At 29.0% G+C, this 57671-nt stretch carries 50 protein-coding genes (1 of these 50 running past the window's edge); 31 read left to right on the forward strand and 19 right to left on the reverse strand.

Features of this window, described 5'->3' with window-relative positions:
• Window positions 1-250: 250 nt before the first annotated feature.
• Complete coding sequence (locus GXK56_RS21495; RefSeq protein WP_160691279.1) at window positions 251-1141, reverse strand: AraC family transcriptional regulator; 891 nt, start codon at window positions 1139-1141, stop codon at window positions 251-253.
• Between the two features lie 240 nt (window positions 1142-1381).
• Here GXK56_RS21495 and GXK56_RS21500 point away from each other — a divergent pair, with 240 nt between their 5' ends.
• The 8 genes from GXK56_RS21500 (at window position 1382) to GXK56_RS21535 (ending at window position 10099) form a co-directional block, all read left to right on the forward strand.
• The gene (locus GXK56_RS21500) at window positions 1382-2503 is read left to right on the forward strand and encodes an SGNH/GDSL hydrolase family protein (RefSeq protein ID WP_160691281.1); all 1122 of its coding nucleotides are present in this window, start codon (window positions 1382-1384) and stop codon (window positions 2501-2503) included.
• 363 nt (window positions 2504-2866) lie between these two features.
• Entirely contained in the window at window positions 2867-3886 is a 1020-nt protein-coding gene (locus tag GXK56_RS21505) for a glycoside hydrolase family 130 protein (protein WP_160691283.1), read from the forward strand.
• Window positions 3887-3967: 81 nt separating this feature from the next.
• Window positions 3968-5860 carry an ABC transporter substrate-binding protein gene (locus tag GXK56_RS21510; protein ID WP_160691285.1) on the forward strand — a complete coding sequence of 631 codons (1893 nt, stop codon included), beginning with the start codon at window positions 3968-3970 and terminating at the stop codon, window positions 5858-5860.
• A 75-nt stretch (window positions 5861-5935) separates the two neighbouring features.
• On the forward strand, window positions 5936-6907 hold the full coding sequence (locus GXK56_RS21515; RefSeq protein WP_160691287.1) for an ABC transporter permease: 972 nt from the start codon (window positions 5936-5938) through the stop codon (window positions 6905-6907).
• Window positions 6908-6913: 6 nt separating this feature from the next.
• Window positions 6914-7828: an ABC transporter permease gene (locus tag GXK56_RS21520; RefSeq protein WP_160691289.1), complete on the forward strand. Its 915-nt coding sequence runs from the start codon at window positions 6914-6916 to the stop codon at window positions 7826-7828.
• A 12-nt stretch (window positions 7829-7840) separates the two neighbouring features.
• Window positions 7841-8863 (forward strand): ABC transporter ATP-binding protein, encoded by a 1023-nt coding sequence (locus GXK56_RS21525; RefSeq protein WP_160691291.1) that lies wholly within the window; start codon window positions 7841-7843, stop codon window positions 8861-8863.
• Between the two features lies 1 nt (window position 8864).
• On the forward strand, window positions 8865-9875 hold the full coding sequence (locus tag GXK56_RS21530) for an ABC transporter ATP-binding protein (RefSeq protein WP_160691293.1): 1011 nt from the start codon (window positions 8865-8867) through the stop codon (window positions 9873-9875).
• Window positions 9821-10099: a hypothetical protein gene (locus GXK56_RS21535; RefSeq protein WP_160691295.1), complete on the forward strand. Its 279-nt coding sequence runs from the start codon at window positions 9821-9823 to the stop codon at window positions 10097-10099. The genes GXK56_RS21530 and GXK56_RS21535 overlap by 55 nt, the downstream gene beginning before the upstream one ends.
• A 120-nt stretch (window positions 10100-10219) precedes the next feature.
• On the opposite strand, the gene GXK56_RS21540 is transcribed toward GXK56_RS21535, so the two are convergent.
• Window positions 10220-11968, reverse strand: coding sequence for a sensor histidine kinase (locus GXK56_RS21540; RefSeq protein WP_243156216.1), 1749 nt, complete (start codon window positions 11966-11968; stop codon window positions 10220-10222).
• 158 nt (window positions 11969-12126) lie between these two features.
• Between GXK56_RS21540 and GXK56_RS21545 the strand changes: the two genes are divergently transcribed.
• The 8 genes from GXK56_RS21545 (at window position 12127) to GXK56_RS21580 (ending at window position 21273) form a co-directional block, all read left to right on the forward strand.
• On the forward strand, window positions 12127-13404 hold the full coding sequence (locus GXK56_RS21545; RefSeq protein WP_160691297.1) for a response regulator: 1278 nt from the start codon (window positions 12127-12129) through the stop codon (window positions 13402-13404).
• A gap of 50 nt (window positions 13405-13454) precedes the next feature.
• A complete protein-coding gene (locus GXK56_RS21550; RefSeq protein ID WP_243156217.1) occupies window positions 13455-14702 on the forward strand; it encodes an extracellular solute-binding protein in 1248 nt (415 codons plus the stop codon).
• 466 nt (window positions 14703-15168) lie between these two features.
• Entirely contained in the window at window positions 15169-16110 is a 942-nt protein-coding gene (locus GXK56_RS21555) for a 1,4-beta-xylanase (protein WP_160691301.1), read from the forward strand.
• Between the two features lie 33 nt (window positions 16111-16143).
• A complete protein-coding gene (locus GXK56_RS21560) occupies window positions 16144-16932 on the forward strand; it encodes a sugar phosphate isomerase/epimerase family protein (protein WP_160691303.1) in 789 nt (262 codons plus the stop codon).
• On the forward strand, window positions 16929-17648 hold the full coding sequence (locus GXK56_RS21565) for a ThuA domain-containing protein (protein WP_160691305.1): 720 nt from the start codon (window positions 16929-16931) through the stop codon (window positions 17646-17648). Before GXK56_RS21560 ends, GXK56_RS21565 begins: the two co-directional genes overlap by 4 nt.
• 239 nt (window positions 17649-17887) lie before the next feature.
• Entirely contained in the window at window positions 17888-18766 is an 879-nt protein-coding gene (locus GXK56_RS21570; RefSeq protein WP_160691307.1) for an ROK family protein, read from the forward strand.
• Between the two features lie 115 nt (window positions 18767-18881).
• On the forward strand, window positions 18882-20279 hold the full coding sequence (locus GXK56_RS21575; protein WP_160691309.1) for a glycoside hydrolase family 1 protein: 1398 nt from the start codon (window positions 18882-18884) through the stop codon (window positions 20277-20279).
• An 82-nt stretch (window positions 20280-20361) separates the two neighbouring features.
• On the forward strand, window positions 20362-21273 hold the full coding sequence (locus GXK56_RS21580; RefSeq protein ID WP_160691311.1) for an ROK family protein: 912 nt from the start codon (window positions 20362-20364) through the stop codon (window positions 21271-21273).
• A 129-nt stretch (window positions 21274-21402) separates the two neighbouring features.
• On the opposite strand, the gene nagA is transcribed toward GXK56_RS21580, so the two are convergent.
• On the reverse strand, window positions 21403-22533 hold the full coding sequence (gene nagA, locus GXK56_RS21585; protein ID WP_160691313.1) for an N-acetylglucosamine-6-phosphate deacetylase: 1131 nt from the start codon (window positions 22531-22533) through the stop codon (window positions 21403-21405).
• Window positions 22534-22743: 210 nt separating this feature from the next.
• Window positions 22744-23478, reverse strand: a complete 735-nt coding sequence (gene nagB / locus GXK56_RS21590) for a glucosamine-6-phosphate deaminase (protein WP_160691315.1) — start codon at window positions 23476-23478, stop codon at window positions 22744-22746.
• Window positions 23479-23679: 201 nt separating this feature from the next.
• On the opposite strand from nagB, the gene GXK56_RS21595 reads away from it, so the two are divergent.
• The gene (locus GXK56_RS21595) at window positions 23680-24438 is read left to right on the forward strand and encodes a MurR/RpiR family transcriptional regulator (RefSeq protein ID WP_160691317.1); all 759 of its coding nucleotides are present in this window, start codon (window positions 23680-23682) and stop codon (window positions 24436-24438) included.
• Window positions 24439-24614: 176 nt separating this feature from the next.
• Window positions 24615-25325, forward strand: a complete 711-nt coding sequence (locus tag GXK56_RS21600; RefSeq protein ID WP_160691319.1) for a GntR family transcriptional regulator — start codon at window positions 24615-24617, stop codon at window positions 25323-25325.
• A gap of 130 nt (window positions 25326-25455) precedes the next feature.
• Here the strand turns inward: GXK56_RS21600 and GXK56_RS21605 are convergent, their stop codons facing one another.
• The 4 genes from GXK56_RS21605 to GXK56_RS21620 all read right to left on the reverse strand — a co-directional run bounded on the left by GXK56_RS21605 (window position 25456) and on the right by GXK56_RS21620 (window position 28263).
• Window positions 25456-25680: a hypothetical protein gene (locus GXK56_RS21605; protein WP_160691321.1), complete on the reverse strand. Its 225-nt coding sequence runs from the start codon at window positions 25678-25680 to the stop codon at window positions 25456-25458.
• 78 nt (window positions 25681-25758) lie between these two features.
• The gene (locus GXK56_RS21610; RefSeq protein WP_160691323.1) at window positions 25759-27231 is read right to left on the reverse strand and encodes a methyl-accepting chemotaxis protein; all 1473 of its coding nucleotides are present in this window, start codon (window positions 27229-27231) and stop codon (window positions 25759-25761) included.
• Window positions 27179-27469: a hypothetical protein gene (locus tag GXK56_RS21615; protein ID WP_160691325.1), complete on the reverse strand. Its 291-nt coding sequence runs from the start codon at window positions 27467-27469 to the stop codon at window positions 27179-27181. Before GXK56_RS21615 ends, GXK56_RS21610 begins: the two co-directional genes overlap by 53 nt.
• Window positions 27470-27702: 233 nt before the next feature.
• Window positions 27703-28263: a CYTH domain-containing protein gene (locus tag GXK56_RS21620; protein ID WP_160691327.1), complete on the reverse strand. Its 561-nt coding sequence runs from the start codon at window positions 28261-28263 to the stop codon at window positions 27703-27705.
• A gap of 370 nt (window positions 28264-28633) precedes the next feature.
• On the opposite strand from GXK56_RS21620, the gene GXK56_RS21625 reads away from it, so the two are divergent.
• Window positions 28634-30742: a methyl-accepting chemotaxis protein gene (locus tag GXK56_RS21625; RefSeq protein ID WP_160691329.1), complete on the forward strand. Its 2109-nt coding sequence runs from the start codon at window positions 28634-28636 to the stop codon at window positions 30740-30742.
• A gap of 77 nt (window positions 30743-30819) precedes the next feature.
• On the opposite strand, the gene GXK56_RS21630 is transcribed toward GXK56_RS21625, so the two are convergent.
• Both GXK56_RS21630 and GXK56_RS21635 read right to left on the reverse strand, forming a co-directional pair.
• On the reverse strand, window positions 30820-31677 hold the full coding sequence (locus GXK56_RS21630; RefSeq protein ID WP_160691331.1) for a PRD domain-containing protein: 858 nt from the start codon (window positions 31675-31677) through the stop codon (window positions 30820-30822).
• Between the two features lie 177 nt (window positions 31678-31854).
• Window positions 31855-32343 carry a PTS glucose transporter subunit IIA gene (locus GXK56_RS21635; RefSeq protein WP_160691333.1) on the reverse strand — a complete coding sequence of 163 codons (489 nt, stop codon included), beginning with the start codon at window positions 32341-32343 and terminating at the stop codon, window positions 31855-31857.
• A 434-nt stretch (window positions 32344-32777) separates the two neighbouring features.
• Here GXK56_RS21635 and nagE point away from each other — a divergent pair, with 434 nt between their 5' ends.
• The 8 genes from nagE to GXK56_RS21675 all read left to right on the forward strand — a co-directional run bounded on the left by nagE (window position 32778) and on the right by GXK56_RS21675 (window position 43287).
• The gene (nagE, locus tag GXK56_RS21640; protein ID WP_160691335.1) at window positions 32778-34214 is read left to right on the forward strand and encodes an N-acetylglucosamine-specific PTS transporter subunit IIBC; all 1437 of its coding nucleotides are present in this window, start codon (window positions 32778-32780) and stop codon (window positions 34212-34214) included.
• A 384-nt stretch (window positions 34215-34598) separates the two neighbouring features.
• Complete coding sequence (locus tag GXK56_RS21645) at window positions 34599-37364, forward strand: sigma-54-dependent transcriptional regulator (protein WP_160691337.1); 2766 nt, start codon at window positions 34599-34601, stop codon at window positions 37362-37364.
• Window positions 37365-37554: 190 nt separating this feature from the next.
• On the forward strand, window positions 37555-37866 hold the full coding sequence (locus tag GXK56_RS21650; RefSeq protein WP_160691339.1) for a PTS sugar transporter subunit IIB: 312 nt from the start codon (window positions 37555-37557) through the stop codon (window positions 37864-37866).
• 17 nt (window positions 37867-37883) lie between these two features.
• Window positions 37884-38195 (forward strand): PTS lactose/cellobiose transporter subunit IIA, encoded by a 312-nt coding sequence (locus GXK56_RS21655; protein WP_160691341.1) that lies wholly within the window; start codon window positions 37884-37886, stop codon window positions 38193-38195.
• Window positions 38196-38233: 38 nt separating this feature from the next.
• Window positions 38234-39130 carry a BadF/BadG/BcrA/BcrD ATPase family protein gene (locus tag GXK56_RS21660; protein ID WP_160691343.1) on the forward strand — a complete coding sequence of 299 codons (897 nt, stop codon included), beginning with the start codon at window positions 38234-38236 and terminating at the stop codon, window positions 39128-39130.
• Window positions 39131-39172: 42 nt separating this feature from the next.
• A complete protein-coding gene (locus tag GXK56_RS21665; RefSeq protein ID WP_160691345.1) occupies window positions 39173-40261 on the forward strand; it encodes a MupG family TIM beta-alpha barrel fold protein in 1089 nt (362 codons plus the stop codon).
• Window positions 40262-40486: 225 nt separating this feature from the next.
• Window positions 40487-41791 carry a PTS sugar transporter subunit IIC gene (locus GXK56_RS21670; protein ID WP_160691347.1) on the forward strand — a complete coding sequence of 435 codons (1305 nt, stop codon included), beginning with the start codon at window positions 40487-40489 and terminating at the stop codon, window positions 41789-41791.
• A gap of 140 nt (window positions 41792-41931) precedes the next feature.
• Window positions 41932-43287 (forward strand): 6-phospho-beta-glucosidase, encoded by a 1356-nt coding sequence (locus GXK56_RS21675; protein WP_160691349.1) that lies wholly within the window; start codon window positions 41932-41934, stop codon window positions 43285-43287.
• A gap of 156 nt (window positions 43288-43443) precedes the next feature.
• Here GXK56_RS21675 and GXK56_RS21680 read toward each other — a convergent pair whose 3' ends face one another.
• Entirely contained in the window at window positions 43444-44280 is an 837-nt protein-coding gene (locus GXK56_RS21680) for a MurR/RpiR family transcriptional regulator (protein ID WP_160691351.1), read from the reverse strand.
• A 174-nt stretch (window positions 44281-44454) separates the two neighbouring features.
• Window positions 44455-45363: an N-acetylmuramic acid 6-phosphate etherase gene (gene murQ, locus GXK56_RS21685; RefSeq protein ID WP_160691353.1), complete on the reverse strand. Its 909-nt coding sequence runs from the start codon at window positions 45361-45363 to the stop codon at window positions 44455-44457.
• A 450-nt stretch (window positions 45364-45813) separates the two neighbouring features.
• Between murQ and GXK56_RS21690 the strand changes: the two genes are divergently transcribed.
• From GXK56_RS21690 to GXK56_RS21700, 3 genes are all read left to right on the forward strand, one after another.
• Complete coding sequence (locus GXK56_RS21690) at window positions 45814-47235, forward strand: PTS transporter subunit EIIC (protein ID WP_160691355.1); 1422 nt, start codon at window positions 45814-45816, stop codon at window positions 47233-47235.
• 20 nt (window positions 47236-47255) lie between these two features.
• Window positions 47256-48302 carry a MupG family TIM beta-alpha barrel fold protein gene (locus tag GXK56_RS21695; protein WP_160691357.1) on the forward strand — a complete coding sequence of 349 codons (1047 nt, stop codon included), beginning with the start codon at window positions 47256-47258 and terminating at the stop codon, window positions 48300-48302.
• 206 nt (window positions 48303-48508) lie between these two features.
• Window positions 48509-49543 (forward strand): nucleoid-associated protein, encoded by a 1035-nt coding sequence (locus tag GXK56_RS21700; protein ID WP_160691359.1) that lies wholly within the window; start codon window positions 48509-48511, stop codon window positions 49541-49543.
• Between the two features lie 239 nt (window positions 49544-49782).
• Here the strand turns inward: GXK56_RS21700 and GXK56_RS21705 are convergent, their stop codons facing one another.
• A complete protein-coding gene (locus GXK56_RS21705; RefSeq protein ID WP_160691361.1) occupies window positions 49783-50238 on the reverse strand; it encodes a DUF2798 domain-containing protein in 456 nt (151 codons plus the stop codon).
• A 148-nt stretch (window positions 50239-50386) separates the two neighbouring features.
• Here GXK56_RS21705 and GXK56_RS21710 point away from each other — a divergent pair, with 148 nt between their 5' ends.
• A complete protein-coding gene (locus tag GXK56_RS21710; RefSeq protein WP_160691363.1) occupies window positions 50387-50815 on the forward strand; it encodes a MarR family transcriptional regulator in 429 nt (142 codons plus the stop codon).
• Window positions 50816-50919: 104 nt separating this feature from the next.
• Here GXK56_RS21710 and argF read toward each other — a convergent pair whose 3' ends face one another.
• The 6 genes from argF to argH all read right to left on the reverse strand — a co-directional run.
• Window positions 50920-51840, reverse strand: coding sequence for an ornithine carbamoyltransferase (argF, locus tag GXK56_RS21715; RefSeq protein ID WP_160691365.1), 921 nt, complete (start codon window positions 51838-51840; stop codon window positions 50920-50922).
• Window positions 51841-51873: 33 nt separating this feature from the next.
• Window positions 51874-53058, reverse strand: coding sequence for an aspartate aminotransferase family protein (locus tag GXK56_RS21720; protein ID WP_160691367.1), 1185 nt, complete (start codon window positions 53056-53058; stop codon window positions 51874-51876).
• A gap of 47 nt (window positions 53059-53105) precedes the next feature.
• Window positions 53106-53963 (reverse strand): acetylglutamate kinase, encoded by an 858-nt coding sequence (gene argB, locus GXK56_RS21725; protein WP_202127928.1) that lies wholly within the window; start codon window positions 53961-53963, stop codon window positions 53106-53108.
• A 43-nt stretch (window positions 53964-54006) separates the two neighbouring features.
• Window positions 54007-55230 carry a bifunctional glutamate N-acetyltransferase/amino-acid acetyltransferase ArgJ gene (gene argJ / locus GXK56_RS21730; RefSeq protein ID WP_160691371.1) on the reverse strand — a complete coding sequence of 408 codons (1224 nt, stop codon included), beginning with the start codon at window positions 55228-55230 and terminating at the stop codon, window positions 54007-54009.
• A gap of 63 nt (window positions 55231-55293) precedes the next feature.
• On the reverse strand, window positions 55294-56328 hold the full coding sequence (gene argC / locus GXK56_RS21735; RefSeq protein WP_160691373.1) for an N-acetyl-gamma-glutamyl-phosphate reductase: 1035 nt from the start codon (window positions 56326-56328) through the stop codon (window positions 55294-55296).
• A 203-nt stretch (window positions 56329-56531) separates the two neighbouring features.
• On the reverse strand, window positions 56532-57671 hold the 3' portion of the coding sequence (argH, locus tag GXK56_RS21740) for an argininosuccinate lyase (RefSeq protein WP_160691375.1). The gene runs 246 nt beyond the window's last position; only the last 1140 of its 1386 coding nucleotides appear in the window; the start codon falls outside the window, past its right edge; the stop codon is at window positions 56532-56534.

Consider the following 57671-nt stretch of genomic DNA (forward strand, 5'->3'; position numbering starts at 1 on the left):
TAAACATATCTTTTAAGCCAGCTAGTATGTCATTAGCACTAGTAAAATTTTGCTCCTTTATATATTCTCTCAATAATTCTTTCGACACAGTACTCATAAAAAAACTCCTTCTTGTAATAATTTGTTATTTCAATTATTGCCAAGAAGGAGTTGATTTTATTCAGTTTACACAAAATTTTTTACAGAGCCGGATTTCCTTTTATTTTGAATTAATAAAGAATACATATAAAAGTAAACTTTTATTAATAATCTACATATTGCTAAATTTTTTTCTAAACAAAGAAGGAGTGTATCCAGTATTCTTTTTAAAAATATTTATAAAATAACTGAGATTGTTAAAACCAACATCCATTGAGATTTCCAATACTTTTTTAGTGCTATTTAAAAGCATATCTTGAGCTTTTGTTGTTCTATAATAGTTTAGATAGTCAACAGGAGTTTTAAAAGTAATTGATTTGAATACTCTGCAAAAGTGGCCTTCACTCATATTAAGTTCTGATGAAAGCTCTTTTATTGTAAGTTGCTTGCTATAGTTAATGTGAATGTAATCAAGTATATGTTTAATGCTGTCTAATTTATCATTAGTATTATGATTTAACATGTCACTTGTATCTTTATATGTAACCAGAAGCATTATTTTTGAAAATAGCATATATAAATATGACTTTGCCATTAATTCAAAATTATCGTCTTTAGAATATAAAGTGTTTATAAGGTCTGCTAAAAAATTCTTTATAGCTATTTCATTATTGTTAGTACAAGTTAAATGGTGAGGAAGTATTAATTGACTATTTATAAGTGGGTTTATGAATTTTATTTGAATTGCATCGCTACTTTTACTGCTTAGCATTTCGCTATTAAATATTATGGATTTGCAAAGGCAGCTATTTTCAGAATCTAAGCAATAAGCAGAATGAAGTTCTCTGCTACCGACAATAATTATGTCACCTTCATTAACCTCATAGGAACAATTTTCTATTTGAAATATTGCTCTGCCTGAAGTGATTAAAATAAATTCTATTTCATCATGCCAATGACAATTGAGCATACTTGTTTTTGAACCAACATTTATGCTTTGACTATATACTGGAAACATTGAATCTCCAGAATGAGTAGTTTCTTTTAATATATTTTTATCCATATCTAATACCTCTCAGCATATTTCTTGAAAGTTAATTATAACTAGATTTCTATGTATAAAAAGTTAATCGCATTTAATTAATATCAAAATAGTGATATTATTTGCTGAAATAATGCAAGTTTATGTTTATAAAAATCATTATACTGATATTAAAGAAATTATTCAAACAATAAATGTAAATGATTAAGCTACGTTTAACCAAGGTAGATTTAAAGGATTTCTTTAGGAGGAATAAATAAGATGGAATTTAATATAACAGATGAAATGTACAAAAAATCTTTAGTAAGCAAAGGTGATGTAAGCAGAATATTAAAATTAATTGATAAAGCAGAAAAAGGTGAGGATATTACAATTGTATTTTTAGGAGGGTCTATAACCCAAGGTTGTCATTCAACTGTTTATGAAAAATGTTATGTAGAATTAACATATAATTGGTTTAAAGAAAAATTTAAAAATGCAAATGTAAAACATATAAATGCAGGAGTAGGAGCAACAGGATCATTAATAGGAGTTCATAGAGCTGAAAACCAGGTTATAAGTGAAAATCCTGATATAGTATTTGTTGATGCAGCTGTAAATGATGATGAAGATTATTCGTGTAAAGTGGCATATGAAAGTTTAATAAGAAAATTACTAAATAGCAAAAGTAAGCCTGCAGTAATAGAAGTGTTTATGACACTGGATACAGGATTTAATGTGCAAGAACAACAGGTACAAATAGGGGAAAGATACAATGTGCCTATGATAAGTTTTAGAGATACTGTTAAAGTTGAAGTTGATAAAAATAAAATTAAATTTTTCGATATATTAACAGATGAAGTACACCCTAATGATATTGGACATTATATAATATCTCAATTGCTAATAAATTTAATAGAAGATGTGTATAAAAATGACTACATAAAAGGAAAAGATATAAAAATTAGCGATAATATTTTAGAAATTCCATGTGTATTTGGGGACAGATATATAAATGGAATTATATTAAATAATTTAAAAATCACGCCAAAAGTAATTAAAGGTTTCAAAAATTATGATGAAGGATTTCAAGTTTTCCAAAATGGTTGGATCTTTAATGAAGGAGAAAACAAAGATGGTAAGCTTACTTTTGAATTAGATGCAAAAAATATTGTTTTGTTATATAAAAAAAGCGTATCAGAAAGCGCTGGGAAAATTCGAATAATAGTAAATGATAAAGATAAAGTATTGTTAAATACTTACTTTAAAGATGGTTGGGGAGATTATTCAGCAACAGAAATTTTAGAATTAAGTGATGAAACTAAAAAATATAAAATAGAAATAGAAGTAGTTAAGGAAAATGCATTAAAGGAAATAACTATACTAGGAATTTTAGTATCATAAAAGCTTATAAAAGCAGAATGATTATTGGTATTGAAATTAATAAATTATTATTAAATGAACTGTAGAAAAAAGAAAAAACTGTATCATAACAGTGATTTTATTTTTTCTACAGTTCATTTTTGTTTAGAAAATGGCAGTGAAATATATGATATTACTTTACAGAAAAAATATATATACAAAAATAAAGATTTATAAGCATTAATTCAGATTATTATTATAATTAATTGAAAAATGAAAATGTATACATTAACATAAAACTGTAAGGTTAAAGCTTAGGAATAAGTGTAGAATTTAATTCCAATTTTTAATAAACACATTATTTATAGTTTAAAAAAGGGCAAAGAAATAAGGAGGTAACTACAAATGGATAAAGTAAAAATTTTAAGCAATGGTGCTAAAAATATTCCATGGGAAGATAGACCAGAAGATTCTAGTGAGTTGGTTTGGAGACATAGCAAAAATCCAATAATAGGATGGAATCCAACACAAAATACTGCAAGAGTATATAACAGTGCTGTAATTCCATATGAAGGAGAATTTATAGGAGTATTTAGAGCAGACCATAAAGATGGAAAAGCAAGAATTCACCTTGGACGCAGTATTGATGGACTTAAATGGGAAATAGAAGATGAAGAAATTCATTGGAAGGATGAAGAGGGAAATGACTATCAACCAAATTATTCATATGATCCAAGATTGGTAAAGATAGAAGATACTTATTATATAATTTGGTGTACAGATTTTTGTGGAGCAGCATTAGGTCTTGGATGTACAAAAGATTTTAAAGAATTTATAAGACTTGATAATCCATATATACCGTTTAATAGAAATGGAGTGTTATTCCCAAGAAAAATAAATGATAGATATATGCTTCTTAGCAGGCCATCAGATAGTGGACATACACCTTTTGGTGATATTTTCTTAAGTGAAAGTCCAGATTTAACATATTGGGGAAAACATAAAAGGGTAATGGCAAGTGGAGCATCTGGTTGGTGGCAAGGCGTAAAGATAGGTGCTGGAGCTGTGCCAATAGAAACTTCAGAGGGATGGTTATTACTCTATCATGGTGTTTCAACAACTTGTAATGGATTTGTATATTCAATGGGAGCAGCTATATTAGATATAGATAAACCTTCTAAAGTACTGTATAGATGTAAGGATTATATTTTAACTCCAGAAAAGAATTATGAAACAACAGGATTTGTACCTAATGTTGTATTTCCATGCGCTACATTACATGATGAGGAGACAGGAAGAATAGCTATTTATTATGGTGCTGCTGATACTTATTTAGCTGTAGCATATACCAAAGTAGAAGAATTAGTTGAATATATTAAAAATAATTCCATATTGGGAAATGGAGATGCAGAAGAATTAAAATAGATTAGAGATGTTCTTACAAAGTTTGCTTGAAATAATTTCTATATAAATAATAAGGCACTATAAAATTATGGGGGGAAAAAAATGAGAAAATCAAAGTTATCAAAAATCTTAATAATGAGTATGGCTTTAACAATGACTATGACATCATTTATTGCATGTGGAAGCAAAAATAATTCAACAAAAGAAGTAACATCAAAAAGTGTGGAAGATAGTGTTACAAAAGTGGATACTAAATTAAAAAATGCAAAATTAGATGGTGAGAAGGCAAGCTTTGATGGTACTGTTCTTACTACAGTATTATCATTTACACCACCGCCAGCTGGCCATGGTAATCCAGCTGTAAATGGAGGTCCAGATTGGTCAATGGAACCAATTATTTATGATTATTTATGTGATTATAGTTCACAACCTGAAAAGGTATTCAAACCTTCATTGCTAGATAAGTATGAATTTAAGGATAAAGTTTTAACTTTAACTTTAAAAAAGGATTTAAAGTGGAGTGATGGGTCTCCATTAAATGCTGATGATTTAATATGTAATACATTTATGGATATGACAGTAAATAAAGTTGCATATTATGCTGATAGTGTAATTAAAAAAGATGATGTAACTGTAGAAATTAAATATAAAAGAGATGCAAATTTATTATTAGATTATATTTTAAAATCAGCAGTTAAATATCCTGCATCAGAATATGGAAAATGGGCAAATTCATTTAAAACAGCTTTTGAAAATAACAGACAATTAGATGACAATGGAAATTATAAATTTACTAAGGACGGAGATAAGATTGTAAGTGATGCTACAACTGAAATGAATAAATATCTTCCAGATATAATGTCAATTAAGTGTTCAGGAGCATATGTTCCTAGCAAGGTAACAGCATCTGAAACTATATTAGAAAGAAATAAATATTTCAGAAATAAACTTCCAATTGAAAAGATTAGAGGGGTAAGAGCAACAAGTACAGAATCTACTGCAGTTTCTATTATGAATAAAGAATATGATTTAGAAGGTGTAGGTTTATCACCAGATATGGCTCAAAAGGTTGCTGAAAATAATAAGGATACAATTAGGCAAATGGTGGTTCCAGAGTACAGTTCTCTTGGATTTTGCAATAATATTAATAAATATCCTACAAGCGATTTAAATGTAAGAAAAGCTATTGCTTATATTGTTAATAAAGCACAACTTGCACCAGTATCTGAACCAGGAATGAGACTTGGAGATGAATATGGGGTTGGGTTACCACCTTCAGTTAGAGATAAATATTTATCAAAAGATTTCCTTAAGACTTTAGATAATTATACTATGAATTTGGATAAAGCTAAAGAATTGCTTAAAAAAGCTGGTTGGTCAGAAAAAAGTGGAAAGTGGGTTGATTCAAAGGGTGAATCACCTGAAATAAAAATAGCAGGTGTTGGTGAATACCCAGCTCATGTGGTTATGGGTGAAGCGGCAGCTAATGAGTTAAAAGAGTTTGGATTAAATGCTACATTTACTCCAAAAGAGGCAGCTGCATATAATGATTATTCTATATCAGGTGATGCACATATGGTTGTAGATGGTTTTGGAAGTCCTACGAATACACAACATCCATACGAAGCATATGATGGAATATGGTGGTATGGTAAGAAAATGAATATACAATTCCCTAAGACAGGTGGATTAGTATTTAAAGATGAAGTAACAGGAGAAGATTTTAACTATAGCCAAAAACAAATGGATTTATTCAATGCTGCTAGTGATAAAGATATTTCAAAAGTAACAGAAGAATTTGCAAAATTCTTTAATGATAATATGTGGTTTTTACCAATTAGCGAAAAATACTATGTATATAGAATTCATAATCCAAAGCTTTCTATGCCAGTAGCTCCAACAGGACAAGAATTGAAAGATTTCTACTGGTCAGGAACTACGTCAGCTGTTTTAGGAAAGGCTTTAAGATCAGGAGAGTTATATTATATCAAATAATTAAAAAGTTTTATATTCTCAAAGGGTATACCCTTTGAGAATATATTTATTACGAACAATAAGGAGGAAAGGAAGATGAAAAAATTAATTACCTGCTTAGTAACTATGCTAACATCGTTGCTGTTGGTGTTTTTTGTAATACAAGCTATGCCAGGGGATCCAGTTAATACATTAGCACAAGAATATATGAAAACTAATCAATTACCATATGACCAAGCACTTAGCAAAGCAAAACTTGCACTTAATTATGACCCGGATGTTCCTGTAGTACAAAGATTCATCACATATGTAAAAAATATTTCTACAGGAAATTTAGGGCAATCTATGTCCTATAAGGGTGAAGTATCTACGATAGTTTTAGGTGCATTACCTTGGACACTGCTAGTTTGTTCAATTTCATTGCTGCTTTCTTTTACAGTTGGTGTCATACTGGGAATTTATGTAGCTTGGAAAAGAAGTAATATTTTAGATGGTGCTATAACTGCATATCAAGCCATATTTGGAGCTATTCCAGATTATATAGTAGCATACCTTTTAATATTATTATTTTCAGTTGGATTAGGTTTATTTCCTTCAAAAGGAGCATATAATTCAGATATTACTGTGGGATTTAATATAAAATTTATTTTAGACGTTTTATATCATGCAGCCTTGCCGATTATTGCATATTTTGTTACAACACTTGCAGGATGGATTATGGGAATGAAAGCCAGTTGTATGTCAGTACTTGGAGAAGACTATATTAATTATGCTAAAGCAAGAGGTCTTTCCAATAAACGTATAGTACTTAGTTACTTGGGAAGAAATGCAGTGTTGCCAATGGTTACAAGTGTTGCCATTTCTTTTGGGATGATGTTTGGAGGTTCTCCACTAATTGAAAACTTATTTGTGTATCCAGGAGTTGGATATTATTTAACTACAGCAATATCAAGAAGAGACTATCCATTAATGCAAGGAATGTTTTTAATGATAATAGTTATGGTTTTATTATCAGGGTTGATTGCTGAATTTTTATATACAAAATTGAATCCAAGATTAAAGGAGTAATAGAATATGATAAGTGGAATTAAACCCAATAAAAGACTTGTGGCTAGTTATAGTAAGGAAGGTAGTTTTTTAAACTCCTGCAGAGAGTTTTTTCAAGTAATATGGAAAAATAAAATGGCTAGAGTTGGCTTTATAATATTAATTTTCTTTTTAATATTAGCTATTATTGGTCCAATTATCGTAAAAGCACCTTCTTCTAATTATTTGGAAAGATTGCAAGGTCCATCAATAGATCATTTATTAGGTACCGATTATGCAGGAAGAGATATATTAGCTCAATTTGTAACAGGATCAAGAGCAGTGTTGCTGGTTGCTTTTTATGCAGCATTATTTGCAATAGTATTTGCTTGTGCTATAGGAATTTTTTCTGGACTTGTTGGTGGTAAAACAGATGAAGTATTGATGATGATTACTAATGTAGTATTAACTATGCCGAGTTTTCCTGTAACTATGGTTCTTTCAATGGTTATAAATGTCGATAATGATGTGTTATTTGGATTGGTATTAAGCCTATGGTCATGGGCAGGATTAGCTAAAGCCATTAGATCTCAAGTTCTTGTCATTAGGCACAAAGATTTTATTGAAGCTAGTAAAATAATGGGCATTAGTAATTTTAATATAATCCTAAAGGATATTGTTCCTAATATAACTTCATTTATAGCAATAAATTTTATAGCTATTATGAAGGGAGCAATAATAACATCTGTAGGACTTATGGTATTAGGATTAGTCCCATTTCAAGGTAGCCATTGGGGAATGATGATGCAAATGGCCATGTCTCAATCAGCTGTTTTATATGGTGGAGTTGGACCAATAGTTTATTTCTTAACACCAATAATGGGAATATTATTTTTTCAATTAGGCTGTTATTTATTTGCTAATGGTTTAGATGAAGCTATGAATCCAAGATTGCGTAAATAGGGAGGTTAAAGAATGGAGCCGTTAATTGAAGTAAAAAACTTAACAATTGATTTTATGCTTAATAAAAAGAAATTAAGAGCTTGTGATAATGTTTCATTCACCATATATAAAAGTGAAATTGTTGGAATAATAGGAGAAAGTGGCAGTGGAAAGTCAACAATGGCCTATGGTATTTTAAATCTGGTACAAGCACCTGGTAAAATATCTTCTGGAGAAGTTTATTATTACACAGAAAATAATGAAAAAATTAATTTATTAGATTTAAATCAAAATCAATTTAACAATTATAGATGGAGCGAGATTGCTACAGTATTTCAGGCTGCACAAAATGCATTAAATCCTGTTCTTAGAATTAGAGAGCATTTTATAGAAACTGTATATGCTCATACTAATAAAATGCCTGTTGATGAAATAATGGAAAAGGCAGGAAAGGTTCTAGAGTACGTAAGATTGGATAAAGGAGTACTAGAGTATTACCCCCATCAGTTAAGTGGAGGTATGAAACAAAGAGTCCTTATAGCATTAAGTCTTATTTTAGATCCTAAAGTAATAATTCTTGATGAGCCAACCACCGCGTTAGATGTTATAACTCAGTGGTACATAATGGATTTGTTAAAGCAGATTCATGACGAATTAGGAGTAACACTAGTTTTTTTAACTCATGATATTTCAGTGATTTCTGGAATTATTGATAGAATTGCAGTAATGTATGCAGGAGAAATTGTTGAATATGGAGAAGTGGAAGATGTATTTGATGAACCATCCCATCCTTATACAAAAGGCTTGCTTAACGCAATTCCAACCTTACACGATGATATAACTAAGCGAAAAGCAATACCTGGGTCACCTCCAAACCTTATTCAAGAGTTTAAAGAATGCAAATTTTCAGCACGTTGTTACATGTACTTAGAAGATAGATGTGAAGGTAATAAAGAAAAGACAGAGACATTATACGAAGTTAATGAAAATAAATGTACTAGATGCTATAAGTATACAGACTTTATAACTAAAGAAGCAGTGAAAGAGGGTGCATAAAATGAGCTTACTAAAAATAGATAATACTAGTATGTATTTTGATAATAGAGTAAATAAAAAAGAAAAAGTATGTGTTTTATCAGAAGTAGATTTAGAGGTTCAAGAGGGAGAGATAATAGCAGTTGTTGGAGAAAGTGGATGTGGGAAAACAACTCTAGGAAAAATGATAGTTGGACTTAATAAACCTACGAAAGGAAAGATAGTATATAGAGGAAAAGATATAGCAAAATTAAGAGGGGGAGAGTATAAGGATTATAGATTAGGAGTACAAATGGTTCATCAAGATTCTTTTGCAGCATTAAATCCAAATAGAACAATATTTCAATCATTATCAATGCCTTTATTACAACATAAGATAGCTAAAAATAAAGAGGAAGCAGAAAAAATATTAAGTGAATATTTTGAAGAAGTTGGATTAGTTCCTCAAGAACAATTTTTATATAAGTATCCACATCAATTAAGTGGTGGACAAAGACAGAGAATATTGCTTGCAAGAGCTTTATCTGTAAAGCCTAAATTAATAGTAGCAGATGAACCTGTATCTATGGTTGATGTATCACTTAGAATTTCCTTAATAGATTTAATGACTAAGATGAATAAGAAATATAATATTTCATTTATATATATAACCCATGACTTGGCAACTGCAAGATATATTGCTAAAAACGGAAGAGTTGTAGTAATGTATTTGGGAAGAATTGTAGAATTAAATTCTATTTATGATGCAATAGATAATCCAAAACATCCATACTTTCATGCACTTTTAGCAGCAGTTCCAGAAAGTATAGGAAAAAGAAGAAGCAGTGGATCTAGTGGACTACCTTTAAGGACATTGGATATGCCAAGCATAATTAATCCACCAACAGGATGCAAGTTTCATACAAGATGTCCTTATTATAATGAAAAATGTGAAAAAGAAGAACCAGAATTAGTAGAATATAAGGGAGGCTATGTAGCATGCCATTATCCAGAAGAAATAGAACAAAAAAGATTAGAAGGTCAGATAATTTAGAGTTAGATTCAATACTTAAATTTATTAAGTTTATACAATGTATATCCTGTGGGATGTTAGGAATATCATTAATTGGAATATTAACTATAAAAGAAAACGTTGGTGGACAGGTAGTCTATACTATGACTATTATAGTTAATTTAATCATAATTCTTGGTGGAATTATTCCAATAAAATATTTGACTAAGAAAAACGAAAGTAATTATAATGCTAAAAAAGTATAAAAATATTTATATATACAACAATATATTTAAAAAAAGCAAAAAAGTTTATAGATTTATAAAATATAAGCTTTTCTGCTTTTTAGTCATAATTAAATAACTAAAAGTAAAGAACAATCTTAGTTATTTAATTATGTAAGGAAGCGTTAAAACCATAGAAGTTCCTTTCCCTAAAATACTAAAGATTTCTAGTCCATATTCATCGCCATAATTTAATTTCAATCTTTTATTTATATTTCTTAAAGCAATGCCTTTAAAGTCATTGTTCATATCGTTAATATAATCATTTAATCTTTTTAAATTGTCTTCATCTATTCCTATACCATTATCAGATATAGTTAAGACTAGGTTATCATTTACATGAAGACCTTGAATTATTATCTTTCCATTTCCAGTACACTCGCTTAAGCCATGATAAATAGAATTTTCAATTAGGGGTTGAATTATCATCTTTATTATTTCACAATTTATAACTTCTGGAGTTATTAGATTTTCAATTTTAAAAATTTGATCAAATCTAATTTTTTGAACATAAATATAATTTTCAATAATATCTATTTCATCTTTTAATAAGACGGTATTTATCTTTCTATTCATACTATATCTTATGATAGAACCAAAATATTCAGACATGGTAGAAGTTTCTAAATCATCATTTATTTCTGCCATCATGCGAATTGATTCCAAGGTATTATAAATAAAATGTGGGTTAATCTGATTTTGTAATTGTTTAAGTTCAAGTTCTTTTTGTTCAATTTGATTTTTATAATTTATATTAATTAAATCACTTATCCTATTTTTCATTTCATTGTAAGATTTTATTAGGATTCCAATTTCATCATTTTTATTATAAGAAAATTTATAGTCTAAATTAACTTCAATATTACGTTCCATATTTGAAATTAAAGATTTTATAGGATTAAATATTCTCTTAATAAAGAATATATATATAGATACAAAAAATATTAAGAAAAATATTACTGTATTTATAAATGATATTATATACAAGCTATCAATATGGTATACATCAGCTTTTGGAATTGAATTTACCATTATCCAGTTTGTTGTAGGTATAGTGTTACAGGAGACTACAAAGGGGATATTATTATTTATATACTGTATATCAGGAATTGATGTCGCACTATGTAGTTGCTTGTATGATGGAATAAATGTACTAGAATTGTCATTAGTATTTATAATTAATTTACCGTTAGAGTCATATAAAGAAACGATTTGATCGTTAAATGGCAGATCATTTTTTAATAAATTTAGAATTTGATCTGCAGAAAAAGTAATCAGTAATATTCCATTTATCTTTTGATTTCTAATATCAATTATTTTTCTAGTAAAGCCTATTAAATGATCTGTATTTGAAGCTGTGGACTCAAATATATTATTTGCTGTTATGTTAGGAATAATTACTGTTGCATCATCAGAATCTAAAGTATTAATAAACCAATTTTCTAGAGAGGGATTCTTAAGCTTGTTATTAAGACTATTTCTTGTGGAAAATATACCTCTTCCTTTTATGTCGTATATATATGTCCCATTAATCGTATCATTTTGAATTAACATCATATCACATATATTTTTTAAATAATTAAAATCATCTATATCATAATATGTAGAAGAAGAGAGGATAGAATGAAGTTTATTTGTATCAGGAATAAGTAACGGATATTTTGATATATCAGAAATATTATTAAACTTCTCTATAATTTGTTGGCTTAGACTTATATTGAAATTTTTTAAAAGTTTTTCAGTTTTATTAAATTCATAGTTTGAATATGAATATAAATTAAAACTAGTAATTATGAAAAATATAATATACATAATTACAAAAATAAATAAAGTTAATTTTTTTATTGACATTGATTTAATAAAAAACATAAATTCACCAACCGTTATAAATCTTTTTCCATATAAAAAACACAACTTTATCATAATAGAATTATATTTTAAATATAGAAATATTATTGTATAATTCAAATATATAACAATTTTCAAATATATTCAACTTGGAGGAAAAAATGAGAATAGTAGTTGTAGATGATGATAGAATAATTAGAATTGGATTAGGAACAATACTTAAAAGATTATTTAGTCAATATGAAATTGTTTACGATTTTCCTAATGGAGCAGTAGTATTAGAATATTTGAAAAACAATGAAAGTTTTGTGGATTTAGTAATTACAGATATAAAAATGCCTGTAATGACAGGCATAGAGTTAATAGAGAAGGCTGAAAAAGAATTAAAAAATCCACCAGTATTTATAGTTTTAAGTGGGTATGATGAATTTAGTTATGTTAGAGATTCAATGAAGGCTGGGGCATTTAATTACTTATTAAAACCTATACAAAAAGATGAGTTAAGCAAGGTAATTAAAGAAGTAGAAATAAAAATAGAAAATGATAAAAAGCATCGTAAATTGTTAAGTGAGTCTAGAGAAGTGTTAAAAAAAGATTTTTTTAAAAAGATTTTATTCTTAAATAACGATATTAACAACAGAGCAGACAAGCTATTATTAAACAATATACAATTAGATGAAGATTATATTTATAAAATGATTGTAATTGAAAAGAACAAAAAAAGTGAAGGCCATACTATAGAAAAAGATTTCATAAAAAATATATTAGATAAGTATGATGGAATAGAATATTCCTCTTTTTTTTATGATAAAAATATATATTTAATTTTCTATTTTAAACGAGATAAATATGAAGAAATAGATTTGATAATTGAATATATAGAAAATGAAGCAGATATATTTATAAAAAATAATCGAAATGTCTATATATTAGAATATACAGAAACAGTATGGAAATTAAGAGAGTATGTTAAGCTTGTTAAAAAAATGAAAGAAAACTTATATTATAATAACATTTCAAAAAAATATTTTTTAAATGAATCCAATAAGTTATTAGAAACATTAAATATTGATAACAATAATTCTGATATTACAGTTATAAAATTAGCCAAAGAATATATAATTAATAATTTTAATAAAAGCATAACATTGAAAGATGTAGCAGAAGAGGTATTTTTAAGTCAAAATTATTTATCCGAATTATTTAAGAAAGAAATTGGAGAAGGATTCTATGATTTTTTGTCTAACTACAGAATAAAAAAAGCTAAAGAAATATTGTTGACGACTAATTTAAAAGTTTATGAAGTTGCGAAAAATGTAGGTTACAATGATGCTATAACCTTTGGAAGAGCCTTTAAAAAAATAACAGGAACTACTCCTAATGATTATAGAAACAATAAATACAATTCTAATAGAGGTTATGAGTGTGAGATAAGATGAGAGTGAAAAAAATAGGTATTATATTATTATTATTATTTTTATTCATGTCAATGATAGCTTTTTTATATTTTATAATTTTTAGTGGATATAGTAAATCAACACTTTATACAAGTGATAAGGAAAATGATGATATTGAGGGAAATATTACGTTTATAAGCAATAGAACTGATAAAAGAAAAGAATTGGATTCATTAATAGGGAATTTTCAAAAAATACATCCTAAAGCTAAAATAAATTTAGAGCTTATAGGAGATTCTGAAGAAATATTGAGAAGAAAAGCTGCAGTAGGTGAGTTACCAGATGTAACTTTAGTTCCAACAGCTATAAATTTTAGTGAAATAAATAATTATTTTTTACCATTAGATGATTTGGGATTTAATAAGGATAAAATATATAATTACAATTTAGGTTTAGATGGTAAAGCATATAGCTTAACAGCATCTATAACTTGGCAAGGAGTGATTTATAATAAGAAAATTTTTAAACAAGCAAATATAAAGGAATTACCTAAAACTGAAGAAGAATTTTTTGATGCATGCGATAAAATAAAAAATATAGGAGTAATCCCAATTGCTATAAACTACAGAGAAAAATGGAGCATGAATATGTGGGCTGATAGTATTCCTTATTTATTCAATCCAGATTTAGAAAAAAGCTTTGTAGTAAAATCAAAAGATATATTTAGTGAGGAAAGTTCATTTTACAAATCTTTAGAATTTGCAAGAAAAATAGTTCAAAATGGATATTGTGAAAATGATTTCTTGAATTATGATTGGCAACAATGTAAAAGTGATATGAAAAATGGGAAAATTGGAATGATTATTTTAAATTCGGATTTTATATATCAATTAGAGGATATGGGCATGCCTGAAGAGGATATTTCAATTTTTCCGATTCCAGGAAGTAAAGTTGTTACAGTTGATGGAGATAATAAATTTGCTATTAGTAAAAATACCAAATATCCTAAGCTTTCCAAGGAATTTTTGAAATATATGTTTGAAGAAGATAGATATTCAAAAGCAGTAAATGTACTATCGGCTTTAAAAAACAGTAAAGATAACATAAAAATGATTAAAAATTTAGAACAGTTTAACTTGCCTATAATATTACAGGAAGAGGTATCTAAAAGTCAGACTATTAAAGATAGTGAAATCCATGATAAGTATTATGATTTTAGAAAAATTAATGGACTAGATGGAAACTTTACTCAGAAATATGTAATAGCATCAGATGTAAAGCCTATTCAATACCAGATTAATCAAAAGTGGAAAGAATACATGAGTAAAATTAGAAATTAATTTTATGGAACCCAAATGAGTATTTTTATATATGAACATTGATTAATTTTTATATAAGAAATAGAGAATAGACACAAATATTAAGTTTATTCTTTATTTCTTTTTTTATGTAAAATTATATAAAGTAACATAAGGAATTTGCTTTAATGCTGACCTTTAATAGGAAAGTAAATTGTTAACTTAAAATACTTTAATAATACTTTATTAAAAGGTATGTTTTTGATTTAATAAAAGAATAGACAGTGTTATTGAAAAGATATATATTTAAAATAAGAAATAAATAAGGACAGCATAGTAAAAAATTATATTTTGTTAGTAAATTGTATTAATATAAGAGTTCTTATTTTATCCATTTCATTATCGGGAGGAATTAGCATGTATCCGATTAGATTTGAAATAGAACTAAACCATGAAGGTGCTGTAATCGATTTGAAAATTTAATAAAAATTATATGAGGAGAGAGATTATGAATTCGAAATTTGAAATAAAGAGCTTCAACTTTATAACTTGGAATTGGTCAAAGGATATTAATGTTGAGGAGGTTAAAAAGGAAATAGATTATCAAGTTGAAAAATGTAATGTTAATACAATAACTTTTTCTTTTGCAGCGTACCAAGAACATTGTTATTCAACAGATATTAATTGGAAAGACACTCACATGCCAAACCCACATGAATTAGAACAATTAATAAAATATGCGAAGAGTAAAAGTCTAAAAACTATAGTAAAACCAATGTTAGAGGTTAAAGATGGATATTGGAGAGCTTACATTAGATTTTTTGATGAGGATGTACCTTGTGAGCCTAAGTGGAGTGATTGGTTTAAAAGCTACTATGAGTATTTATTATCATATGGTGAATTTTGTGAAGAAAATAAAGTTGATATTATGATAATTGGATGTGAAATGGTTGGTACAGATCATAGAGAAGTAGAATGGAGAGGATTAATAAGTAAACTCAGAAAAGTATATAATGGTGCATTAACATATAACTGTGACAAATATCAAGAACACAATGTAAAGTGGTGGGATGCATTAGATTATATTTCTTCATCAGGATATTATCCTAGAGGAACTATTAAGGCTGAACTAGATAGAATTGAAAAAGTAGTTAAAAAGTATAATAAGCCTTTTTTCTTTGCTGAAGGGGGATGCCCATCAACAGAAGGTGCAGGAAAAAATCCTAATGATTGGAGACTCATAAGGGATGGAGTATCTTCAGAAGAGGAACAGTATGAATATTATAAGGAATTTTTACAAGAAACTTCAAAGAAAGAGTTTGTAGTTGGTTTTTGTTTTTGGGATTGGCCAGTAAAATCACCTAAATGTTCACAAGATAAATTAACAGGTAATTATAGTGTTAAATTTAAAAAGGCTGAGGAAATAATTAGAGAATATTATAGCAGGTAACAATGAACATTAAATGTAATAAAGGAGAAAAGTATGAAGATATCTGTTTTTTATCATCATATATTGGAAGCAGCAAAACAAGAAAAGTGCTCTGAAGAGGAAATTTTCGGCAAAATAAAAGAAGCTGGAATCACAGCAGTCGAAGTTGATAGAGATGGAATTACTGATATTGCTAAGTTTTGTGCAATTCTTAAAAGGTATGATTTCAGTGTGTCTAGTATTTATGGCTTTTATGATTTTTCTAGAAATGAGGATTTAGAAAAGTGTGAAAAGCATATTGAACTTGCAAAAGTTATAAAGGCAGATAAAATTATGATTGTTCCTGGTTTTTATAGTGATGACAACATGAATATTAGGCAAATAGAACTAAAAAATATGATTGATAGGACAAAAAAACTTTGTGAAAGCGCAGAAAAAAATAAAATTAAGGCTACTATAGAAGATTTTGACGATGAAAAAAGTCCTATTTGTTCTGTGAGTGGGATGGCAAAATTTTTAAGCGAAATTCCATCTCTTTATGTTACTTTAGATACAGGGAATTTTATTATTAAAAAAGAAGATGAACTTAGAGCATATGAAGTTTTAAAGGATAGAATTATTCATATTCACTGTAAAGATAGAATTTATGATGAAGTTGGAAGTATATGTGCTTCGCCAGTTGGAGAGGGCTTCATTAAAATGGAAGAAATTTTATATAGACTTCAGAGAAGTGGATATATTGGAAAACTTGCAATTGAGCATTTTGGCGCTGAAAATTATCTTGAATTTATGCTGAAATCTGCTAATTGGATTAATAAAAAAATAGGGGAGTTTACATTATGATAAGAGTAACTATATGGAATGAATTTATACATGAACGTGAAAGTGAAGTAATTAGAAAAATATATCCTAATGGAATACATGGGTGTATGGCAGATTTTCTTAAAGTCAAGGAGGATGTTGTTGTAAGATGTGCAACTCTTGATATGGAAGAGCATGGACTTACAGAAGAAGTTCTTAAAGATACTGATGTGCTTATTTGGTGGGGACATACTAAACATGAGGAGGTAAGTGATGAAGTAACTGAAAGAGTAAAAAATCATGTCCTTGGAGGAATGGGGCTTATTGCTCTTCATTCAGCTCATTTTAGTAAAATAATGAAAAGCCTTTTAGGTACATCAATGACATTGAAATGGCGCCATGATGACAGAGAACGCTTATGGGTCACAGCACCTTATCATCCTATTGCAGCAGGTATACCAGAAATGCTTGAAATTCCACAAGAAGAAATGTATGGAGAATTCTTCGATATACCTAAACCTGATGATGTAGTATTTACAGGATGGTTTTCAGGTGGGGAAGTATTTAGAAGTGGATGTACTTTCACAAGAGGTTATGGGAAAATATTTTATTTTCAGCCAGGTCATGAAGAATATCCAATTTATCATATGGAATATATTCAAAAAATAATTATAAATGCTGTTAGATGGTGTAATTCTGATATAAAAATACCTTTACCTATAGAATGCGAAAATCCATTTTCACTAGAAAGTAAATAGTTTAGTTAATATGAAACTTAACTTTTATAAATATAGTAGAAGTTAAGTTTTTATTGTGTAAAATCAAATGAAATTTATTGGTTTAAATACGTATAATAAATGATAAAAGTATATATTTTAAATAAAAAGATATAACATATATTGAATGATGGGGAATTGAATAGTATAATTAACCTAATAAATTATGTTAATAGCAGAAATTCTAATGTTATTTGTAAATAGATTAGGAGGAGATTTGGTTGACTTATTTAATAGGAATTGATATTGGTGGAACTAATTTAAGAGCAGCAGTTATTTCAAAAGAAGGAAATATATTAGAAACTTTCAAAACTGAAAACGAAGTACAAAAAGGAGCAGCTTATAATTTAGATAAATTAATTAATCAAATAAAAGTTCAATGGTGCAAGTATGACTTTGAAAAAGTTGGTGTAGGGGCACCAGGACCTTTAGATCTTAAAGTAGGAAAGTTATTAAATCCAGTTAATTTAAAGGGATGGGAAAATTTCAATATTAAACAGTATTTAAATGAGAAACTAAATTTACCTGTAAAAGTTAATAATGATGCAAATGTAGCTGGTCTTGCAGAAAGTTTAGTTGGATGCGCGAAAGAATGTGAATCAGTTTTTTATATTACAGTTTCTACAGGAGTTGGAGGCGCTTTAATTCTTGATAAAAAAATCATAAATGGGGCACACAGTCAAACAGCAGAAATTTATAATATGATAATAAATGAAGATCAATATAGTCACGTAGGTTTAAACAAGGGTGGATTAGAAGGTCAGTGCAGTGGTGTTCATATTGCAAGAATAGCTTCTGATGCATATGGAAAAACATTGACTACAAAAGAAGTGTTTGATTTATATGAAAAAAAAGATGAAAAAGCAGTACAAGTAATAAATAAATGGATAGATAATATTTCTATTGGAATTGCAAATATAATTGCAGTGGTGGATCCAGAAACTGTAGTTATTGGAGGCGCTGTCATGATAAATAATCCATATTTATTACCTGAAATTATTAAATGTACAAAAACAAAGGTTGCAGATCCAGCAATAGTTGACATAAGAATAGCACAAATTGGTGATAATGCAGGACTTATAGGAGCAGCAATGCTTTAAGTCAGTTAACAAGTTTACAGTTAAAAGTTATAGAGAAAAGTCTACTGGCTTTTCAAAAATAACTATATAGTTAATAAAAGTAATAATAAACATGAAAAAGTAGGAGGAGAAAAAGATGGGTATAAATTTTAAATTCCCAGAAAATTTTTGGTGGGGTTCAGCAACATCAGGTCCACAAAGTGAAGGTAGGTTTAACAAAAAGCATGATAGTGTATTTGATCATTGGTTTGATATAGAGCCAGAAGCATTTTTTGATAGAGTAGGACCTAATGTGGCATCAAATTTTTATAATAGTCATAAAGAGGATTTAGCATTAATTAAAGAGACAGGATTAAATAGCTTTAGAACATCAATTCAATGGACAAGATTGATTAAGGATTTTGAAACTGGAGAGGTAGATGAAGATGGAGTAAGATTTTACAATGAAGTAATTGATGAGTGTATTGAAAATAATCTTCTTCCAGTTATGAATTTACATCATTTTGATTTACCTGTTGAGTTATATGATAAATATGGTGGATGGGAATCTAAACATGTAGTAGATTTATATGTTATATTCGCAAAGAAGTGTTTTGAGCTATTTGGAGATAGGGTTAAAAATTGGACAACCTTTAATGAACCTATGGTTGTAGTTGAAGGAGAATATTTATATCAATTCCATTATCCTAAAATAGTTGATGGTAAAAAAGCAGTACAAGTAATGTTTAATTTGAATTTAGCATCAGCAAAAGCTGTTAAGGCCTTCAGGGAAATGGGTTGTCATAAAGATGGTGGAAAAATAGGAATAGTTCTAAACCTAACACCTGCGTACCCAAGATCAAATAGTGAAGAAGATATGTTAGCTTCTAAAATAGCTGATAGTTATTTTAATACTTCTTTCTTAGATCCAGCTGTTAAAGGGCATTTCCCAGAAATACTAGTAGAAATATTAGAAAAAGATAATGTTATTTGGGAAGCAACAAGTGAAGAAATGGAAATAATTAAGAATAATACAGTAGACTTCTTAGGAGTAAATTATTATCAACCAAGAAGAGTAAAAGCTAAGGAATCTGAGATTGACAGATCAAAGGGTTGGATGCCAGATGAATACTTTGATAATTACGAAATGCCAGGAAGAAGAATGAACCCATATAGGGGTTGGGAAATATATCCACAGTGTATGTATGATATTGCAATTAATATAAGAGACAATTATAACAACATACCTTGGTATATATCAGAAAATGGCATGGGTGTTGAAGGAGAAGAGAAGTATATAAATGCAGATGGTATTATTGAAGATGATTATAGAATAGACTTCTATAAAGAACATTTAGAATATCTTCATAAAGGAATAAGCGAGGGTTCTAATTGTTTTGGATATCATACATGGACTCCAATTGACTGTTGGTCATGGGCTAATGCGTATAAAAATAGATATGGATTTATTGCATTAGATTTAGCAACTCAAAAGAAAACTATAAAGAAATCAGGAAAATGGATTAAAGAAGTTGTTGAAAATAATGGATTTTAATATTTAGGAATGAATAATTATTAAGCTGTCTTAAAACTAATTTTAAGACAGCTAATTAGATTTTATATTAGGAGGATTTTAAATGGAAAATTTCATGGTTTTTGATATTGGGGGAAGTTCAATAAAGTGGTCTGTAATTAATCAAGGTGCTGATATATTAGAAAGTGGTAAATTATCAATACCAGATAATAAGGAAACTTTTTTTAATAATATAGGAAATACAACTAATGAAATGAAGGAAAAATTTGATATACAAGGAATAGCAATAAGTGCACCAGGTGCAGTAGATTGTGAGACAGGAATTATTGGTGGTTTAAGTGCTATTTCATATATACACGGACCAAATTTTAAAGAAATTTTAAAAGAGCTTACAGGTTTAAAGGTGGAAATTGAAAACGATGCAAATTGTGCTGCACTTGGAGAATGTTGGCTTGGTGCTGGTAAAGATAATAAAGATCTAGCTTTTGTCGTTTGTGGATCAGGTATAGGCGGAGCTATAGTTAAAGATAAAAAAATTCATAGTGGAGTTCATAAGCATGGTGGAGAGTTTGGTTATTGTTTTATAAACTGTGAACTCGATGGAGAACCTAAATTTTCAAGCTGGAGTAAATCTGGTTCCACAATGGCACTAGCTAATAAGGTGGCAGAATTAAAGGGGTTAAAAGAAGGAAGTATTGATGGAATTGAGGTCTTTGAATTATGCAAAAAAGGTGATAAAATAGCTATTCAAGAAGTAAATAAGTATTATATTATTATGGCAATCGGAATATATAATATTCAATATACCTATGACCCAGAAGTTATTGTTTTAGGTGGAGCAATAAGTGAAAGGTCTGAATATGTTGACGAAATAAATGAAAGACTTGATTTGCTTATGAATAATGAATCAGGTGGGAAAATAAAGCCAGTTATAAAAAAATGTGAATTTGGAAATGATGCTAATAAGTTAGGTGCATTATATAATTATCTCCAAAGACAATCATATCTAGGATAGATTTTATGATAAATGGTAACAAATTTAAAAATTATTCATCATAAAAATCAATAAGAGATTAAATTATAGAAATAAAGAACAGGTATTTAGAAAATATGATCTTTTCTAAATACCTGCTCTTTATTTTGCTTATTGAATTTCTTTTCCTAAAATAAATACTTTCTTAATATTAATATTATCATCAAATAATATTAAATCAGCATCATAGCCCTCTTTAATTTGACCTTTGTGATCATGAACTTTGCAATGCCTAGCGCCATTGTAGGTGGCCATTTTTACAATTTCATGAAGGGGAAGCATAGAATTTTTATATACATTATTAACAGCTTTATCTAAAGTAAGAACTGATCCTGCCAAAGCTCCATTTTTAAGGCGAGCTGCACCATCAATTACAGAAACTTCTTGCCCACCAAGAGAATATTCACCATCAGGCATTGAACAAGCCATCATAGCATCAGTTATTAATAATACATTATCTGTACTCTTTTGTTTATATGCAATTCTTAATGCAGGATATGAAATATGAATTCCATCTGATATTGTTTCAGTTGTTATATCACTATCAAATGTTGCACCAACAACTCCAGGATTTCTATGAGTTAAAGGTGTCATTGCATTATAAAGATGAGTGGAGTGACAAACTCCACATTGAATTGCTTCAATGGCATCCTCATAACTTGCTTTAGTATGCCCCATTGAGCAGACAATGCCTTTTTCTGAGAGGTACTTAATAAGTTCTTTAGCACCAAAAACTTCAGGAGCTAAAGTAATAGATACAACAGCATCTTCACAGCCTTTTACCATTTCATTGTAAGCTGAAATTGAAGGCGATAAAAGGTATTTTGGATTTTGAGCGCCAATTGCATCTGGGTTTATAAAAGGACCTTCTAAATGCGCTCCTAAGACATGAGCTCCTTCAGTTCCGTTTTCTTTAAGTTTTTTTATGACCTTCATGGATTTATTTATATCTTCTATTGAAACTGTCATAGTTGTAGGGGTAAAAGAAGTTGTTCCATGTTTAACTATTGTTTTAGCAATATTGTTTATTGCATCATCAGTTCCATCCATTGTATCAAAGCCGCCAGCGCCATGAATGTGAACATCAATGAAGCCAGGGGAAAGATATAATCCATCTGCATCTAATATTTCTTCATCAAGGCAGTTAAGAGGATTGATTTCTTTGATTTTTCCATTTTCAATGAGGACTGAACCTTTTTCTATTTTATTTAAATAAATTATATTACAGTTTTTAATCAGCATTGTTGAACCTCCGTTTATTCAGTTAAGAGTTACACCTATAAAAAAGTACCTAGGCACTTATAAAAAGAGTGGCTATGCCACAATAAGGAACTACTCTACAAAACGAAACTTTTCTGCAATTAGGAACTTAAAATTAATTAAGAGGTAGTAGTTGCGGGTGAAATTTTTTTAAGTTCTTGATTGTGTTACGCCCTTTTTTATAGGTGTATATTAGTTGTTTTTTATTAAAGCTCCTACTTTCTTATCTACTATTATTGTAACATCTTTATGCATTTGAAGCATAGTTGCAGGATTTTTACTTGTGATTTTTCCAGAGAGCATTTCTTTTACTGCTTCAGCTTTATTGTCACCATGTACAAGCAATAAGATTTTTTTTGATTTCATAATTTGACCTAAGCCCATAGTTAAAGCTGTTTTTGGAACTTCGTCAATAGAACTAAAGAATCTTGAATTTGCTTGGATTGTACTTTCTGTTAAATGTGTCAAATGAGTACCTGATGTTAGAACATCGTCAGGTTCATTAAATGCTATATGACCGTTACTTCCTATACCTAATATTTGTATGTCTATTCCACCAAGCTCGTCAATTTTTCTGTCGTAATTTTTAGTTTCTTCTTCAATATTTTTTGCTAATCCATTAGGTACAAAGGTGTTTTCCTTTTTTATGTTTATATGATTGAATAAATTTTCATTCATAAAATATCTATAGCTTTGAGGATCTTTTTCGCTTAAGCCTACATATTCATCTAAGTTTACAGTTTTAACTTTAGAAAAGTCAATTTGATTATTGTTATTCATTTTAATAAGTTCTTTGTAAGTTCCAATAGGAGTGCTTCCAGTTGCTAATCCAAGGATTGCATTTGGTTTTTCATTAATAACATCCTTTATATTTTCAGCTGCTAATTTACTCATTTCTTCGTAATTTTCAACAACAATTAATTTCATATTTATTACCTTCCTTCTTCTGTAAAATAATTTTTATATTTTCTAGTACTAAGAATTTAATAATTATTATTCCCGTTAATTGCATAATACTATATAATATTTATAAATTAAATACTTTATAGAGCTTTAGAAACCTGTTGTCATTGAATGGAACATGTTATCATAGAAAGAGAAAAAAATCTAAAATAAGAGGTGTATATAATGATTGATATAACAAAATTATTTGGGGATATAAAACTTACGTCTCTTGAAGAAAGCGTGATTATATATATATTAAATAATATTGATAGCTGTATGGAAGAAGGAATAAGAGGTATAGCTAAAAAAACATATACATCTCCATCAACAATAATGAGATTATCAAAAAAACTTGGCTATAATGGTTTTGTAGAATTAGTATATTCACTAAAGTTAAAGTTATCAACAGAGGATAACAGTGAATTTATTAATGCTATAGAAAATAAAGAAGTTTTTACAACCAATTACGAAAATGCTATTAATGATTTTATAGAGTGTATAGAAAAAGGAAATATATTGATATCAGGAGAAGGTTTTTCAGAACTTGTTTCAAAATATATCTATATGAAATTATTAGTTCTTGGCAAAAAAAGCGTACTTTCAACTTTTATAGATTTTGATATTCTTTTTGATAATCATGTGGAAACAATAGATTCAGTTATGCTTATTTCCAAATCAGGTGAAGGAAATCATTGTGTAAAAACATGTATGCTTGCAAAAGAAAGAAATTTAAAGGTAATCTCATTTACTGGTAATTCACAAAGTACATTAGCAAAAAATTCTGATATTACCTTTATAGTTCCTGACTGTGAAAAGTTAGATAATGATAATTACTATCCTAACCCTTTCTTTGGATATTGTATTGAAACCTTCGAGCTTGTTATTCATAAATATTTTTTAAAATATAATAATAAGAAAAAGGGGAATTCCAAGGACTTATAATTGAGTTGAAATTTACAATTTAATACTAGAAGAAGTTTATTATTCATTGAATATTAGCCTAATATAATGAATAAGGTTGAAAATTGTAATTTTTATAACTTTAGGTATATAATGAATGGTAAAGGTGATATAATTTAATATATAAACAGGTATTGTAAGGAGTTGGAATACGAATAATGGCAAAGTATGAAGAAATTGCTGAAGATATAAGAAATGGAATATTAAACGGCAAATATGGTCCAAAGGAACAATTGCCTTTAGAAAAGGAAATGTGCGAACATTATGGAGTTAGCAGAATAACAATAAAAAAAGCTGTTGATGAGCTTGTTATTCAAGGATTGGTAATAAAGAGAAGAGGCTCAGGAACTTTTGTAAAAGCACTTGATGATGATGATGTTCAAGAATTAAGCATGGCAAAACAGTTTGAAGGTTTTTCAGAAGCCCATAGAGACATGAAGGTTCATTCTGAGATAGTAAATTTTGAGGTGGTCCATCCAACAGAAGAAATTGCAACTAAATTGAAGATTAGTTGTGATGATTTTGTTTATTATGTAGTAAGAACTAGATATGGAGATGATGTACCATTTGTAATTGAGTATACATATATGCCTATAGGTCTTATACCAGGAATAAAAAATGATGTTTTATTAAGTTCAGTTTATGGTTATATTGAAAAAGAACTTAAATTAAAAATTAAGAGTTCCCATAGAGTAATTCGTGCAATGTTGCCAAGTGAATTAGAACAAAAATGGTTGAAAATAGATAGTAATTTCCCAATACTAGAAGTTGAGCAAGTAGGATTTTTAGATAATGGTCAGCCATTTGAATATTCAAGAGCACACCATAGAAGTGATAAAATTGAATTTAGAATAGTAAGTATTAAATAAGTATAAGGTTTTAATAATCAACTATAATATAGAAGTTAAAACACCATGCATAATTTGGAGAAATTCATATGCATGGTGCTTTTTTTTGAGAAAGTGAATTTAAACTGATTAAGCTCAAAAATATATCTTGTTAAATTTTGAAATGATTTAGGGACTCTGTTAAATCAGCAACATAATTTTGTAGATCAATTGCGCTTAGGTTAACAGTTTCAGCGCTTGCAGCTTGTTCTTCAGAGGAAGCACTTACTTCTTCCACAGAAGCAGCGGCCTCTGTTGCAGAAGAAGTTATAGAACTTATTTCAGTAATTATTTTTGTTTTAGCACTTTCAATATTATTTACATTTTTTAAAGCCAATGCTACTTTTGTTTCAATTTCTTTGATAGAATCTGTAATTAAGTTAAATGTATTGGTAGCATTTTTTACTGCAGTTGTTTATTCAAGTGCCCTTTGCTTTAAATCTTCAACGCTAGATACAGTTTGAAGTGAATCTTTATGGATAATATCAGTAATTTCTTTTATTTTTTGCGTAAAGTTAGCAGAACTTTCAGCTAATTTTCTAATTTCATCTGCAACTACACTAAAACCTTTTCCAGCTTCACCTGCTCTTGCAGCCTCAATAGAAGCATTAAGGGATAAAAGATTTGTTTGATCAGATATATTTTTAATAGCATTTAAAATTTCATCTATATTTTTAATATTGCCTGCTAAATTATTTACTGTATTTTCTATATTAGAAGTTGATTCAATATTTTCTTCTGTTTTTATATTTAATTGATTTATATTTTCTACACCAGTAGATACTTCAGCTCTAATTTCTGTTATTGCCTTATTAGTAATAGAGAAATCATCAGACATAGCATCTATTTTTTGTGAAAAATCCTCAACAGCTTCATATATTTTTTCAGTAGCTGTAACTTGAGAACTTGAACTTATAGCTATATGTCCAATTGTTTCAGTTACTTCCCCAGCAGCTTTAGCAGATTGCTCAGAAATCGAAACTAGTGAATCTGAGGTATGAATTAATTTTTCTGAAATGTTTTTTACATTTTCTATAAGTGTTTTAGTACCATTTCTAGCAGCATCTAAACCTTCAGCCAGCAACTGAAATTCATCTTTGGAGTTTAGGGTTAGTTTATGAGTTAAATCTCCAGTGCGGATCAAATCCAATGAGTTTAAAATTTTAGTAATATTCTTCACCATAATATTACTAATTGGAATGGTTATAATAATTGTTATTACAAGTATAAGAGCAGTTAAATAAAATATTGTATATAATATTTTGCTTACTGGTTCTAGAAGATCGGATTCATATCCAACACTCCAAATTGTCCAGCCAGATCTTGCATAATAGTTATATTTAAAAATTTTATTTTCTTTTTTTCCATTTTCAGTATAAGTTGCTTGAAATTCAGAGGTTAATTTATTTTTAGAGGGTTCTAATATTGCAGGATCATCAATTGGTTTGTTAATTAAATCTTTGTCATTATGAATAAGATAATTTTCTCCCTGTGTTATAAAAGTATAACCATGATTTCCTATTTTATTTTCACTATTCATATTTATTAATGTATCTAATTCTAAAAGGATTCCTAAAACACCAACCATTTCGTTTTTATCATTTGTGACCTTCTTTACCATAGTAATTATACTTTTTCCAGTGTTAGCATCAGCATACACATTAGTATATCCAATTTTGTCCTTATCCAAGCCTTTAGCTAATATATACCAGGGTCTCTTTCGAGGATCATATCCTTCTGGAACTGAATTCCTTGCAGGATCAAAATAATATGCACCACTTTCAGTTCCATAGGAAATTAGTTTTATATTCTTAGGGTGAGAATCTTGAAAGTCTTTAAAAGAAGCGATGATTTTTTTTTTGATATTCTTCTGAATTGGATAAAACATTTTTTACTTCATAGTTAAGTGCAAATTGATTGAGAGAAGCTTCGTTTTGAGAAAAAAATTGATCAAGTAACGTTGTGTATTGCTGCAAGGAATTATCAACAGCAACAATTTGATTAGATTTTAATTGATTATACACATTAATGTAGGTAGCAATACTTATGGCAATTACATTTAATAAGACCATAATAAATGTAAAAAGAGCAAGTTTTCGACTCAAATTTCGTTTTTTTATTATCATATGAATTCCCCCCTAGCATTTAGATAAGATATGTACAAAATTTATGATGCTATTTACATAAATTTTATAACAAAGTATGACTATATGCAACAATATTCTGAAAATTCGAAATATTATTCAATATAAGGGAAGAAACTGAAAGTATGGTACATATTGTAACAGAAAAAATGGGAAAAATAAAATAATAAGTCGAATACTAATTTTTAAGTATGACTTATTATTTTTATAAGATATTAAATTCCTTTAGGGGTATTATTAAGTAGACCTCTTTCAGATAAAATATCATAAATAGTTTGAGAAGTAGTATCATCTAATGTATAGCCAAGTAATTTAACTATCTTATCTAATTTTTCTTCAGAAGTAGTTTCTATTTCTAAATATGGAAAAGGACAAAAGGTTTTATCATTTATGTCTATTTCTATAAGACAATCATTTAATTTATAGCTTTCACGATACTTTTTATTAGATTCCTTTAAAATTAACCCAAGAGCTTTAAAAATTCCTTCTCCAGCTTCTTTGTTATCAATTATTGTTTCATTTTCTTCCATTACTTTAAATCTTTCTTGAGAAAGCATCTTTTTAGTAGTCATGTAATAAACCACATTATTATTAAGTAAATCATTTACTGTTCTTATACGGGCATAGCCTTTTTGAGATAGGAGTCTTCCGTCCTCAAAATCATATATATCATTAACTTGATCTTCCATTTTAACTTTTTCAGCACCATTTGCTAATAAAATAGTTCGTACATTGTCAACATCAATATCCACAATTCTAGTTTCTAATTCTTGCATAAAAATAATCTCCTTTTAAATCAATATAATATTATAATATATCAAATTAAAACGTGATTCCAGTTTAAGTGTTATAAATAATCATGAAATTGTTAGAATTATACTATTTGTAAACTTTATTATTATATTGGAAATTATAATAATAAAATTTCAAGAAATCATTTAAGTGAAAAATTTTTATCATATTATTTATTAAAATAATAATTGAATTAAAAAAGTTGGCATATTAATAATAAAAATGTAATATTATGCTATGATAATGTGGGAATCTAGAATATAATATAGGTAATGGTATGAGGAAAATTTTAAGTTATATTAATTTAAGAAAAATATTAAATTAAAGAGATTTAGAGTAAATGGGGGTAAGAGTATGGAGTTTTTATTTAAACCAGCAATATTACTAATGAATAGGCTTAAATTTCTAAAGAAATTTGGATTGATATTTATTATTTCATTGTTGCCAATGTCACTGATATTAATAAACTTAGTAATTCAAATAAATAACAAAATAGAAGTTAATAATAACCAAATGATAGGCCTTAACTACAACTCTGCTATAAGATCATTAGTACAGCATGCACAACAGCATAGGGGTTTATCATCTACTTATCTTTCAGGAAACATATCTGTTAAAGATCAAATACTTGCTAAACAAGGTGAAATACAAAAGGATATAGAAAGTGTAGATTCTCTTGATAATAAATATGGAACATTACTTAAGACAAGTTCAAAATGGAATGATATTAAAAATCAGTATATTGAACTTGAAAAAAATATTTTTAATTTATCTGTGAATGATGCCATTTCCAAGCAAACTCAGCTTATAGGAAAAATGTTAGACTTGAATTCTGATGTAGCAGATACTTCATATTTAATTTTAGAACAAGAGTCCTATAAGTATTATCTTGCTGATAATATAGTTTATAAGCTTCCAAGAACTACAGAATATATGGGACAAGCACGGGCATTGGGATCTTCTGTTGCAGCAAAAAAAAGTGCGACTAAAGACGAAAGATTTAGATTGCTTTATTTATCACAAACAATGTCCATAGCGCTAGGAGATTCACAAAGGGGAATGAATATAATATATGATAATTACCCAGAAGGAAAGAAAATTCTTGATGAAACATATGTTAAAGCTTCTAACTCATCTAAGAAACTTGTAGATACAATAAATGCAGAACTTATTAATTCAGAAGAAATTAATATTAAGTCAGAAGATTATTATAAGTCTGCTACGAATAGTATAGACGATGTATATAGTTTATTAAATTCTGTATCAAACACATATGCTGAAATAAATCAGAAAGATGGGAAAAATTTAAGTTTCCAAAGAAATATTTTAGCTTCAGTTGCAATAATTGCAACAATATTGATAGCATATTTATTTATAGGTTTTTACCTAGCTGTGAAAGGGACTATTACAGTCATACAGAAATCTTCATCTATTGTTGCAGAAGGAGATTTATCTAAATATATAGAACATGATGTAAAGGATGAAACAAAATTAATAATAGATTCATTAAATAAAATTATTGAAGCTTTTTCAAACATAATTCATAATACTAAAAAGGTTTCAAACGATGTAGTTTCTGCTTCTACGAGTTTAAATGAAATTACTGAGCAGACTACAGAAGCAATAAACCAAACTGCAGATGCTATTCAAGATATTGCAGCTGGTGCTGATGTGCAGCTTAAAGATACAAAGGATGCAGCTATAACTATAGATGAAATGGCTTCGAGGATTCAAGGAATTGCTAAAAGTAGTTTAGAGGTATCAAAATCCTCAAATGAAATGGAATTGGCTGCTGAAAATGGAAGTAGTATGATTAATGGTGCTATTACTAAAATGAATAGTATAAATTCGCATGTTGAAGAATCTAGCAGCATTATTAATAATTTAGGTGAGAGATCTCAAAGTATAGGCGAAATTATTAATACTATAACAGAAATTGCATCACAAACAAATTTATTAGCACTAAATGCAGCAATTGAAGCTGCTAGAGCAGGAGAACAAGGAAAAGGATTTGCAGTAGTTGCAGACGAGGTAAGGAAATTAGCTGAAATATCATCTTTATCTGCAAATCAAATTTCTGAGTTAATTAAATCAATGCAAGAAGATACCTCTAAATCTGTAAATCAAATGAATAAGGTCATGGTTGAAGTTAGAGATGGTGTTAATGCAGTTGAAGAAGCAGGCAGAGCTTTTGAGAAAATTTTGGATTCAACAAAAGGTGTAGTTAATCAAATTAAAGAAATTTCAGTAGTTTCAAAAGAAATAGCTGAAAGTTCAGAGGAGGCAACAGCTTCATTACTTAAGGTAAGTAATGTTGCAGATAAAGTTTCTACTAATACACAAAGTGTTGCAGCAGCATCAGAAGAACAATTAGCTTCTATGGAAGAGGTTGTATCTGCTACAGAAGATTTAAATTCAAAAGCAAAAGAATTACAAGAGATGATTGACAAGTTTAAGGTATAACTAGTGGTAAAATAAAAGTGATAAGTTTATAAAAGAAAACAAGCCAGTATTCTTATTGAATAATGACTTGTTTTTTATTAATCTCTATCAATTGTAGCAGTTCTAAATCTTTCTATATGCATTGCTAAATAGGCTATTTCATCAGCAGTAACATCTTTTTCTAATCGCTGAGTTAATATATCTTCTATGCCTTTAGCTATGATGTAAGAGGATTTATATTTAGATTTTATTTCTTTAATAAAGTCATTTTTTATAGAAATTCCATCATGAATTCTCTTTATTGCAAATTTTAAATGAGTTAAAAATCTAGCATAATCCAAAGAGGTTTTATCTATTTTTAATTGTAAGTGCTTTTCTACATATTCAACTATTAAGTTTATTATGGCTGTATTTTTAAATGTATTAGATGATTGACCAGAGCGTCTTGCAGAATGGATATGTAGAGCTATAAAGCCAATTTCACCAATGGGAAAGTCTATATTTTGTTCTTTTTCTAAAATTGCTGCTACTTTTTCTGCTAGATTATATTCTGTTTGATATAATGCTTTAATTTCCATAAGAAAAGGATTTTCGATTTCTTCTTTATTAGAAAGTCTTTTTACTGCAAAGTTTAAATGGTCTACTAATGCAATGTGTATTCGCTCATCTAAATCCTCTTTTAATTCATCAGCTATAAAAGATATCATTTTTTCGCATAAAATTAAAAATTCTTCATCAACATTTTCAATTACCTGCTTAAAATTTCTTAAATTATCTTCATTTTCAATAACAAATACCTTTTCAACCTCAGTGCCTTTTTGTATTATATCACCAGGTTTTTTACCAAACCCAATTCCTTTAGCAAAAAGTATTCGCTCACATCCGTTCATTTCTACTGAAACTATATTGTTATTATAAGTTTTTAATACTGTTGCTGAATCAAGAATTATACTCATATTTTCACCCTTTTATCATTTAATAAAAATTGTGGTATACATAAATAGTATTTGTTTAATTTATGTATACTATTATAATAAATAATTAATGCATAAGAAATTATTTATTATTAACTAAAAATAGTATCATGTAAATATTATATAATCATATAATATTTTTGAATAGTAAATTTATTTTTATATGCTAAAGGTTACTATATCATCTTTTCCAGCAGTAACATTAATACCAACATTTGCTTTTAGTTCTTTTACATTATCCATGTTGGTAACTAAAACAGGGGTTATTAGAGAAAAACCCTTGCTTAAAATAAAATCTCTATTTATTTTTATTATTGGAGTTCCTGCTTTAATTGTAGCTCCAGCTTGAGCAAGCAGTTCAAAGCCTTCTCCATTTAAAGATACAGTATCAATTCCAATATGAACAAGTATTTCTGCACCATTAGAAAGTGTCATTGCAAATGCATGCAATGTTTTAAATACCAATGATAATTCTCCATCAGCAGGTGCAACTATTATATCGCCAGTAGGATTTATAGCAATTCCATCACCAGCAAATTTTTGTGAAAATACTTGATCAGGCACAGATGATAAGTCAATGGTATTACCAGTTATAGGAGCGATTAATTTCACTTCTTTGTTTGAGTTCTTTTTAAATAAATTAAACATACGCATATTCCTGATTATTCAGGAATGTTCACTTCCTTTCAGAATATTATTTTCGATAAAAAAAAGGCATAAGCATCCTTGAAGTAAGGTAAACTTATGCCTGATTAAACAGTGACACATTTATTATATTGTCATTATAATATCTGAAATAATTTGTGTCAAGAAATAAAAAAAATATCGATTTTTGAAAAAAAGGTATTGCTTATTAAAAAAAATTGTAGTAGTATGAAGTTGAAACAAGAAAGAAATTTAATATGTAGCGTGTAACCGATTAAATTCGAGCAAGAGCTGAAAAGGATAATTAATAATTTATCTTTTTCAGCTTTTTTTATTTCTAATTAGCAATTCATTACATATTTCATTTACTTGTATTTTGAGGATCTAATAATCCTTTAAAATAAATTTTTATTAACATGAAAGGGGAATTTTATATTATGATGAAGTATTTACAAAGACTGGGGAAATCTTTAATGCTTCCAGTAGCAGCGCTACCTGTTGCAAGTATTTTAATGGGAATCGGATACTGGATTGACCCAACTGGATGGGGAGCAAATAACGTTATATCTGCTTTCTTATTAAAAGCGGGTGGTTCATTAATCGATAACATGCCAATTTTATTTGCTATTGGTGTTGGCGTTGGAATGTCTGATGACAATGATGGAACAGCAGCTCTAGCAGGATTAGTTTCATGGCTTATGATTACCACTTTATTATCACCAGGTGCTGTAGCGATGTTTAAAGGTATTGATGTTAAGGAAGTACCAGCAGCTTTTGGTAAGATTCAAACTCAATTTATAGGAATATTATCCGGTTTAATTGGAGCAGCTTGTTACAATAGGTTTAAGGGAGTTAAATTACCAGATGCGTTAGGATTCTTTAGTGGTAAAAGATGTGTAGCTATAGTGACAGCGTTTACATCAATTTTTGCAGCAATTATATTATTCTTTATTTGGCCTGTTATTTATGGTGCTTTAGTTGCTTTTGGTAAATCTATCGTTTCAACAGGTGCAATTGGTTCAGGAATTTATGCATTCCTAAATAGATTATTAATTCCTTTTGGTTTACACCATGCACTTAACTCAGTATTCTGGTTCGATGTAGCTGGAATCAATGACCTTGGTAACTTCTGGTCAGGTAAAGGAACTCAAGGGGTAACTGGTATGTATATGACCGGATTCTTCCCAGTAATGATGTTTGGATTACCAGCAGGTGCTTTAGCTATGTATCATACAGCTAAAGATAAGAGAAAGAAAGCAGTATATGGATTATTATTAGCAGCAGCAATATCTTCTTTCTTTACAGGTGTTACAGAACCATTAGAATTTGCATTTATGTTTTTAGCTCCAGCTTTATATTTAATTCACGCTGGATTAACAGGAATTTCTGCTATTGTATGTACATTACTACCAGTAAGATCTGGATTTAATTTCAGTGCAGGTTTTGTAGATTGGTTCTTAAGCTTTAAAGCACCAATGGCACAAAATCCACTTATGATAATTCCAATTGGGTTAGTATTTGCAGTAATTTATTATGTAGTATTCCGTCTTGCAATTACAAAATTAAACTTAAAGACTCCAGGTAGAGAAGATGATGAAAGTGAAGAAATGAATATATCACTTTCAGATAACGATTATACAAAAATAGCTTCGATAATTTTAGAAGGCGTTGGAGGAAAAGGAAACATAGTATCAGTTGATAATTGTGTTACTAGATTACGTTTAGAAATTAAAGATCAAGCTGTAGTTGATGAAAAAATCATCAAATCTGCAGGAGTGTCAGGAGTTATAAGACCAGGAAAAACAAGTTTACAAGTTATAGTTGGAACTCAGGTACAATTTGTGGCTGATGAATTTAAGAAATTAGTAAAATAAAAAATGTTCAACTATCATTAAAGACTATAACATTAATTAACAAAGCATGGTAACATGGATAATTTATAGAATTAACTGAAAATAATGAATTAATATCATAATCTCAAGATATAAATGTGATAACCTTGATAAGTAATTAGTAGTAAGCTAATAAAACTTATTGAGGTTATCTGCATTATAATAAACCAATAATTTACATAACCATTTACAAAATATAAAATATAATATATGTTTATGTAATATGTACTTTAATTGGAAATCGAAGATTAAATTTTTAGAGAACTTCTTAAAGATAATTATGAGAAATATAACTAGTAACATATTTGCTAGGACTAAAGGTGTTTGAGGAAATTTAGTTTTTATAAATTAGGGAGGCGATATTTTATGGATGGCTTAACTAGAGAAGAGGAAGTTATAAAATGTTTAATGGAACTTGAAAAACAAAAGCAAAGAGGAATAACAGCTATTGAATTGAGTTCATATATGGATTTAGATCGTGCTAATGTAAGTAGATATTTAAACAAATTATACAAGGAAAAAAGAATAAATAAAAAAGAGGGAAGACCAGTTTTATATAGCGGCCTTACAATGGAAGAAGTAAAAACATTCGAAGAAGACATGTCAGAGAAAGAAAATAAATCAAATAAGACAGTGAAAAAAACTGATAGTTTAGAACTTCTTGTTGGAGCAAAGCAATCACTTAAACTGCCAATACAGCAGGCAAAAGCTGCAATATTATATCCTCCTAGAGGGCTTCATACCCTCATATTAGGGGAAACTGGAGTTGGAAAATCTTTATTTGCTGAAGTTATGTATTATTTTGCTAAGGAATCTAAAATGATAGCTGAAGATGCACCTTTTGTAAGATTTAATTGTGCTGACTATGCTGATAATCCTCAATTGGTGGTAGCACAGATATTTGGCGTAAAAAAAGGAGCTTTTACAGGAGCTGATAGTGATAAAGAAGGTTTATTAAAGAAGGCTGATGGAGGAATATTTTTCTTAGATGAAGTTCATAGATTATCTCCACAAGGACAGGAAATGTTATTTACCTTTATTGATAAAGGTTATTTTAGAATACTAGGAGATACAGAGAAAAAAATAAAAGCTGAAGTTCAAATTATAGCAGCAACAACTGAACAACCTCAATCATTTCTTTTGAAAACATTTACTAGAAGAATTCCTATGACAATAATTTTGCCGCCACTTAGAGAAAGAAAACTAGAAGAAAGATATTATTTGCTAAATGATTTTATAGTAGCTGAATCAGTTAGACTTGGTAAAAGCATATATGTAAGCAAAAATGCAATTATATCTTTTCTGCTATACGATTGCCAGAGTAATATAGGACAGTTAAAGAGTGACATTCAGCTTTCCTGTGCAAAGGCATTTCTGAATTATAAAATAAATAAAAATAATTATATTCTTGTAGATCAAAATGATCTACAACCTAGAGTTCAAAAGGGAATAATGAAGATTCAGGATTATAGAAAAGAAATAGATTTTTTATCAAAAAACATGACTGATATTTTAAGATTTTCAAGTGAAGATAATAACATAAGAAATTTTGATTTAGAAATTGTACAGGCAGAAAATTCAGAGGATAATAGTTTTTATTCAATTATAGAAAAGAAAATGGAAGACTTAAAAACTCAGGGAATGGATGAGGAAAAAATAAATGATATTTTAAATATTGATTTAGAAAAATATTTTAAGAAATATATTAATACTATAGATACAAATATTAAAAAAGATGAAATTGCTAAAGTTGTTGATTTAAGAGTAATAACTGTTGTTGAAAAAATGTTAGATATGGCAACAGAAAAATTGAACAGGCAGTTTGATCAAAAAGTTTATTTTGGTTTGTCACTTCATTTACAAGGGAGTATTGAGAGAATAGCGTCAGGAAAGAAAATATATCATCCTAAGCTTAACGTTGTAAGAGTTCAATATAGGGAAGAATTTATTGTTGCAATGGAAATTGTTAAAATTATTGAAAAAGAGTTTAATTTAGATGTTCCATTAGATGAAATTGGATATATTACTATGTTTTTATCTACTTGTCATGTTGACATAAATGAAGAGACGGAAGAAAAAGTCAGTGTGTTAGTTATGATGCATGGAAGAAGTACTGCTAGCAGCATGGTAGAAGTAGCTAATTCTTTGATTGGAGAAGAATATGTTCATTCACTTGATATGCCATTAGACATGAAAGCGGAAGCTATGTTTGAAAAAGCTAAAGAAAAAATTAATGAAATTCATAGTGGAAAAGGTGTATTAATATTAGTTGATATGGGTTCTTTAATTAATTTTGGAAATATTATTAGCAATGAGCTAGGTATAAAAACAAAAACAATAGATATGGTTACTACCTTGACTGTTATTGAAGCTGGAAGGAAAGCACTAAATGGAAGATCCTTAGAAGCGATATACAGCTCATGTCAGGAAATAGGACGAGCATCTATACAAATGCCTAAGGAAGATTACAAATATGATAAGGAACTTGTAATAATTACCACCTGCTTTACAGGTGAAGGTGCAGCAGAACGAATAAAAGCGAGAATAAGCTGCAGTTTAGCAAATTCAGAAAAAGTAAATATTATACCTCTTGATATTTTAGATAAGGAAGATTTCTTAAAAAAGGTTAGTGAATTAAAAGAAAAATTTACAATATTAGCAGTTGTAGGAACAGTTAATATACTTATTGAAGGAGTGCCATTTATATCAGCCCAAGATATATTTTTAGAAAAGGGAATTGAATATTTAGAGGAATTGCTTGATATTGAACATGACTTTCTAAAGGTAAGAAAAGCATTGATAACTGAGATAACTCAGTTTGACTGCAGAAAGTTAGTTGCAGATATTAGATATATGATAAAGCAAATAGAGGAAAGCTTAAAGATAAAGATTCATCATGATGCACAAATAGGAATTCTAATACATGTAAGTTTTCTTATAGATAAGTTAAAACATAATGGTAATGAAATAATATTTAAAAATTTAAATGATTATAGATATGAGCATAATAAAGAATTTATTTTAGTTAAAAAGAGTCTAAGGGCACTAGAGCAGACCTATGAAGTTAATATTGGAGAAGATGAATTAGCATATATAGTAAGAATGATTGTAGAAAATATAGTTACTGTGTAACACAAAAAAATAGTGTGTAATTTAGTATTGCACACTATTTTTTTAAAATTACACTCTAATAAGGAGCTCGAAAGCAGCAAAAGAGCCATTTTAGAAATATAACTTACACAGAAAAGTTGGCATGCTAATTGCTCTATATAAAGGTGTAAGAAAAAATAAATAATTAGGTAGATTAAAGGAGGAATTAAATATGAAGAATATTTTGCTAGTTTGTTGTGCAGGAATGTCTACAAGTTTATTAGTTTCGAAGATGCAGGAAGCAGCTCATGGAAAAGGGATTGCTTGTAAAATACAAGCTGTAGGTGAAGCTGAAGTTATGGAATATATAGATAATACAGACGTTTTATTGTTAGGACCACAAGTAAGATTTTTATTATCAAAGTTCAAAGTTGACTTAGCTGATAAAAATGTACCAATAGAAGTAATCAACACTCTTCATTATGGAACAATGAATGGAGAAAAAGTTTTAGAAAGAGCCTTGGAACTCGCAGAAACCAAGTAATTAGGGAGTGAAGCATAATGGAAGAAATTATAATGAATCTCATAGTGCACAGTGGAGAAGTTAGAAGCTATTCAATGGAAGCAATTCAATGTGCTAAAAGTGGTAATGTACCTAAAGCAAAAGAATTAATACAAATTGCAGATAAAGAGTTGTCTCAGGCCCATAATGTACAAACATCACTAATACAAAATGAAGCAAATGGAGAAAAAACAGAAATATCATTACTAATGGTACATGCTCAAGATCATTTAATGACAAGTATGACCTTAAAGTCTCTTGCAGTTGAGATAATAGATATTCATGAAGAACTTCACAGAAGTAAGCATTAATATTTGTTTCTAGGAAAATAATGAATGGTGGTATTAGTATGAAATATGTTATAGGTCTTGATGGCGGTGGAACAAAAACAGAAGCAAGTGCTTATGATTCAACTGGAAAAGTTATAGAAACATCCACAAAAGGTTTTGCAAATTTATTGAACAATGAAGAAATAGCTTTAAATAACATAGTAAGTTCTATAAAAGAAATAACTGATAAATTCGGAACTGAAGAGCTTAATGGTGTTTATTTAGGTATTGCAGGATCAGAAGTTGGTGAAAATTCAAAAATAATTTCAGCTGCCATAAAAAGAGAATTGAAAATCGATTGTGTTGTTATGAATGATGCAGAAATAGCATTAAAGGCTATGTTAAAAGGAAAAGATGGAATATTAACTATAGCTGGTACAGGTTCCGTTGCTTTTGGAATTAAAGATAATGTTAGTGCAAGATGCGGAGGCTGGGGAAATCTATTAGGAGATGAAGGCAGTGGATATAAGATTTCAATAGAGGCTATAAAGAGAATGATATATGAAGAAGAAAATTCTATTGAAAAGTCAGAGTTAACTAAAAAGATTATGAAATACCTGGAGATTAATTATGTAGATGAAGTAACAAAGTTTGTCTATTCATCAACTAAGGATGAGATAGCAGCTTTAACTCCAATAGTTGCAAGACTTGGGGAAGCTGGTGATAAAATAGCAGCTGAAATATTGATTAATGAAGGAAGAGAACTTGCGAGGACTGTTGAAAATGTATACAAGAAACTTGGATTCAATAAATGCTCAATAGCGTTAGTTGGTGGAGTTATTAGAAAAGCTAAAGTGCTTAGAAATTCTTTTGAGGATTATTTAAGAGAAAACATAGTAATTGAAGAAATTGTTGATGAAGAAATTTCTCCAACAATGGGAGCTTATTATATAAGCAAAATGAAAGAGGAAATATAGAAAATTAATTGCGTTTGTATATAAAATATCGGAGGTGAAGTAATGAAAAGATTAGGAATTTCAGTATATCCAAATGAAAATAATATAAAAGAAACTGTTGAATATATACATTTAGCAGGAAAATATGGATTTAAAAGAATATTTACATGCCTGATTTCAGCTGCTGACAGAGCCATAGAAGATATAATTAAGGAATTTAAGATAATTTTAGCAGCTGCAAAAGAGGAAAATATGGAGGTTGTTGCAGATTTAGATTCAACAGTATTTACTAAATTAAATGCATCTATATATAATTTGAAAATATTTAAGGACATGGGCTTAGACGGAATAAGACTTGATATGGGATTTAGCGGTCAAGAAGAAGCTCTTATGAGTTTTAATGAATATGGACTTAAAATAGAGCTGAACATGAGTACTGGAAATAAATATGTTGATAATATTCTCTCATATAAAGCTAACATGAATAATTTATATGGCTGTCACAATTTTTACCCACATAAATATACTGGTCTTTCTTTAGAGCATTTTATTAAATGTTCAAAACAATTTAAAGAACTTGGATTAAATACAGCAGCATTTATCAATTCACCTAGTGCAGAACATGGACCATGGCCAGTATCAGAAGGTTTATGTACATTAGAAAGCCATAGAGACTTACCAATTGAGGTTCAAGCTAAACATTTTTTAGCAACAGGCCTAATTGATGATGTTATAGTAGCTAATGCATTTGCATCAGAAAAAGAACTGAAAATGTTAAGTGAATTGAATAAAGAAAAGTTAGTATTTAAAGTGAAATTTAATGAAAGTGCCACTGAATTAGATAAGAAAATAGTACTTGAGGAATTTCACTTTAATAGAGGCGATGTTTCAGAGTATATGTTGAGATCTACACAAAGCAGAGTTAAATATAAAGGTGAAAGTTTTCCGTCAGTTAATACTCCAGATATAAAACGTGGTGATATATTAATAGATTCAGATTTATATACCAGATATGCAGGTGAACTTCAAGTTGCTTTAAAAGACATGAAGAATACAGGGAAAACTAATGTAATAGGTAAGATATCAGAGGAAGAAAGATTTTTATTAGATTATATTGAACCTTGGATGAGTTTTGGTTTTGAAGAAATTTAAAGGGATATTATCTAATCTTTGAAGGTAAAAAACAATTAAAGAATAGATAAATCAAATTCATTTAAATTATGCTATTTACCTTCAAATATGTTTTGTATTTTTGTAGCTATTAATATTTTAGCATATTGAAGGCAAATATATATGTCCTAACTTAAAAAGTTAGAAAAATATTGTTTGTAATAATTATACAAGCAATAAAAGAAGTTGATAAGGAGGAAATAGTTTATGAACAAATTTTTTCAATGGATGGAAGAACACTTCGTACCAGTGGCTGGTAAAATTGGAGGTCAAAGACACTTGGTAGCTATTCGTGATGGGTTTGCTACAATTACGCCTATAATTATGGCTGGTGCATTTGCAGTACTATTTAATAATCTAGGATTTGAATGGTACCAAAACTTGCTAAATTCGTTATTACCAGTTGGATGGAAATCCTGGGGAGGTAACATCTGGAGTGGTTCCTTTGCAATAATGTCAGTATTAATTGTATTTACAGTATCATATCATTTAGCTAGATCATATAACAAAGATGGTTTGGCAGCAGGAGTGGTAGGTGTAGCAGCCTCAATGATTTTATATGCAACTACACCAGATGGTGCATTACCATATTCATTTTTAGGAGCACAAGGACTATTTATTGCATTAATAGTAGCTTTAGTATCTACAGAATTATTTGTTAAATTAATAGGGAATCCAAGATTAGTAATAAAAATGCCTAATGGTGTACCACCAGCAGTTACTAAATCTTTTGCAGCATTAATTCCATCAATTATAATTTTAGCAATAGCAGCAGGTGTTAAGCAATTATTTATAACTATCAGTATAACAGATATGCATCAAGCATTATTCTTTACAATTCAAAAACCATTACAAGGACTTGTAGGAAGTTTAGGAGGAGTATTGATAATAATTTTCGTATCTCAAGTACTATGGTTCTTTGGATTACATGGATCAAATATACTTGCACCAATTATTAATGCATTATTACTTCCACTACTTTTAGCAAATACAGAAGCAATTAAAAGTGGATTACAACCAGAAAATATCTTAAACAGTCAATTCTTAGATTCATATGTAAATATGGGGGGATCAGGTGCAACGATAGGTTTACTTATAGCAATATATATATTAGGTAAAAAATCAGGAGCTCAACAAAAAACAATTGCTAATTTAGGAATAGCACCAGGATGTTTTAATATAAATGAGCCAGTAATATTTGGTATGCCATTAGTATTAAATCCAATGTACTTCATTCCATTTATATTAGCACCAATGTTATCAGCAATTATAGCATATGTTTTAACTTATATAGGATTTGTTCCTAAGGTATCAATAATGGCAACTTGGACAACCCCTCCAATTTTAGGCGCATTAATTTCTACTAATTCAGTTATGGGTGCAGTTACTGCATTAATTTGTTTGACAGTAAGTGTATTATTGTATCTTCCTTTTGTATATATGGCAGGAAGACAAGAAGTAGCAGAAGAAAAAGCAGCTTTAGATGAAAATTTACAAGCTAAAGGATGCTAGAAAGTTAATTATAAATATATGTTTTGAAAATTATTTCTTATTTGTGCTAAAAGTTAAACTTATAAACTGCATTGTATTAAAGGTTTTACAAGTCACAGTAGAAAAAATTATTATAGTATTTTAGATGGAGGATCTAAATTATGAAAAATAAGAAAATAAAAATAGTTACAATTGGAGGTGGGTCAAGCTATACTCCAGAACTAATTGAAGGATTTATAAAACGTAGTAGAGAACTGCCTATTAAAGAAATATGGCTTGTAGATGTTGAAGAAGGTAATGAAAAATTAGAAATTGTAGGTGCTATGGCTCAAAGAATGGTTAAAGCTGCAGGTTTGGATTGGGAAGTTAATTTGACTTTGGATAGAAAAGAGGCTTTAAAAGATGCTGATTTTGTTACAACTCAATTTAGAGTGGGATTGTTAGATGCGAGAATAAAAGATGAAAGAATTCCATTAAGTCAAAGTTTGATTGGACAAGAAACAAATGGAGCAGGTGGAATGTTTAAAGCTTTTAGGACAATTCCTGTAATATTAGACATAATAGAAGACATGAAATTATTGTGTCCTAATGCATGGCTTATAAATTTTACTAATCCAGCAGGGATGATAACAGAAGCAGCAATAAAATATGGTGGATGGAATAAAACTATTGGATTATGTAATGTACCTATTAACTGTATGAAACAAGACAGTAAGGCTTTAGAAATTCCAGAAGAAGATTTATTTTTTAAATTTGCTGGCTTAAATCATTTTAATTACCATAGAGTTTGGGACAATGAAGGAAATGAAAGAACAGCAGAGTTAATTGAATTATTATATAATCCACAAAATGCAGATTTAAATAATGAAGCTGTAGTAGCTAATATTAAGGATTCAAAATTTATATATGAACAAATAAAAGATTTAGAATTATTACCTTGTCCATATCATAATTACTATTATGCAACAGATGATATGTTAAAAGAAGAGTTAGAAAGCTTTAAAACAGGTTCAACAAGAGCAGAAGTTGTAAAGCGAACTGAAGCAGAATTATTTGAATTATATAAGGATCCTAAATTAGATTATAAGCCAGAACAATTAACAAAACGTGGAGGGGCTTACTATAGCGATGCTGCTTGTGAAGTTATATGCTCCATATATAATGATAAAAAAACAACTATGGTAGTTTGTACACTTAATAATGGTGCAGTTCCTGACCTTCCATATGATTCAGTTGCAGAAGTTTCAAGTATAATAACAGCACATGGACCAGAACCAATAAATTTTGGAAAGTTAAATTTAGCAGCAAAAGGAATGCTTCAGTTAATGAAGTCAATGGAACAAATAACAATATCTGCAGCTATTAGTGGAAGCTATGAGGAAGCAATTCAAGCTTTCACAATAAATCCATTAGTTCCAAGTGGAAAAGTAGCTAAAGAAGTATTAGATGAATTGTTATTAGCTCATAAAAAATATCTACCACAATTTACAGAGGCAATAAACAAATTAAAAAATTAAGAATTAAGTTAATTTATATAAATTAATCCCTTAAAATTTATATAAATACTAAAGATAATAAAACTCACAACCTTATAATCAAAAAGAAATATAAGATAACCTCAATAAGTAAAGTGATACATGAATCTTAAAATACTTATTGAGGTTATTAAATTTTTATAAACGTAATTTATTTACTAAACTACGCGAATTTATTAAATTTTTTTTATTTTCGTCTAATTCATCTGTAATCATACCCAAATATAATAAATCAGTTAGAATTAAAGATGCATTTCTTGAGGAAACTGCACCAAGTCTTAAATCATTCTCTTGAGATGGAACATATAAAATCAAATCTGAGAACTTTAATAATGGGCTTTTTATAAATTGGGTTATTGAAATAGTAGTTGCTCCTTTGGTTTTAGCATGCTCCATTGCTACATTTATTTCTTTTGTATTTCCACTATAGCTGACTGCAAGGGCAACATCATCCTTAGTAATATAACTGGTTGCAGCTAACTGCATATGAAAGTCGTTATAAAAAACAACGTTATATCCAACTCTAGATAATTTTTGGGCTAAATCATAACAACAAATACCAGAACTACTTATTCCAAATAAGTAAATACGTTTAGCTTTTTTCATAGCTTGTACTGCATCATTTAAGGTTTCTATTCTTAAAAGTTTGTAGGTCTGTTCAACTGTTGAAGTATCTGATACCAGTGATTTTTTTACTATTGTTTTTAAGGAATCTTTTTCACAAATTTTTTCGGAAAATAAAGGGATTTCTTCAGTATTATCTTTGGCAAGATCAAGCTTTAATTCAGCAAATCCATTGTAGCCAAGTTTTTTTGAAAATCTGATAACAGCAGCAGGAGAAGTATTGGTTTTTTCAGCAATATCCTGAATAGAATCATATATTATGCCATTAAAATGTTCTATTATATATTGGGAAAGTTTTTCTTCTGTTTTTGTTAAATTTTCGCAGGATTTGATTTTATATAAACAACTCATTATAAAACCTCACTTTTAGTAAAATAGCATATAGTAAAAACTATTTAAAATATAAATACTATTTAAGTTATTAAAGAAATAATATGTATTATACAATAAAATTATTTTATTGTATAAGTATCTGCATAGTTAATATCTATTATACTAAATATAGCTTGTGAATTATATTAAAAATTAACTTTTAATATGCCTGATAGCTTCAGATATATTGCCATTTGATTTATTTAAAATTTCTTCACATATTTCTTTATTTTGGTTTGTTAATATCATGCAAATTGCAAGTTTAACATTATAATTACTTTTTATTAAATATTTCGAAGCCACATCTATTGTGCAATCAGTACTTTCTGCAATAATGTTTTTAGCACGTTCTATTAATTTATCGTTGGTTGGTTGAACGTCAACCATTAAATTGTGATAAACCTTACCATGCTTTATCATTAATGAAGTAGAAATCATATTTAAAATCATTTTTTGAGCGCTTCCGGCTTTCATTCTTGTGCTACCAGTTACAACTTCAGGACCCACTATTGCTTCAATTGACACATCCGCATGTTTACCTATTTCAGAAGAATTTACACACGAAATTGCACCGGTTAATGCACCAACTTCATGTGCATAATCAAGTCCTCCAATAACATAAGGAGTTCTTCCACTGGCAGCTAATCCTATTACTGTATCGTTTTTATTTAACTCTATATTCATTAAATCCTCTTTTGCAAGAGTTAAGGAATCTTCAGCACCTTCTTTGGATTTGATTAGTGCACTATAACCGCCAGCTATTATTCCTTGAAATAAAGATGGATCTACCCCATAAGTAGGAGGACATTCACTGGCATCTAAAACGCCTAATCTTCCACTTGTACCAGCGCCGATGTATATTATACGTCCTCCTGATAACATTTTTTCATATGCTAAATTTATTAGCTTTTCAATAGATGGAATTACTTTTTCTATAGCAAGTGAAATTTTTTTATCCTCATTGTTAATTACAGTAAGTATATCATTTGTATTCATTAAATCTATATTTTTACTATTCGAATTAATTTGTTCTGTATCAAGGATATCTAAATTGATTTTCAAGACAATCACTCCTTTATCTTTGTTAAATATATTATATAAATATTGAAATATAATTTCAATATATTAATCTAAACAATGCAATTATATTTTATGTAATTACATTATGGAGATGCCATTATTAAGTTAATTATATTTAAAGTAAGTAATATAAAAATATAGATTATTATAAATACTAATATTTTTGTAAATGAACCATATAATATATTGATATGTTCTTTAATATAATAAGTTTCAATTAAAGTTAATGAATTAAATTCATATAACTAAAATAAAATTTTAAGTATATTATATTATAAGTGAAATTTTATTGACATATATAAAGGAGAGATTATAATAAAAATATACTAGTAAAAATTAGGAAGGGTTATTATAGTGTGTAAGTCAGGAAATTATAAAAAATTATCATAACGTTTTCTGATTTGATAATTATGATAGCAGAAAGGAGTATTTATGGATTATAAGAGAATTGCTGAAGAAGTTTTGGAGTCTATTGGAGGAAAAGACAATGTTTTTGGAAATGCAACTTGTATGACAAGACTTCGTATTACTGTTAAAGACAAATTAGCAGTAGATTTAGGTAGAATAAAGAAAATAGAAGGCGTATTGGGAATTGTTGAATCCGACACAATACAAATAGTTTTTGGACCTGGAAAGGTAGAGAAAGTTGGCGCAGAATTTTCAGAGTTAACAGGTATCTCTTTAGGTTTTACAGAAGAAGTAAATGCTGAAGAACTTGCTAAAGAAAATAAAGCTGCCAATAAAGCTAAACAAACAAATCCAGTTCAAGTATTTCTAAGAAAAATAGCAAATATTTTTGTACCTTTACTTCCAGGAATAATTGCAGCAGGATTAATAAATGGTATTACAAACGTTATAAATGTTTCAACTCATGGTTCATTAAGTGGACAATGGTGGTATGAATGTATAAGAACAATGGGATGGGCACTCTTTGCTTATTTACCTATTCTTGTAGGTATGAATGCAGCTAAGGAATTTAAAGGATCACCAGCATTAGGTGCAATGGCAGGAGCACTATCGATTGCAAATGCAGCTATGCCGCTTTTATCAAAATTTAAAGATGCACCAGTAATTCTTCCATTGACAGGTACAGTATTTAATCCAGCAGCTGGGGGATTATTAGCAGCCCTTATTAGTGGTATGTTTTTTGCTATTTTAGAACATCAAATTCGTAAATTTATACCCGATATACTTCAAACCTTTTTTACACCATTGTTAACAGTTATTATTGGTGGGATAATTACATTATTAGTACTTCAACCAATAGGGGCAGGCTTAACAGTTGGTATTTTCGGAATTTTAAATTTTATATATGTTAAATTAGGTGTAGTCGGTGGATACATATTATCAGCAGGCTTTTTACCTTTAGTTGCAGTTGGATTGCATCAAGCACTAACTCCAATTCATGCTATGCTAAATGATCCAAATGGAGCTACACAAGGAATAAATTATTTGTTACCTATTCTTATGATGGCAGGTGGAGGACAAGTTGGTGCTGGTCTTGCATTATACTTAAAAACTAAAAACAAAAAATTAAAACAATTAACAAGAGATTCATTACCAGTTGGGATATTAGGTATTGGTGAACCAATGATGTATGCAGTAACCCTTCCACTTGGAAAACCATTTGTAACTGCATGTTTAGGATCTGGAATCGGAGGTATATTAGCATCTATATTCCATTTAGGTACAGTATCTCAAGGAGTATCAGGATTATTTGGACTATTAATAGTTATACCAGGAACACAGCTTTTTTATATTATTTCAATGCTAGGTGCTTATGTAGGTGGATTTATACTAACATACTTCTTTGGTGTTGATGATAAAAGAATTGATGAAGTTTATGGAAAATAAATTATGAAAAGGTGTTTGATATGTATACATTTGGAATATCATTATATCTTGGTACAGGATATGAAAAAAATAAAGAAATAATTGAAAAGTCTAATAAGAACAATGCTAAGTATGCTTTCACTTCACTTCATATACCAGAAGAAAAGGTTAATAATTATGAAGAAGAAGTAAAATCCTTATTGAATCTTTGTAAATTGAATAATTTAAATCTAATAGTTGATGTTGGACCAAGAACACTAGAAAAGCTTGGGTTTAGTAATTTTAAAGAACTTAAACAAACTAGTATAACCCATTTACGTTTAGATTATGGATTTAAAAATCAAGAAATTATTGAATTGTCTAAAGATTTTAACATTGTATTCAATGCATCAACTTTATCAGATAAAGATATAAATGATTTGAAAGCATTAAATGCGGATTTTTCAAGATTTTTAGCATGCCATAACTTTTATCCTAAACCTTTAACTGGATTGTCTTTAAAAAAAGTAAGCAAAATTAATGAAAAATTAAAAAGTTTTGGTATTACTACTATGGCATTTGTAGCAGGAAATAAAGATTTAAGAGGACCTCTTCATATGGGATTACCAACAGTTGAAGAACATAGATGTGGAGATTTATTGTTTAATATGCTTCAGCTAATTAAAGATACTGAAACAGACATTCCAATGATTGGAGACATAGATATTAAAGATGAAACTTGGATTAAATTAAAAGAATTATCAGAGGGATATATTTCTTTACCTGCTACAATAGATGAAAAATATTCATTTGTGAAAAATATAATTCACCATGACAGGCTAGATTCTAGTGATTATGTAATAAGGTCTCAAGAATCACGTGAGTATAGTTCACAAGGTGAAATTATCCAGGCTGAATTATTAAAAGAACGAAATAAAGGCAGTGTTTTCATAGGAAATTTAGATTATCTAAGATATTCAGGTGAACTTGAAATTGCAAGGCAAGATTTAGCGCTAGAACCTAAGGTTAATGTTATAGGTAAAATTAATAACGATGGCATTAAATATTTAGATTATATTACTGAGGGTTTAGGATTCAAATTTATATAGCTTAAAAAAACAATTACTTATGATATAAATAATATTAAAAATGAAGAAATGAAAATAGGCTCATAATCTTAAAATAATATATGTATAACCTCAATAAGTAGATTAGTTAATAAAAATAAAAATACTTAGTGAGGTTATCTTTTTTTTGTATGTATTAAAGTTTATAATAGCTAATGTAACAAATTTAATTTTGGTGGTGAAATATATTGGAATACGTAAATGATATTAACATAAATGAAGCAGTTATCCACATATTAGATAGCAATGGAGAAGAGCCTGTGCTTAATGAGTATAGTCTAGATTTAGATGAGGATATATATAAATTTTTATTTAAGCATATAGAAAAATGTTTTAAAGACGAAGAACTTAAATATGCAAAATTTAATCCAGAGAGGAATATAGTAAAAGAAGTTGTTCAGGATTATTTAAATCAAGTAACCAATGATTTAGTTGATTTATCTAAGGAACTTGCTAGGCAGTTGTTCATAATAATGAAGGGAAATGTGAACATACCATCTGGAGATTTAATAATTGCATCAATAATGACTGATCAAGGACCTATGATAAGTATTTTAAAAATGGATTATGTTAAAAACTTTACTCATGAGATTCAATTTATTGATCAAAAGATTGGAATAGGAATAGTGCCACAAGTAGCAGGGCTACCAGGAAGTGGTCAAAAGATACAAAAAGCAGCTTTCATTAAACTTCTTAAGGAAGAGGATAATTATAATTTAATGATTCTTGATAAACAAAAAGGTGGATCAGAAGAAGAATATGGTGCAAATTACTTTATAAATACATTTTTAGGAGCCAGCATCATTACAAATGAAAGAGATATGACAAAGACCTTTGTAAAAGCAGCAGAAAATTGGACTAGAAAAAATATTACTGAAGATGCAGGAAAAGCAGAGGAAATTAGGACTGCTATTAAAACTAAGTTAAAAGAAGAGGACACAATAAATATAGATTCATTTTCGGAAGAACTTTTCAATGAACACCCACAAGTAAAAGAGGATTTTTCCAATTACATAAAACAGCAAGGGCTAGAAGAAGTTGCTGTAGATAAAACTTGGGTTGATAAAAAATTAAAGAGAGTCAGATTAAATATTGATAAGCAAATTGATTTATATATAAATGAAGATACTTATCATGATTCTAGTAAATTTGAAATTCAAAGAAATGGTGATGGAACAATTAATCTAATAGTAAAGAATGTTATTAATTATATAGAAAAGTAGAGAAAACGAAACTTGTTTCGCATTGAATCACTTTCACATAGTAAAAGTGATGCTCCAAAAGTTCGAGACCCCAAATTTCATATTTGGGGTCTCGAACTTTCACACAGTGCATTTTATATTTGGAAAGCAGAACTTTCCTTAAGGAAAATATATAAACAGAGCTATGCCTAATAAGTAGAGTAAAAGGAATTATGGCTGCAGTAATATGCAGACATAATTCCTTCTGTCTTATAAATAAATTAATGACTAGGATACATTTTAAAGAAAATGCCTCTTGCTATTGGCCCAACTATAAGTAATTGAAGTGGCATAGCACAAATAAAGTTCATTCCTAAAGTTTTAACAAATTGTAATGGAAATTCTGAAGGTGTAGTTCTATGTATTATTGATACAATTAAAGACATACAAAAACACATACCGCAAACCATAAAGAATGATATAAGTAATACTTTCTTAAGCAGCGGGTCATTGTCATTTACTATTTTAGCTACAAGTCCTTTAGCTAATTTACCAACTAAGAACCAATCTAAAATTAATGCTACACAAAAAATAGGTACATATGGTATTAAAATTCCCATAAATAAATTACTAGTAAATCCATTTTGTAAAATACCATTATATAAGTCCATTCCTAAGACCATTAAAGCACAACAAATAAGTGTAAATATAAAATTTTCTTTTTTATTTTTTCCCATGATACATCTCCTTATAAAATAAATTGTCAACTAAGTTTACAATTTATTTTATCATTATGAAAAAGATTTTGTCAACAAAGTTGACAAAGAAAATTGAAATTTCTATAATAAATAATAAGAGAAATAATATGGATAAGAGGGAATCAATATGGACAATTATTTGGAAACTTTAAACTTAATAGATTTAATCAGTGAAAAGCATAAAAAGCTTCGTAAAGAAGTTATGAAATTATGGGCTCAGAAGCATTCAGAATATATATCAGATTCAGAATCACATATGTTAGGAACTATTAATATAAGAGAAATGACAGTAGCTGAAGTTGCAAGAAAAATGAATATCTCAAGACAGGGAGCACATAAGTGTGCAAAAAAATTGATTGATAATGAATATATTATGTTAAAGTCAATTGAAGGAAATAATAGAGATAAATTAATTGTATTAACTGAAAAAGGTGAAGAATATTGCACAGAAATGCTTATATTAAAGAAGCAGTTAGAGGATAATATTATTAAAAAAATGGGTGATGAAAATATTCAATTTGTAAAAGAATTTTTGCGAAAAGATTGGCTAGATTAGATTGAATATATAAAATTTATTAAGATAAATAGAAAAACAAGGAGTGAATGCTCCTTGTTTTCTATTTAAATTTATATTTTAAGATATAAGGAAAGGAATCAGTTTTATTTCATTAATTTAACAAGAACAGCTTTTTGTGCATGTAATCTATTTTCAGATTCATCAAAAATAGAATCAGCATTATCTTCTAAAACTTCAGCTGTAATTTCTTCACCCCTATGTGCTGGAAGGCAGTGAAGTACCATAACATTACTATCAGCTACAGCCATTAATTCCTTGTTTATTTGGAAGTCTTTAAATGCTTTAGTTCTTGCTTCAATTTCTTCCTCATGTCCCATGCTTGCCCAGACATCAGTAATTAATACATCAGCATCTTTAGCTGCCTCAGCAGGAGAGGTAGTTACCGTAAAAGTAACACCTTCTTTTTCTGCAATTTCTTTTGCTCTGTTTAAGTATGCCTCTGAAGCAGTATATTCTTTTGGTGATGCAATAGCAAAGTTCATTCCAACCTTTAAGCAGCCAATCATTAAAGAATTTGCCATATTATTTCCATCACCTATGAAGGCAACTTTTAATCCTTCAAGAATGTTTTTATTTTCTCTTATAGTCATTAAGTCAGCTAATACTTGGCATGGATGTTCTTGATCAGTTAATCCATTTATTATTGGTATTGATGAGTATTTAGCTAATTTTTCAACTTCTTCATGAGAAAAGGTTCTAATCATTATACCTTGCAAAAATCTTGAAAGAGTTCTTGCAGTATCTTCCATTGGTTCTCCACGACCAATTTGTAAATCTCTATCGGTTAGAAACAATGAATTTCCACCTAATTGATACATACCAACTTCAAAAGAAACTCTGGTTCTAGTAGAGGATTTTTCAAATATCATACCTAAGCTTTTCCCTTTTAAGTGAGGATGTTCTATATCATGTTTTTGTTCGTATTTTAATTGATCTGCTAAATTTAAAATTTCTAAAATTTCTTCTTTAGAGAGATCATCCATTTTCAATAAATTTTTTTTCATACATATCCCCCGAACTCAATTAACAGTTTCTTGTTAATTTTTTATGTTTGATAATATTTCTAGGATTATTTTTATTCCTGATTCTAGTTCTTTTTTAGTTATAACAAGAGGTGGAAGAAGTCTTACAACATCTTTTCCAGCTGTTAATACTAATAATCCTTTTTTAATAGCTTCTTTTTGAACTAATGCAGGATCACATTTTACTTTTATTCCAATCATTAAGCCAATTCCACGAACATCTACTACTTGAGGATTATTAGCTTCTTCAATAAGTTCTTTTACATAAGCACCTTTTTTAGCTATTTTCTCAAAAATTTTATCAGTGCAAAGTTCTTTAAGAACTACTAAAGCACCAGCACATGCAACTGGGTTAGCTCCAAAAGTTGAACCATGATCACCAGGTTTAAATACATCTGCTACTTTTGAAGAGCAAAGAATACCTCCAATAGGAAGACCAGCTCCGAGACCTTTTGCTACAGAAACAATATCAGCTTCTACATCAAAATTATTGTAACCAAACATTTTACCAGTTCTAGCTATACCGCATTGAACTTCATCAAAGATAACAAGTATATCTTTTTCATTGCAAATTTTCACTACTTCTTGAACAAAAGCTTTATCTAATGGAATTACTCCGCCTTCACCTTGAATTGCTTCAAGCATTATAGCACAAACATCATTTGTAAGCTTTTCCTTGAAATCTTCAATGTCATTAGCTTTTACATAATTAAAACCTTCAGTAAAAGGGAAGAAGTATTTATGAAATTTCTCTTGTCCAGTAGCTTTTAATGTAGTTATTGTTCTTCCGTGGAAGGATTGCATTAAAGTAAGTACTGTGCTTCTTCCTTCACCATATTTATCATAACTATATTTTCTAGCTAATTTAATTGAACCCTCATTAGCTTCAGCTCCAGAATTAGCAAAAAATACTTTACTCATATTAGATTTTTCAGTTAATTCTTTAGCAAGTTTTACACTTGGTTCAGTGTAAAATATGTTAGAGGCATGAGTAAGAGTTTTTAATTGTTTACTAGTTGCTTTAACCCATTTTTCATGGCCATACCCTAAACTGCTAACCCCAATTCCACTTGTAAAATCCAAATATTTATTTTCATCTGAATCGTATAAATAAACACCTTCGCCATGAGTGATTACTGGTTTTAAGCGACCATAACTATTTACAATATGTTCTTTTGCTTCATTAAAATCATATGACATAAAAACACCCCCAATTAATTCAGTTAGCAGTTAACTGTCAACTGTTTTTAATATATTATTGTTCCGATACCTTCTGGCGAGAATAGTTCTAAAAGAAGTGAATGAGGTACACGTCCATCGAGGATAGTTGCTTTTTCAACACCCATTCTGATTGCTTCAACGCAACAGTCAATCTTCGGAATCATTCCACCTTTGATTATGCCTTCAAGACATAGTTTAGGTATTTGATGTAATCTTAAGGTAGTAATTAGAGTAGAAATATCTTTTGGATCTTTCATAACTCCTGGTACGTCAGTAAGTAGTATTAATCTTTCAGCTTTTAGGGCAGCAGCAATTTTTGCTGCACAAGTATCAGCGTTTATGTTATAGGCTTTATTATCTTCTTCACCTATAGCAACACTACCAACAACAGGTATATATCCTGAATTTATAGTAGTTTTAAGGATTTCAGTATTTACTTTAGTTATTTCGCCTACATAACCTAAGTCAGCATCTGCCTCTATTTTTTTAGCTTTTAAAAGAGAACCATCCATTCCGCATAAGCCGATAGCCTTACCGCCAAACTTCTCAATTAAAGAAACTAAATTTTTATTTACTTTTCCGCCTAAGACCATTTGAACTACTTCAATAGTAATGTCATCAGTATATCTTAAGCCATTAATAAATTCACTTTTGTGATTTAATCTATTTAATAAATCTGAAATATCAGGACCTCCACCATGTACAACAACAGGCTGAATTCCAACACATTTCATTAAGACAATATCATTTATCACTGTTTCACGAAGTTCTTCACTTACCATTGCATTTCCACCATATTTTACTACGATTGTTTTGCCATAGTATTTTTGGATATATGGTAAAGCTTGAACTAATATCTCAGCTCTTTCATTATGATTCAAAATAACACACCCCACTTTTTCAGTTGGCAGTTAACAGTTAACTGTCCTAACTTCTGTAGTCTCCATTTATTTTTACGTATTCATAACTTAGGTCACAGCCCCAAACGTAAGCATCATGATCGCCTAAGAATAAATTCACTTTAATTACAATTTCATTTTCGCTTAGTACCTTCTTCGCAATATCTTCATCGAAAGATAGAGAGCTACCAGCTTCACAAACTTTTATAGAACCAGCAGAGCTTTCAAAAGATACATCTACTTTTTCAGGATCAAAATCAATCTTTGCATATCCTAATGCGCAAAGAATTCTTCCCCAGTTTGCATCACTACCAAACATTGCAGTTTTTACTAAGCTTGAATTAATAACACTCTTTCCTAAAATAACAGCATCTTCTTCAGTTTTTGCTCCTAAAATCTGACACTCTAATAATTTTGTAGCACCTTCACCATCTTTGGCAATGTTTTTAGCCATAATTGTATTTAAGTTAGTAAGAACTTGAACAAAAGTATAGTAGTCATCATTTTTTTCTGTTATAGTAGGATTTTCTGCTAAGCCATTAGCGAGTACTAATATCATATCGTTAGTGCTAGTATCACCATCAACACTAACTCTGTTATAAGTTACAGTAACACTTGATTTTAATGCTTCATCTAAAAGTTCAGGAGCAATGGAAATGTCAGTTGTAAGGAATGAAAGCATTGTTCCCATATTTGGTTCAATCATTCCAGAACCTTTTGCCATTGAGCCTATAGTAACTTTTTTATCTCCTAAATAAAATTCTACAGCTAATTGCTTCTGAAAGGTATCAGTCGTCATAATTGCTAAAGATGCATCGTTAGAGCCATCTTTTGATAACTTTTCTGTAAGCAATGGAATTCCGCTTTTAACAGCATCTATATTTAGAGGAACCCCAATTACCCCTGTAGATGCAACTAAAACATCATCAGTTTTTAAATTTAATGCCTTAGCTTGAAGAGAAGTCATCTTCTTGGCCTTATTTAATCCGTCATCACCATTACAAGTATTTGCATTACCGCTATTAATAATTATTGCTTGTGCTTTTTTGTTAGATAAATGCTCCTTTGTAATATAAATAGGAGCTCCTTTAACCTTATTTTTTGTATACATTCCAGCAGCAGCTGCTGGTACTTCAGAATATATTAAAGCTAAATCCTTTTTTAAGTTACTTTTCTTTAATCCACAGTGTATACCTGAAGCTAGAAAACCGTTAGGAGCTGTGACTCCACCATCTATATATTTTATATTCAAAAACATAACCCCCTTTTTTAATGGACATATAAAATAATTTCATTCTTTATATTAAGATTTGCACTAGAAAGATGGAGCAATTAAGTTCAATCCATCTGTTTCATCAAATCCCAAAATAATATTCATATTTTGAATCGCTTGTCCTGCAGCGCCTTTAATCATATTATCTATAGAACTTACAACGATAATTTGATCTTGTCTATGGTTTAAATGTAACGAAATAAAGCAGTCATTTGTTAATCTTACATTTTTTATAGAAGCAGTTTCCCCAAGTGGTAAGATATTAACAAATGGTTCATCTTTATAAAAATCTACATATAATTTGTGGATTTCTTCAAGATTTACTTTAGCTTTTGGTGCACAATAAATAGTTGAAAGAATACCTCTATTAATTGGAAGTAAGTGAGGAGTAAAAGTTACACTTACTTTATCCTTTGCCATTTTAGACAAGGTTTCTTCAATTTCAGGAGTATGTCTATGAGCTCCAACTTTATATGGTGCAAAAGTTTCATTTTCTTCTGGGAAATGAGTATTTAAAGTTAATCCTCTTCCAGCACCTGTAGTTCCAGACTTTGAATCACAGATAATACCTTCTAATTTTATTAATGAATTTTTTAGTAGCGGCATTAAGCCTAATTCTATAGTTGTTGGATAACAGCCAGGATTAGCAATTAGAGAACATTGCTTAATTTTTTCTCTATTTAATTCTGGAAGTCCATATACACTATTTGAGTGAATTTCTGGTTGTGTAAATTTCTTACCATACCATTCTTCATATTCAGCTTCATTAGATAATCTAAAATCTGCACCCATATCAATACAAATCTTTTTGTTATCAATTGCTTTTTTGGCTATGTCTTCACTTAATCCATGAGGAAGTGCAGTGAAGATTACATCACATTTAGATACAACATCATCTGCGGATTCGCATATTAAACCTGTTTTATTGAAAAAGTTTGTATATACTTTACTAATTTCTTGTCCTTCAAATGAAACTGAACTTAAAGCAGCAACTTCAACTTTAGGATGAGATAATAGTAATCTTAAAAGTTCAGCACCAACATATCCAGTAGCGCCTATTATTCCGACCTTGATCATTTAAAAGTGTCCTCCTTAATGTAGTAATATTTATATTATATAATTTGCTTTTGTAAATCTTTTTATATGTATAGAGTTTTAGTTAACCTATTTCAATTGTCTATAAAATTTCATAAGAGAAACTTTATATTTTAAATTTCATAGACAATTGAAATTTGTCTTAAAGAAGAAACTATACATTTCTTCTTTAAGACTTATAATTATCATATTTCTTTAGATTTATTTATAAAGTATTCTAATGCAGCAATTTGCATCTTAACTGATTCTGTAGAAGGTCCACCAATAACTTTACGTTCTTCTACACAAGTTACTAAATCTATTGCATGATATACATCCTCTTCAAAGATAGGGGAGAAGCCTTTAAGTTCTTCAAGAGTAAGTTCTTCAATCATTATATTTCTCTTAATACATTCAAGAACTATTTCACCAACTACCTCATGAGCATTTCTAAATGCCATTCCTTTTTTAACTAGGTAATCAGCTAGGTCAGTAGCATTAGTGAAGCCAAGGCCAGCACCTTTTCTCATATTATCCTTTTTAACCTTCATAGTTTTTATCATTCCACAGAAAGTTTTAAGTGAAAGGGTAACAGTATCTAATCCATCAAAAAGAGCTTCTTTATCTTCCTGCATATCTTTGTTGTATGCAAGAGGAATTCCTTTCATAACAGTAAGTAAAGTCATAAGGTCTCCGTAAACTCTTCCTGTTTTTCCTCTAACTAATTCTGCAACATCTGGGTTTTTCTTTTGAGGCATTATACTGCTTCCAGTACTATAACCATCATCAAGTTCAATAAAACTAAATTCATTTGTACACCAAAGTATAATTTCTTCTGAAAATCTTGATAGATGCATCATTATCATTGAAAGACAAGAAAGTGTTTCAATAGCATAATCTCTATCAGATACAGAATCTAAACTGTTTAGTGTAACTTTTGAAAAACCAAGGTCACGAGCAACAGCTTCTCTATCTATTGGATATGTAGAAGTTGCAAGAGCTCCAGAGCCTAAAGGCATTTCATCAACTCGCTTGTAGCAATCAGAAAGTCTGCCAAAATCTCTTTTTAGCATTTCAGCGTAAGCTAAAATGTGGTGAGAAAAAGTTATTGGCTGAGCCTTTTGTAAGTGAGTATATCCAGGCATTATAGTATCTATATTTTCCTTTGCTTTTTCTAAAAGAACGTCTTCTAGTGCTATGATATCTTCTTTTAAAGCCACAATTGCCTTTTTTAAATATAATCTTAAATCTAAAGTTACTTGGTCGTTTCTGCTTCTTCCAGTGTGAAGCATTTTTCCATTATCCCCAATATAGTAAGTTAATGTACCTTCAATGAAACTGTGTAT

It is taken from the genome of Clostridium sp. C2-6-12 (assembly GCF_009928485.1).
Classification (GTDB): domain Bacteria; phylum Bacillota; class Clostridia; order Clostridiales; family Clostridiaceae; genus Clostridium.

Bases quoted from the DNA above. Each gene is read 5' to 3' on its own strand.
- GXK56_RS21500 (WP_160691281.1), top strand. From the start codon at position 1,382: ATGGAATTTAATATAACAGATGAAATGTACAAAAAATCTTTAGTAAGC.
- GXK56_RS21505 (WP_160691283.1), top strand. From the start codon at position 2,867: ATGGATAAAGTAAAAATTTTAAGCAATGGTGCTAAAAATATTCCATGG.
- GXK56_RS21545 (WP_160691297.1), top strand. From the start codon at position 12,127: ATGAGAATAGTAGTTGTAGATGATGATAGAATAATTAGAATTGGATTA.
- GXK56_RS21655 (WP_160691341.1), top strand. From the start codon at position 37,884: ATGGAAGAAATTATAATGAATCTCATAGTGCACAGTGGAGAAGTTAGA.
- GXK56_RS21680 (WP_160691351.1), bottom strand. From the start codon at position 44,280: ATGAGTTGTTTATATAAAATCAAATCCTGCGAAAATTTAACAAAAACA.
- GXK56_RS21525 (WP_160691291.1), top strand. From the start codon at position 7,841: ATGGAGCCGTTAATTGAAGTAAAAAACTTAACAATTGATTTTATGCTT.
- argC (WP_160691373.1), bottom strand. From the start codon at position 56,328: ATGATCAAGGTCGGAATAATAGGCGCTACTGGATATGTTGGTGCTGAA.
- GXK56_RS21600 (WP_160691319.1), top strand. From the start codon at position 24,615: ATGGCAAAGTATGAAGAAATTGCTGAAGATATAAGAAATGGAATATTA.
- GXK56_RS21620 (WP_160691327.1), bottom strand. From the start codon at position 28,263: ATGCAAGAATTAGAAACTAGAATTGTGGATATTGATGTTGACAATGTA.
- GXK56_RS21710 (WP_160691363.1), top strand. From the start codon at position 50,387: ATGGACAATTATTTGGAAACTTTAAACTTAATAGATTTAATCAGTGAA.
- GXK56_RS21580 (WP_160691311.1), top strand. From the start codon at position 20,362: ATGGAAAATTTCATGGTTTTTGATATTGGGGGAAGTTCAATAAAGTGG.
- GXK56_RS21535 (WP_160691295.1), top strand. From the start codon at position 9,821: ATGCCATTATCCAGAAGAAATAGAACAAAAAAGATTAGAAGGTCAGAT.
- GXK56_RS21650 (WP_160691339.1), top strand. From the start codon at position 37,555: ATGAAGAATATTTTGCTAGTTTGTTGTGCAGGAATGTCTACAAGTTTA.
- argF (WP_160691365.1), bottom strand. From the start codon at position 51,840: ATGAAAAAAAATTTATTGAAAATGGATGATCTCTCTAAAGAAGAAATT.
- GXK56_RS21675 (WP_160691349.1), top strand. From the start codon at position 41,932: ATGAAAAATAAGAAAATAAAAATAGTTACAATTGGAGGTGGGTCAAGC.
- GXK56_RS21665 (WP_160691345.1), top strand. From the start codon at position 39,173: ATGAAAAGATTAGGAATTTCAGTATATCCAAATGAAAATAATATAAAA.
- GXK56_RS21560 (WP_160691303.1), top strand. From the start codon at position 16,144: ATGAAGATATCTGTTTTTTATCATCATATATTGGAAGCAGCAAAACAA.
- GXK56_RS21520 (WP_160691289.1), top strand. From the start codon at position 6,914: ATGATAAGTGGAATTAAACCCAATAAAAGACTTGTGGCTAGTTATAGT.
- GXK56_RS21625 (WP_160691329.1), top strand. From the start codon at position 28,634: ATGGAGTTTTTATTTAAACCAGCAATATTACTAATGAATAGGCTTAAA.
- GXK56_RS21595 (WP_160691317.1), top strand. From the start codon at position 23,680: ATGATTGATATAACAAAATTATTTGGGGATATAAAACTTACGTCTCTT.
- nagB (WP_160691315.1), bottom strand. From the start codon at position 23,478: ATGAAATTAATTGTTGTTGAAAATTACGAAGAAATGAGTAAATTAGCA.
- GXK56_RS21610 (WP_160691323.1), bottom strand. From the start codon at position 27,231: ATGTTTTATCCAATTCAGAAGAATATCAAAAAAAAAATCATCGCTTCT.
- GXK56_RS21510 (WP_160691285.1), top strand. From the start codon at position 3,968: ATGAGAAAATCAAAGTTATCAAAAATCTTAATAATGAGTATGGCTTTA.
- GXK56_RS21495 (WP_160691279.1), bottom strand. From the start codon at position 1,141: ATGGATAAAAATATATTAAAAGAAACTACTCATTCTGGAGATTCAATG.
- GXK56_RS21670 (WP_160691347.1), top strand. From the start codon at position 40,487: ATGAACAAATTTTTTCAATGGATGGAAGAACACTTCGTACCAGTGGCT.
- nagA (WP_160691313.1), bottom strand. From the start codon at position 22,533: ATGCTGATTAAAAACTGTAATATAATTTATTTAAATAAAATAGAAAAA.
- GXK56_RS21530 (WP_160691293.1), top strand. From the start codon at position 8,865: ATGAGCTTACTAAAAATAGATAATACTAGTATGTATTTTGATAATAGA.
- GXK56_RS21565 (WP_160691305.1), top strand. From the start codon at position 16,929: ATGATAAGAGTAACTATATGGAATGAATTTATACATGAACGTGAAAGT.
- GXK56_RS21660 (WP_160691343.1), top strand. From the start codon at position 38,234: ATGAAATATGTTATAGGTCTTGATGGCGGTGGAACAAAAACAGAAGCA.
- GXK56_RS21555 (WP_160691301.1), top strand. From the start codon at position 15,169: ATGAATTCGAAATTTGAAATAAAGAGCTTCAACTTTATAACTTGGAAT.
- GXK56_RS21615 (WP_160691325.1), bottom strand. From the start codon at position 27,469: ATGATAATAAAAAAACGAAATTTGAGTCGAAAACTTGCTCTTTTTACA.
- nagE (WP_160691335.1), top strand. From the start codon at position 32,778: ATGATGAAGTATTTACAAAGACTGGGGAAATCTTTAATGCTTCCAGTA.
- GXK56_RS21695 (WP_160691357.1), top strand. From the start codon at position 47,256: ATGTATACATTTGGAATATCATTATATCTTGGTACAGGATATGAAAAA.
- GXK56_RS21720 (WP_160691367.1), bottom strand. From the start codon at position 53,058: ATGTCATATGATTTTAATGAAGCAAAAGAACATATTGTAAATAGTTAT.
- GXK56_RS21550 (WP_243156217.1), top strand. From the start codon at position 13,455: ATGATAGCTTTTTTATATTTTATAATTTTTAGTGGATATAGTAAATCA.
- GXK56_RS21635 (WP_160691333.1), bottom strand. From the start codon at position 32,343: ATGTTTAATTTATTTAAAAAGAACTCAAACAAAGAAGTGAAATTAATC.
- GXK56_RS21515 (WP_160691287.1), top strand. From the start codon at position 5,936: ATGAAAAAATTAATTACCTGCTTAGTAACTATGCTAACATCGTTGCTG.
- GXK56_RS21630 (WP_160691331.1), bottom strand. From the start codon at position 31,677: ATGAGTATAATTCTTGATTCAGCAACAGTATTAAAAACTTATAATAAC.
- GXK56_RS21645 (WP_160691337.1), top strand. From the start codon at position 34,599: ATGGATGGCTTAACTAGAGAAGAGGAAGTTATAAAATGTTTAATGGAA.
- GXK56_RS21690 (WP_160691355.1), top strand. From the start codon at position 45,814: ATGGATTATAAGAGAATTGCTGAAGAAGTTTTGGAGTCTATTGGAGGA.
- GXK56_RS21705 (WP_160691361.1), bottom strand. From the start codon at position 50,238: ATGGGAAAAAATAAAAAAGAAAATTTTATATTTACACTTATTTGTTGT.
- GXK56_RS21540 (WP_243156216.1), bottom strand. From the start codon at position 11,968: ATGTCAATAAAAAAATTAACTTTATTTATTTTTGTAATTATGTATATT.
- GXK56_RS21575 (WP_160691309.1), top strand. From the start codon at position 18,882: ATGGGTATAAATTTTAAATTCCCAGAAAATTTTTGGTGGGGTTCAGCA.